46 protein-coding genes and 1 pseudogene (2 of these 47 cut by a window edge) are annotated in these 57671 nt (G+C 63.0%); 14 read left to right on the top strand and 33 right to left on the bottom strand.

The genetic code is table 11. The annotated features are described in order from the left end of the window. Both JKL46_RS12960 and JKL46_RS12965 read right to left on the bottom strand, forming a co-directional pair. A protein-coding gene (locus JKL46_RS12960; RefSeq protein WP_201833352.1) for an amino acid adenylation domain-containing protein crosses the window boundary here: on the bottom strand, window positions 1-1224 show its 5' portion. Its footprint begins 327 nt before the window's first position; the window shows 1224 of its 1551 coding nt (coding positions 1-1224); its start codon is at window positions 1222-1224; its stop codon lies off the left edge, out of view. Between the two features lie 86 nt (window positions 1225-1310). Then, window positions 1311-1556, bottom strand: coding sequence for an acyl carrier protein (locus JKL46_RS12965; RefSeq protein ID WP_201833353.1), 246 nt, complete (start codon window positions 1554-1556; stop codon window positions 1311-1313). 508 nt (window positions 1557-2064) lie between these two features. On the opposite strand from JKL46_RS12965, the gene JKL46_RS12970 reads away from it, so the two are divergent. Together JKL46_RS12970 and JKL46_RS12975 are read left to right on the top strand one after the other, a co-directional pair. Then, window positions 2065-4686, top strand: a complete 2622-nt coding sequence (locus tag JKL46_RS12970; RefSeq protein ID WP_201833355.1) for an SGNH/GDSL hydrolase family protein — start codon at window positions 2065-2067, stop codon at window positions 4684-4686. Window positions 4687-4691: 5 nt separating this feature from the next. Beyond that, window positions 4692-5642 (top strand): glycosyltransferase, encoded by a 951-nt coding sequence (locus JKL46_RS12975; protein ID WP_201833357.1) that lies wholly within the window; start codon window positions 4692-4694, stop codon window positions 5640-5642. A gap of 117 nt (window positions 5643-5759) precedes the next feature. Here JKL46_RS12975 and JKL46_RS12980 read toward each other — a convergent pair whose 3' ends face one another. Then, window positions 5760-5999 (bottom strand): hypothetical protein, encoded by a 240-nt coding sequence (locus JKL46_RS12980; protein WP_201833359.1) that lies wholly within the window; start codon window positions 5997-5999, stop codon window positions 5760-5762. Between the two features lie 436 nt (window positions 6000-6435). Here JKL46_RS12980 and JKL46_RS12985 point away from each other — a divergent pair, with 436 nt between their 5' ends. The 3 genes from JKL46_RS12985 (at window position 6436) to JKL46_RS12995 (ending at window position 9935) form a co-directional block, all read left to right on the top strand. After that, the gene (locus tag JKL46_RS12985; protein WP_201833361.1) at window positions 6436-7098 is read left to right on the top strand and encodes a class I SAM-dependent methyltransferase; all 663 of its coding nucleotides are present in this window, start codon (window positions 6436-6438) and stop codon (window positions 7096-7098) included. A gap of 160 nt (window positions 7099-7258) precedes the next feature. After that, complete coding sequence (locus tag JKL46_RS12990; RefSeq protein WP_201833362.1) at window positions 7259-8422, top strand: glycosyltransferase; 1164 nt, start codon at window positions 7259-7261, stop codon at window positions 8420-8422. Between the two features lie 52 nt (window positions 8423-8474). Then, on the top strand, window positions 8475-9935 hold the full coding sequence (locus JKL46_RS12995; protein ID WP_201833363.1) for a lipopolysaccharide biosynthesis protein: 1461 nt from the start codon (window positions 8475-8477) through the stop codon (window positions 9933-9935). Between the two features lie 9 nt (window positions 9936-9944). On the opposite strand, the gene metH is transcribed toward JKL46_RS12995, so the two are convergent. The 24 genes and pseudogenes from metH to JKL46_RS13115 form a co-directional block, all read right to left on the bottom strand. Then, complete coding sequence (gene metH, locus JKL46_RS13000; RefSeq protein WP_201833364.1) at window positions 9945-13700, bottom strand: methionine synthase; 3756 nt, start codon at window positions 13698-13700, stop codon at window positions 9945-9947. Between the two features lie 103 nt (window positions 13701-13803). After that, the gene (metF, locus tag JKL46_RS13005; RefSeq protein WP_201833365.1) at window positions 13804-14709 is read right to left on the bottom strand and encodes a methylenetetrahydrofolate reductase [NAD(P)H]; all 906 of its coding nucleotides are present in this window, start codon (window positions 14707-14709) and stop codon (window positions 13804-13806) included. Continuing rightward, window positions 14709-15722, bottom strand: a complete 1014-nt coding sequence (locus tag JKL46_RS13010) for a metalloregulator ArsR/SmtB family transcription factor (protein ID WP_201833366.1) — start codon at window positions 15720-15722, stop codon at window positions 14709-14711. The genes metF and JKL46_RS13010 overlap by 1 nt, the downstream gene beginning before the upstream one ends. 323 nt (window positions 15723-16045) lie before the next feature. Further along, window positions 16046-17524, bottom strand: coding sequence for an AMP nucleosidase (locus JKL46_RS13015; RefSeq protein ID WP_201833367.1), 1479 nt, complete (start codon window positions 17522-17524; stop codon window positions 16046-16048). Between the two features lie 80 nt (window positions 17525-17604). After that, a complete protein-coding gene (locus JKL46_RS13020) occupies window positions 17605-18291 on the bottom strand; it encodes an SDR family oxidoreductase (protein WP_201833368.1) in 687 nt (228 codons plus the stop codon). Further along, the gene (gene ettA / locus JKL46_RS13025; protein ID WP_201833369.1) at window positions 18292-19944 is read right to left on the bottom strand and encodes an energy-dependent translational throttle protein EttA; all 1653 of its coding nucleotides are present in this window, start codon (window positions 19942-19944) and stop codon (window positions 18292-18294) included. A gap of 1088 nt (window positions 19945-21032) precedes the next feature. Continuing rightward, window positions 21033-22376: an erythromycin esterase family protein gene (locus JKL46_RS13030; protein ID WP_201833370.1), complete on the bottom strand. Its 1344-nt coding sequence runs from the start codon at window positions 22374-22376 to the stop codon at window positions 21033-21035. 146 nt (window positions 22377-22522) lie between these two features. Further along, a complete protein-coding gene (locus JKL46_RS36840) occupies window positions 22523-23473 on the bottom strand; it encodes a calcium-binding protein (protein ID WP_425493264.1) in 951 nt (316 codons plus the stop codon). A 183-nt stretch (window positions 23474-23656) separates the two neighbouring features. Beyond that, a pseudogene (locus JKL46_RS36845) lies at window positions 23657-24847 on the bottom strand (glycoside hydrolase family 113); the annotation flags it as partial. A gap of 222 nt (window positions 24848-25069) precedes the next feature. Beyond that, entirely contained in the window at window positions 25070-26818 is a 1749-nt protein-coding gene (locus tag JKL46_RS13045; RefSeq protein ID WP_201833373.1) for a M14 family zinc carboxypeptidase, read from the bottom strand. Next, a complete protein-coding gene (locus JKL46_RS13050) occupies window positions 26815-27672 on the bottom strand; it encodes an ABC transporter permease (RefSeq protein ID WP_201833374.1) in 858 nt (285 codons plus the stop codon). Before JKL46_RS13050 ends, JKL46_RS13045 begins: the two co-directional genes overlap by 4 nt. A gap of 4 nt (window positions 27673-27676) precedes the next feature. Beyond that, window positions 27677-28600, bottom strand: a complete 924-nt coding sequence (locus JKL46_RS13055) for an ABC transporter permease subunit (protein ID WP_201833375.1) — start codon at window positions 28598-28600, stop codon at window positions 27677-27679. Window positions 28601-28786: 186 nt separating this feature from the next. After that, window positions 28787-30313, bottom strand: coding sequence for an ABC transporter substrate-binding protein (locus JKL46_RS13060; RefSeq protein ID WP_201833376.1), 1527 nt, complete (start codon window positions 30311-30313; stop codon window positions 28787-28789). A 29-nt stretch (window positions 30314-30342) separates the two neighbouring features. Further along, window positions 30343-32217, bottom strand: a complete 1875-nt coding sequence (locus JKL46_RS13065; protein ID WP_201833378.1) for an ABC transporter ATP-binding protein — start codon at window positions 32215-32217, stop codon at window positions 30343-30345. A gap of 171 nt (window positions 32218-32388) precedes the next feature. Next, window positions 32389-33654 (bottom strand): aminopeptidase, encoded by a 1266-nt coding sequence (locus JKL46_RS13070; RefSeq protein ID WP_201833380.1) that lies wholly within the window; start codon window positions 33652-33654, stop codon window positions 32389-32391. 83 nt (window positions 33655-33737) lie between these two features. Next, a complete protein-coding gene (gene modC / locus JKL46_RS13075) occupies window positions 33738-34844 on the bottom strand; it encodes a molybdenum ABC transporter ATP-binding protein (protein WP_201833467.1) in 1107 nt (368 codons plus the stop codon). Further along, on the bottom strand, window positions 34841-35536 hold the full coding sequence (modB, locus tag JKL46_RS13080) for a molybdate ABC transporter permease subunit (RefSeq protein WP_201833470.1): 696 nt from the start codon (window positions 35534-35536) through the stop codon (window positions 34841-34843). Before modB ends, modC begins: the two co-directional genes overlap by 4 nt. Before the next feature lie 108 nt (window positions 35537-35644). Further along, window positions 35645-36289 (bottom strand): protein-methionine-sulfoxide reductase heme-binding subunit MsrQ, encoded by a 645-nt coding sequence (gene msrQ, locus JKL46_RS13085; RefSeq protein WP_201833382.1) that lies wholly within the window; start codon window positions 36287-36289, stop codon window positions 35645-35647. Beyond that, complete coding sequence (gene msrP / locus JKL46_RS13090) at window positions 36289-37233, bottom strand: protein-methionine-sulfoxide reductase catalytic subunit MsrP (protein ID WP_343074056.1); 945 nt, start codon at window positions 37231-37233, stop codon at window positions 36289-36291. The genes msrQ and msrP overlap by 1 nt, the downstream gene beginning before the upstream one ends. Window positions 37234-37328: 95 nt before the next feature. Continuing rightward, on the bottom strand, window positions 37329-37997 hold the full coding sequence (locus JKL46_RS13095; RefSeq protein ID WP_201833387.1) for an N-acetylmannosamine-6-phosphate 2-epimerase: 669 nt from the start codon (window positions 37995-37997) through the stop codon (window positions 37329-37331). A 10-nt stretch (window positions 37998-38007) separates the two neighbouring features. Beyond that, window positions 38008-38862, bottom strand: a complete 855-nt coding sequence (locus tag JKL46_RS13100; RefSeq protein ID WP_201833389.1) for a carbohydrate ABC transporter permease — start codon at window positions 38860-38862, stop codon at window positions 38008-38010. Next, window positions 38859-39791: a carbohydrate ABC transporter permease gene (locus tag JKL46_RS13105; protein WP_201833391.1), complete on the bottom strand. Its 933-nt coding sequence runs from the start codon at window positions 39789-39791 to the stop codon at window positions 38859-38861. Before JKL46_RS13105 ends, JKL46_RS13100 begins: the two co-directional genes overlap by 4 nt. 137 nt (window positions 39792-39928) lie before the next feature. Continuing rightward, window positions 39929-41176 carry an extracellular solute-binding protein gene (locus JKL46_RS13110; RefSeq protein ID WP_201833392.1) on the bottom strand — a complete coding sequence of 416 codons (1248 nt, stop codon included), beginning with the start codon at window positions 41174-41176 and terminating at the stop codon, window positions 39929-39931. Between the two features lie 79 nt (window positions 41177-41255). Beyond that, on the bottom strand, window positions 41256-42128 hold the full coding sequence (locus tag JKL46_RS13115) for a hypothetical protein (RefSeq protein WP_201833394.1): 873 nt from the start codon (window positions 42126-42128) through the stop codon (window positions 41256-41258). Between the two features lie 161 nt (window positions 42129-42289). On the opposite strand from JKL46_RS13115, the gene JKL46_RS13120 reads away from it, so the two are divergent. The 3 genes from JKL46_RS13120 to JKL46_RS13130 all read left to right on the top strand — a co-directional run bounded on the left by JKL46_RS13120 (window position 42290) and on the right by JKL46_RS13130 (window position 45991). Continuing rightward, the gene (locus JKL46_RS13120) at window positions 42290-42604 is read left to right on the top strand and encodes a hypothetical protein (protein ID WP_201833396.1); all 315 of its coding nucleotides are present in this window, start codon (window positions 42290-42292) and stop codon (window positions 42602-42604) included. 55 nt (window positions 42605-42659) lie between these two features. Next, window positions 42660-44483: a DEAD/DEAH box helicase gene (locus tag JKL46_RS13125; RefSeq protein ID WP_201833398.1), complete on the top strand. Its 1824-nt coding sequence runs from the start codon at window positions 42660-42662 to the stop codon at window positions 44481-44483. 248 nt (window positions 44484-44731) lie between these two features. Continuing rightward, window positions 44732-45991, top strand: coding sequence for an extracellular catalytic domain type 1 short-chain-length polyhydroxyalkanoate depolymerase (locus JKL46_RS13130; protein ID WP_201833400.1), 1260 nt, complete (start codon window positions 44732-44734; stop codon window positions 45989-45991). An 18-nt stretch (window positions 45992-46009) separates the two neighbouring features. Here the strand turns inward: JKL46_RS13130 and JKL46_RS13135 are convergent, their stop codons facing one another. Continuing rightward, window positions 46010-46825, bottom strand: a complete 816-nt coding sequence (locus tag JKL46_RS13135; RefSeq protein WP_201833402.1) for a DUF1194 domain-containing protein — start codon at window positions 46823-46825, stop codon at window positions 46010-46012. A 304-nt stretch (window positions 46826-47129) separates the two neighbouring features. On the opposite strand from JKL46_RS13135, the gene JKL46_RS13140 reads away from it, so the two are divergent. Continuing rightward, entirely contained in the window at window positions 47130-47369 is a 240-nt protein-coding gene (locus JKL46_RS13140) for a hypothetical protein (RefSeq protein ID WP_201833404.1), read from the top strand. A 39-nt stretch (window positions 47370-47408) separates the two neighbouring features. Here the strand turns inward: JKL46_RS13140 and JKL46_RS35470 are convergent, their stop codons facing one another. Further along, on the bottom strand, window positions 47409-48158 hold the full coding sequence (locus tag JKL46_RS35470) for an extensin family protein (protein ID WP_201833406.1): 750 nt from the start codon (window positions 48156-48158) through the stop codon (window positions 47409-47411). Window positions 48159-48321: 163 nt separating this feature from the next. Continuing rightward, window positions 48322-48768 (bottom strand): HU family DNA-binding protein, encoded by a 447-nt coding sequence (locus tag JKL46_RS36575; protein WP_201833408.1) that lies wholly within the window; start codon window positions 48766-48768, stop codon window positions 48322-48324. A 400-nt stretch (window positions 48769-49168) separates the two neighbouring features. On the opposite strand from JKL46_RS36575, the gene JKL46_RS13155 reads away from it, so the two are divergent. From JKL46_RS13155 to JKL46_RS13165, 3 genes are all read left to right on the top strand, one after another. After that, window positions 49169-50065, top strand: a complete 897-nt coding sequence (locus JKL46_RS13155) for a sugar kinase (RefSeq protein WP_201833410.1) — start codon at window positions 49169-49171, stop codon at window positions 50063-50065. A 36-nt stretch (window positions 50066-50101) separates the two neighbouring features. Continuing rightward, on the top strand, window positions 50102-50767 hold the full coding sequence (eda, locus tag JKL46_RS13160; protein ID WP_201833412.1) for a bifunctional 4-hydroxy-2-oxoglutarate aldolase/2-dehydro-3-deoxy-phosphogluconate aldolase: 666 nt from the start codon (window positions 50102-50104) through the stop codon (window positions 50765-50767). 157 nt (window positions 50768-50924) lie between these two features. Continuing rightward, the gene (locus JKL46_RS13165) at window positions 50925-52562 is read left to right on the top strand and encodes an AMP-binding protein (protein ID WP_201833414.1); all 1638 of its coding nucleotides are present in this window, start codon (window positions 50925-50927) and stop codon (window positions 52560-52562) included. Here the strand turns inward: JKL46_RS13165 and JKL46_RS13170 are convergent. Continuing rightward, on the bottom strand, window positions 52559-53359 hold the full coding sequence (locus JKL46_RS13170) for an enoyl-CoA hydratase (protein ID WP_201833416.1): 801 nt from the start codon (window positions 53357-53359) through the stop codon (window positions 52559-52561). The two genes, JKL46_RS13165 and JKL46_RS13170, sit on opposite strands and share 4 nt — an antisense overlap. A 118-nt stretch (window positions 53360-53477) precedes the next feature. Between JKL46_RS13170 and JKL46_RS13175 the strand changes: the two genes are divergently transcribed. Then, the gene (locus JKL46_RS13175) at window positions 53478-54050 is read left to right on the top strand and encodes a peroxidase-related enzyme (RefSeq protein ID WP_201833418.1); all 573 of its coding nucleotides are present in this window, start codon (window positions 53478-53480) and stop codon (window positions 54048-54050) included. Window positions 54051-54056: 6 nt separating this feature from the next. Here JKL46_RS13175 and JKL46_RS13180 read toward each other — a convergent pair whose 3' ends face one another. Beyond that, on the bottom strand, window positions 54057-55445 hold the full coding sequence (locus JKL46_RS13180) for an FAD-binding oxidoreductase (RefSeq protein WP_201833420.1): 1389 nt from the start codon (window positions 55443-55445) through the stop codon (window positions 54057-54059). A gap of 127 nt (window positions 55446-55572) precedes the next feature. Next, a complete protein-coding gene (locus JKL46_RS13185; RefSeq protein WP_201833422.1) occupies window positions 55573-56361 on the bottom strand; it encodes an SDR family NAD(P)-dependent oxidoreductase in 789 nt (262 codons plus the stop codon). Between the two features lie 434 nt (window positions 56362-56795). Between JKL46_RS13185 and JKL46_RS13190 the strand changes: the two genes are divergently transcribed. Further along, window positions 56796-57671, top strand: the 5' portion of a protein-coding gene (locus tag JKL46_RS13190; RefSeq protein WP_201833424.1) for an ABC transporter ATP-binding protein. It continues 213 nt past the right edge of the window; 876 of the gene's 1089 nt are visible here — the first part of the coding sequence; its start codon is at window positions 56796-56798; its stop codon lies beyond the right edge, outside the window.

Consider the following 57671-nt stretch of genomic DNA (forward strand, 5'->3'; position numbering starts at 1 on the left):
AAGATTGCCATCCGCTTCCTCCCGAACGATGTCGCCGGTCCGGTAGTAGTTCTTGCCGCGCATCTCGACGAAGGAGCGCTGTGACTGCTCGGGCAGGTTCCAGTAGCCTCTTGTCACCGCCGGCCCGCATATGCACAGCTCGCCCTCTTCGCCCTTCCCCGCTTCGGCTCCATCGGCCTGAAGGAGAATTCCTTCGAGGTGCGAGCAGACTTTTCCGATGGGCACCGGTTCCATCTGCTCGGCTGGGATGGGCGTCCGGACCTCGTAGGATGTGCACACATTGGTTTCGGTCGGACCGTACAAATTGAAATATCGCGGATGCGGCCAATACGTTGTCAGGAGCTTGAGGTGGTTTATGGGAAAGACCTCACCGGCAAACAGAACCAGCCGCAGCGACGAATAATCGCGCGAATCGAGCTTCCCGAACTGGGCCATAAGGCTCAGACTCGATGGAGCCGAGTACCACACAGTGATCTTCTGATCCGCAATCAACTCTGCGAGCTCGTAAGGCTGCTTTCCAACCTCCTCGCCAATGATGACGAGGGTTCCGCCGTGCTTCACTGAGCTGAAGATGTCAAAGACAGACAGATCGAAATGGAATGGAGCATGGGAGGAGAACCGATCCGATGACGTCAGCGAGAAGGTTTTTGCGCACCACTCGACGAAACTGATGGCATTTCCATGAGTGAGCTGAACACCCTTCGGCCTGCCCGTGGAGCCGGACGTGTAAAGGATGAACGCCAGATCATCCGTTCCCTCGGCAGACGCGGCAAGGGACGCCCCTGCCTTGAAATTCCGGGCCAGTGCGGCGTGCGCCTGGCTGGCGTCACCCGCCTCATCGACCGCGAGAATGGTGGGATGCCAGCCTTCCGCGTCGTGCGCTTCGAGCACCGGCTCGAAGCGTTTCTCCAACACGATGGCTGCCACCTTGCAGTCGGCGAGGATGTAATTGTTGCGTGCCGCCGGACCGGTTGGATCGATCGGCACATAGGCAGCACCTGCCTTCAGGATCGCGAACAATGTGACGACGGAATCAATCGATTTGTGAAGCCAGAAGCCGACGCGATCGCCGGGCCGAACGCCGAGGCTGATCAAGCGATCGCCCAACCGGTCGGACCGTGCATCAAGTTCCCCATATGTCACGAAGCTGCCGTCAAGTTCCTGAATCGCGACCCTTTCAGGCCAGTCATGCGCAGCATCGAGAAGATATTGATGGAGTTTCATCCGATAGATCCTCCAGCGAACTCGTTTGGTGCGAAAAACCGGGTCAGCTTTTCGCTGCCGCGGCCCTCTGGGTCCGCACGATGCGCTTAGCGGACGAGTGAACGCTTCGAGGCAACGAGCTCGCAAATCGCCTCGAGCGTATTCAGGTGCTCCTCATCGGCTTCATGGGCTTTGATTGGAATGTCGAATTCGCGCTCGAGAAAGGCAACCAGCTTCAGCATCGCCAAGGAATCAAGGATACCTGTCGATACCATTGGTGTGGTGGGTGTGAGCAGCGCCGGGTCCTCCCCCGGAAGGAATTCCTCAAGGATATAGGCCTTGACGACGGCCATCGTGGCGCTCTGATCTGTCATGAAGGCTGCTCCAGCTGGCCTGCAGCGTCAAATGATCTACACGATTTCCAATTCTAGATAGCTCTCTTTCAAAAACCAGTGGCACCCAGGAACCGGAGAACGACTTGGACTAGACGCGCGAGCGGCTCGCACTGCATCGGTGCGCATGACGACAGTCTCTGCAAATCGATATACTCGCAGTGCCGGTCGCTTTCGCGCATGGACGATGGCCGATCTGCCAAGATTCAATTATTCAGCCAGAGAACATCTAATTTAGCACCCGGCATGTACTGGACCTCCACCGGCCCGCGATCAAAGATCAGCACGGCAAGCTCTTCGCGCAACACTTGGACACGCGGGACGGTGCGACGCTCAGGGTTCGGGCATCGGGCCGGTCCCAAACCGGGGTCCACTTTTGGGATCGATGCTCTATCTGCCGTCCACGAGAACCTGACATTCGGGATCGACAATAACGGAGGCCACAGCGGTGGAGGCTCCAGTCACATCAGTGCGCTCGGCACAATCACGCGAGGCCGACGAGATTCTCGTCGGGAAGTCCCGCTCCAGATGGGACAGCGTCGGGGCCTATTGGGAGCAGGTGCGAAGCGATCTGACAGTCAGTCGCCTTCTGAGGCTCGGGATCATCGTCTTTGAACTCGCGCTGGTCGCGGTCGCGGTCAGGCTCCTCAATATCGAGAGCCCAGCATTCGAATCCGTGCTGACACTGGCTCTCGCCGGATTTCTTGTCCATCACTTCCTGCCGGCATCCTGGCGCATTGCATTTTTCGCGGCCCTGTCAATGGCAACGGTGCCACTCGTGTTTGGATGGCAGGCTGGCATGTGGCTGCTCGCCTTAGGGGGACTTCTGATCGCCCTCTGCCACATCCCCGTCGCGTTTCACGTCCGCGTGGCGCTGATCGTCGCCTTGGCACTTGCACTCGCTCTCGCACGCAAGCAGGTTCTGCCGTTACTCGCGGCGATCCCACCGACGATCTGGCCGATCCTGGGATCGATGTTCATGTTTCGGCTGATCGTCTACCTTTACGATCTCAAGCACGAAGCTGCACCCTTCAGCGCCATCCGCGCCGCTGCCTATTTCTTCATGCTGCCGAGCGTGTGCATGCCGCTTTTTCCAGTGGTCGACTACAAGACCTTCCAGCGTAGTTTCTACAATGCGGATCCCCTGCAGCTCTACCAAACGGGCGTGAAATGGATCCTGCGAGGGTTGATCCACCTGCTCCTGTACAAGGCTGTATATTTCCTGGCGGTGGTCGAGCCAGGAAGCGTCCTGAACGGCACCGACGCGGCGAGGTACATGGTCTCGACGTTCCTCCTGTACCTAAAAATTTCCGGCCTGTTCCACATCATCGTAGGCCTCCTTCACTTGTATGGATTCGGCCTCGCAGAAACGCACCACTTCTATCTTTTTTCGTCGAGCTTCACCGACTTCTGGCGCCGAATCAACATCTACTGGAAGGACTTCATCCAGAAGATCATCTTCAACCCCGCGTACTTCCGGCTTCGCAAGCACGGGGAGACATTCGCAGTCGCAACCGCAACCTTGATTGCCTTTGCGGCAACGTGGCTGCTTCACTCCTACCAGTGGTTCTGGATCAGAGGCGACTTTCCGATCGTTTGGTCCGACATCGTGTTCTGGTTTGGACTGGGAGTAGTCGTCTTGGTGAACGTCCTTCTGGAGACTCGCAAGGGACGCCAGAGAACCCTTGTGAAGCCCGTGCGGACGTTCCGCGACGATGCCGTGCTCGCTGCGAAGATTGCGGCCACATTTGTCGCGATCTGCGTGTTGTGGACCATCTGGAGCACGCCCAATGTGGCGGAGCTTACGAATCTCTGGCGTGCCATTCTCAACTCTGGCCCGAAGGACCTGCTGGTCCTTTTTGGCATCCCGGCGGCGGTGGGCATCCTGGGCGCCCTGTTCCGGAACAGGAAGCGGGAGACGGCGGGAACGCGCACGGATGACAGGACATTCATGGTTCAAGCAGGCGCCGTAACACTGACAGCCTGTCTCCTCATCGGCCTGGCGCTGTATCCCTCCCTGATCCAGCCGGTGTCGCCGGCCCTGGCTAATCTGATCACCGATCTGCGTGACCGCAACCAGCTGAATGCAGCCGACGAGATGAAAATGGTGCGTGGATATTACGAGGATCTCGGCGATGCGGGTCGATTCAACAACGAGCTGGGTATGATGTTCGGTGTTGCGCCGGCAGATTGGAAGGGAACGATCCCGACAAAGGAAACGAAGGATGCCGTCGAGGTGCAGTTCATTCCTTCGACTACAACGCCCGCGACCGGCACGGTCTTTGCGATTAACAGCTTCGGCCTGCGAGACCGCGAGTACCCGCGTGCTCACGATTCCGGAACTTTCAGGATCGGTCTCGTCGGGTCGTCGCATGACATGGGGTGGGGCGTGAGCGGCGACCAGACATACGAGAACGTTGTCGAAGACCGGTTGAACAAGGAGCTCGGTCCGGTCACCGGAAAGAAGTTCGAGATCATGAACTTCTCCTACAAAGGATACGGCCCGACCCAGAAGCTCGCCGTCATCGAGGAGCGAATGTTCCCCTACCGCCCGGATGCCGTCCTGTATGTTGCGAACACGACAGAGTTTCTGTGGATGTTCAAGTCCGCATCGAAGCTTGCGCGCAATGCCCTTCTCGATCAGTTTCCTTATGTCGCGGACGCAATCGAGCGCGCAGGATTGAATTCCGCGGCTCTTCCTGATGACGAGGCGCTCGCACGAAAGCTGGCTCCCTTTGCAGAGGATGCCCTGGCAGCTTTGCTGCGCCGCTTCCGTGAGGAAGCGCTGGCGCACGACGCCAGTCCGGCGCTCGTTCTGCTTGAAATTCCGAAGGATGGGCGAGCGCGGAGGCCGGAGTTCGACCGCCTGGCGAGTATCGGTCGCACGGCTGGACTTCCTGTACTCGATCTTCAAGGGGCGTTCGCGAAAGTCCGCGACCGGCAATCGCTCTGGGTCGCACCGTGGGACAATCATAGCAACGCGGAGGGGCATCGGTTGCTCGCGGATCGCCTGTACGCACTTCTGGTTCAGCAGGATTTGGTTCCCACGAAGCCGCCGGACGATCGAGCGGGGTCACAAGGTTCGAAATAGATGGGGTGACGGAAGCAGCAGTGACGGTGGCAGCCGGCCCGGTCGGGACGGGCCCGGCAGACGATGCGCGCGCCGCGCGCCTTTCCGTGATCATCCCGGTTTATCGGATGGCAGCGGACCTGCGGCAGTGCCTCGCATGCCTTGTCCAGCAAACCTACCGCGACTTCCAGATCCTGGTTGTCGACAACGAGCCCGCGGAAGACGGCAATGTCGGTGAGGCAATTGGCGCCGTCATTGCCGAATTCGCGTCGTCAGGGTTGCGGGTGCGTGGAATCGGATGTCGGCAACCCGGATCTTACCATGCGCGCAATGCCGGCCTCCTCCTTTCGCAGAGTGAGCTGATCGCCTTTACGGACGCGGATTGCCAACCGCTGCCGGAATGGCTCGAGGCGTCAGTCGAAGCCTGGGACGCGCATAGGCATGCCGGCGTGGTCTCCGGTCCCGTAGCGCTCTTTCCGGCCGATCAGGGCGCTGTCTCGCTTTACGAGATGCGCTTCAGCTATCTCGGCATGGTCAACGGCAGCGGGGATTCATTCGTGACGGCCAATTGGCTGACGACCCGCGACATCCTCACCGAGCTGGGCGGCTTTGACGCCTCGCTGCGTTCCGGCGCCGATGGCGATCTTTCAAGGCGCGTCAAAGCGGCCGGCTATAGCCTGATCTATGCGCCGAAGGCAGTTGTGCGACATCCTACGCGGTCCACGCTTGAGGAACTCCTGCGGAAGCACCGTCGCACGATAGGCGGCGCGTGGAGTCGCACTCCGAGCGGCCTGAAGCCGCTGCGCCTTCTAAGACATGTTCTCAGACGCGGATGGTCACGCTACCGCGATCTGCGCAAAGCAGGATCTGAGGAAAAGAAACTCGCGACCGGGCTGCTCAAGGTACAGCGTGCCATAACGGCGGCCGAGATCAGAGAGACGATCCGCCTCTCTTGCGGTGGGGAGCCCGAACGCTAAAGCTGTCTCCACTCGCGTGGAAGCACCTCTCTTCTTTGATTTGCCGCATTTTTTGACGGCGAACAGGACCACTTCGCTGGAAAATGCTCTAGCTGCGCAGAGCGGCAATCTCGAGGTTCAATGCGGTCTGCCGTCCCGTTCGGGTTCGCCATCCAAGCCGCTTCCCGCCATCTCTATCTCATACTGGCGCACGATTCTTTCATCGCCATCGGGAATGCGCCTGATGTGATAGAGCGGAACGCCATCGGCGGCCGACGGAAGCAGACTGACGATGCTGAAGATGCCGTGAGGCATGCTGCAAACACGTGCCTCCTTTGCCTGGACATGTTGGCCAATCTTGAACGCATGTGTCGTCATGGTGTCGTCCTCCAAAAGAGAAGCGGACGCAAACACGCTGCCAGGATCCTGTTGCGAACGGAAAATGTCGGTCAGTCAGCCGTGGCCGGAACTGTCCTCACCGACTGGCCGCATCGCGATCATGCATAAAAGGCGAGGCAGTCGAACTCGTCGCCCGCTGATCCGATGAACGGCAATACCCTGCGCATGCAGGCAGTGCAATTATTCAAGCAGGACTTGTCCCCGCTAGTTTAGCGGCCTCGCACCGCTTCGCCGAAGGACAGGTAATTCGGGATTCGTTGGCGATGATGGACTTCCACGACCGAAACTAGAACGTTTATCCGCTCCTGCAAGCCTTGTTCACTGCCGACGCCGGAGAAATCACGCGAGGTGCACTTTCTCGCATGCTGTCCTAGATGCATTCCGGTCAGGTCAGCGGAGCTCGATTGGTGGCGCCATGAATGTATTCACGAAGACCGTTCACGCACCGCTTCGCCGCCTCGGGTTCAAGATCGTCAGACTGACACCGCCTGCAAATTCATCGAGACTTCCCGTACGGGCACCGGAACTTGCGAGCGAACATGTGCGCGAATGCCGCCTGTTTCCCAGTCGTGAAGCCTGGCTCCCGACGATCCCCGAGGGCGGCACGATCGCGGAGATCGGTGTTGCCAATGGCGACTTCTCAGACGCCATCCTGCGCTTGGCAAAGCCGGAGCGCCTCTATCTGGTGGATGCCTGGCATACATCGCGATTCGCGCCCGGCTTCGAACACGTGTCCGCACGATTTGCCGCGGACATCACATCGGGGCGTGTCCAAATACGCAGGGGTTTTTCGACGGATGCCCTGAGGACCTTCGCCCCCGCTTCCCTGGACATGGCTTACATCGATACGACGCATGCCTACGCGCTCACGGCGGAAGAGCTTGCGCTATGCGAGCCGCTCATGAAGCCCGATGGACGAATTGCCGGGCACGATTATTGCGAAGGCAACGCCGTGACCGGGATTCCCTACGGCGTCATCCAAGCCGTCCACGAGTTCTGTCTTGCCAGGCACTGGGTTTTCGATGCGCTCTCGCTTGCTCCAGATGGTCACATGAGTTTCAGCCTGCGCCGCGGATAGCCTGCGACGGCGGACGACCGGCTTGGCTGTCAGTGCCGCTAAATTAGCGCTCGCCGAACCGGCCTTGCGCGCGCTATCGGACAGGCGGGCTCACAAGCCTGTGCTATCATTCCTCGTGGAGGAAGCTTGGCCATATCCGACAGGGTGGAGATGCCCTCTCATGAACGACGACGCTCGCGCCCGCAGGATCCTTTTCGTCATAAATTCCCTTGAGGGCGGCGGGGCGGAGCGGATGATGTGTATCGTGGCCGGTGGATTGGCGGAATCGGAGAAACACTGGAAGATCACCCTGGCGACCCTTGATCGCACACGCGACAGCTATGCCCTCACGGGGCGCGTGACCCGTATTCGACTGAATGCAGGTGGCAGCCTGCTCCGGAGCGTGATCAGCCTTCGCCGGTTGCTTCGTACGGAACGCCCCGATGTCATCGTGAGCTTTTTGACGCGATCGAACTGCGCTGCGATTGCCTGCTCACGGCTGGTGGGAGTGCCATGCGTGGTCAGCGAACGCGTCCATACCACGAGCCATCTTTCCTCCGACCGGGGCCGCCGATTGAAGAAAGCGATGATCCGGCGCCTCTATCCCTATGCGGATCGCATCATCGCCGTTTCCCACGGCATCAAGGACGACCTCGTCGACCATTATGGAGTGGGGGACGCACAGGTCGTGACGATCCACAACCCGGTCGACATGGAGGGGATCAGACGCGCTGCTCTGGCGACTCCTGCGGTGGACCTGCCCGATGACTTCATCGTGGCGGTCGGGCGCCTCGTGCCGAACAAGAATTTTCCGATGCTCCTGCGTGCCTATGCGGCTGCGAATATCCCCAGCTCGCTCGTGATCCTCGGAGACGGCCCGGAACGGTCCCGCCTTGATGCGCTCGCGTCCGAACTCGGCATGTCCGGCAAGGTCCGCCTGCTGGGATTCACGGAGAATCCGCACGCGATTGCTGCGCGGGCGAAATTCTATGTGTCGCCGTCCAACGCGGAGGGCTTTCCGAATGCGATGATCGAGGCCATGTGTATCGGGCTGCCTGTCGTTTCGACGGATTGCGAGTCCGGTCCCTCCGAGATCCTCCAGGGTGGAACGGAGACGCGCAAAGTCACGGAACTGACGAGGGCCAAGTTTGGCATTCTTGTTCCGCCCGACGACGAAAGCGCCATGAGTGCCGCGCTTCAGGCGATGAGCGAGCCTGGCAATCGCCAGCATTTCGCGGCCGTGGCACGGAAGCGCGCCGGCGACTTCTCCCACGACCGCAGCCTGATGGAATATCGCGCCGTGATCGACGCAAGCCTCTCGGCTTTCGATCTGAGGTCCTCATGAACGCCAGCGCAGAAATGGACGAGCGATCCGCCGTCTCGTCACAGGTCGCCCCATGACTAAGGACGTATCGGCGGCGAGAGCGGTTGTGTTCATGGGTGCGGCTCAGGCCTGCCGATTGGTGGTGACGTTTCTGACCGCGCCGATCCTCGGCCGGCTGCTGCAACCGGCTGATTTTGGCCTGATCGCAACCTCGGCGCCGATCATCGGTTTCGTGACCATGATTCAAAATCTGGGCCTGACCCAGGCGATCATTCAACGCAAGACGATCACGAAAGGACAGACGAACACGCTGTTCTGGCTGTCCCTGTTTCTCAGCCTCACGCTCGCCGCCGGCCTGGCCGTTTTGGCGCCCGTATTGGCACGCTACTTCCAGGAGCCGCGCCTGACGGCCGTCATCTGGGTTGCCGCGATGCTCACCGTGGTTTCCGTCATTGCCGAGCAGCCCATGGCGCTGCTCACGCGAGGCCTTCGTTTCAAGCTTCTCGCCGCTATCGACATTCTCGGCATCGTCATCGGAGCGGCCCTCGGAGTCGCCGTCGCGTGGTACACACGCAGCTACTGGGCTTTGTTGGTGCCGCTCGCATGTGCGCGGGTGTTGAATCTGATCGTCTCGGCCCATGCGGCCCGGTGGTTACCGGGAAGACCGGTCTGGGACGAGGCGGCGCGGCAGATGCTCGGCTTCGGCGCCGGCCTGTCGACGTTCAACGTCTTGAACTTCCTCGCGCGCAGCGCGGACAACCTGATGATTGCCAAAGCTCACGGCGCGGTCGCGCTCGGCTTCTACGATCGGGCCTACAAGCTGATGCTGCTGCCGCTCACACAGGCGACGTGGCCGTTGAGCCGCATCATGACGCCAATTCTTTCGAGGCTGCAGGACGAACCGGAGGAGTACCGCCACACCTATACCGGCGGCGTGAGCCTTCTGATGCTTGCGGTGCAGCCGGGCGTGCTGTGCGCGGTGATGTTCTCCGACGCAACCGTCGCCCTGCTCCTCGGAAGCAAATGGGCGGAAGCCGCGCCGATATTCGCTTGGCTGGGATTTGCAGGGCTCCACCAGCTGTTCACCTCGACAATGGGCTGGCTGTTCATCAGCCAAGGGCGGATGCGGGACCTCAGCATCGTCGGTCTTGTGGGCTCGACCTCGACGATAGCCTCGTTTGCCGTCGGATTGCCTTGGGGGCCTCTTGGCGTTGCGATCTCCTACGTGGTCAGCGACTACGTGTTAAGGCTTCCCTTTACCTGGTATATGACCGGCCGGGCCGGCTTCATCAGGGTTGGCGACATCTACAGAATCGTCGGCCCTCATGCCTGCTCACTCCTCGTGAGCGCGGCTGCGTTGGCTCCGATCAAGGCAGCGCTCCACACCCCCTCGCCGGTCGAATTGTGCGGAGCGCTCCTCCTCACCTACGCGGTCAACACTGCCGTCTTGATGCTGTTCAAATCCAAGCGACGGCTGATCATCGACGCGCTGAAGGTGGCCCGCCAGGGCGTCGGGCTGCGCCGGACGCCCTGAGTCGAGCAATCACTCCGCCGCCATCACGCGGTAGCTTGCCGGATCGTAGTTGAGGATCGGGGCGAGCCAGCGCTCGACTTCCGCCACGCTCATGTCCTTGCGCGCCGCGTAATCCTCCACCTGATCGCGCTCGACCTTGGCGACGCCGAAATAATAGGCTGCCGGATGCGACAGGTAGAGGCCCGACACAGAGGAGCCCGGCCACATGGCGTAGGACTCGGTGAGCGTCACGCCGATGCTGCGCTCGGCGTTAAGCAGGCTGAACAGCGTCGCCTTCTCCGTGTGATCGGGCTGCGCGGGATAGCCGGGAGCCGGGCGGATGCCATGGTATTCTTCCGCAATCAGCCCCTCATTGGTGAGGTTCTCGTCTGCGGCATAGCCCCAGAACTCCCTGCGGACGCGCTCGTGCATGCGCTCGGCGAAGGCTTCTGCGATACGGTCGGCCAGGGCCTTCACCATGATCGAACGGTAATCATCGTTGGCGCGCTCGAAGCGCTCCGCGATGCGCACCTCTTCGATGCCCGAGGTGACCACGAACGCGCCGACCCAATCGGGCGTCCCACTCTCGGCGGGAGCGACGAAATCGGACAGGCAGATGTTCGGCTTGCCATCGCGTTTTGAGAGCTGCTGGCGCAGGCCGTGGAAGGTCGCGAGCTTCTCCGTGCGGCTCTCGCCCGTGTAGAGGCGGATGTCGTCGCCCACTGTGTTCGCCGGCCAGAAACCGATCACCGCCTTCGGATTGAACCAGCGCTCCTCGACGAGCTGCTTGAGCATTCCTTGAGCATCCTCCCAGAGCTGGCGCGCGGCCTCGCCCTGCTTCTCGTCATCGAGGATCGCCGGGAAGCGGCCCTTGAGCTCCCAGGTCTGGAAGAACGGCGTCCAGTCGATATAGGGTACGAGCTCGCCGACATCGTAGCTGCGGAACACGCGCGCGCCGGTGAAGGTCGGCTTTGGCGCCCGATGGGCCTGCCAGTCGATGGAAAGCTTGTTGGTACGCGCCTTCTCGATGGAGAGACGCTGCTTGTCGGCCTCGGAGCGCGCATGCGCATCGGCCACCTTGCGGTATTCCGAGCGCAGCGTCTCCACATAGCCGTCCTTCATCTCGGACGATAGCAGCGAGGACACGATGCCCACCGCGCGGCTCGCATCGGTCACATAGACGGCCTGGCCCTTGTTATAGTTCGGGTGGATCTTCACCGCCGTGTGCACGCGGCTCGTGGTGGCACCGCCGATGAGAAGCGGAATGTCGAAGCCCTCGCGCTCCATCTCGCTCGCAACATTCACCATCTCGTCCAGGGACGGCGTGATGAGGCCGGAGAGGCCGATCACGTCCACGTTCTCCTTGCGGGCGATCTCCAGGATCTTCTGGGCCGGCACCATGACGCCGAGATCGATGACTTCGTAGTTGTTGCAGGCGAGAACCACGCCGACGATGTTCTTGCCGATATCGTGCACATCGCCCTTCACGGTGGCCATCAGCACCTTGCCGGCGGCCGAGCGCTCGGTGACGCCGGAGGCCTCCTTCTCCGCCTCCATGAACGGCATGAGATAGGCGACCGCCTGCTTCATCACGCGGGCGGATTTCACCACCTGCGGCAGGAACATTTTTCCAGCGCCGAAGAGATCGCCGACCACGTTCATGCCGGCCATGAGCGGGCCTTCGATCACGTGCAGCGGACGCTCGACCGATTGGCGCGCTTCTTCCGTGTCCTGCTCGATGAACTCGGTGATGCCGTTGACGAGAGCGTGCTCGATGCGCTTCCCGACAGTCCAGGAGCGCCATTCGAGATCGGCGGCCTTCACCGCACCCGCGCCATCGCCCTTGAAGCGGGGCGCGGCCTCCAGCAGGCGCTCGGTGGCGTCGTCACAACGGTTGAGCACCACGTCCTCGCAAAGCTCGCGCAACTCCGGATCGATCTCGTCGTAGACCGCGAGCTGGCCCGCATTCACGATGCCCATATCCATGCCGACCTTGATGGCGTGGTACAGGAACACGGAATGCATCGCCTCGCGCACGGGCTCGTTGCCGCGGAACGAGAACGAAAGATTCGATACGCCGCCGGAGATATGCGCATGCGGCAGGGTCTCGCGGATGATGCGGGTCGCCTCGATGAAGGCGACGCCGTAGCCGTTATGCTCCTCGATGCCCGTAGCGACCGCGAACACGTTCGGATCGAAGATGATGTCCTCCGGCGGAAAGCCGACCTCTTCGGTCAGGATCCTGTAGGCGCGTGTGCAGATCTCGACCTTGCGCTCCAGCGTATCGGCCTGCCCCTGCTCGTCGAAGGCCATGACCACCACGGCAGCACCGTAGGAGCGGCAGATCCTCGCGTGCTCGATGAAGGACTCCACGCCCTCCTTCATGGAGATCGAGTTCACGATGGCCTTGCCCTGGATGCATTTGAGGCCGGCCTCGATCACGTGGAACTTGGAGGAATCCACCATCACCGGCACGCGGGCGATATCGGGCTCGGCGGCAATCAGGTTGACGAACTCCACCATGGCCTTCTCGGAATCGAGCAGGCCCTCGTCCATGTTGATATCGATGATCTGCGCGCCGTTCGCCACCTGATCGCGCGCCACGTCGAGGGCAGCGGCATAATCGTTGTTGGTGATGAGCTTGCGGAACTTGGCGGAGCCGGTCACGTTGGTGCGCTCGCCCACATTCACGAAGGTGATATCGGAGGTAAGATTAAAGGGTTCGAGACCGGACAGGCGCATGAGCGGCTGAACCTTCGGCACCGAACGCGGGGCCTTGTCCGCAACCGCTTCCGCAATCGCCCGGATATGATCGGGCGTCGTGCCGCAGCAGCCGCCGACCACGTTCACGAGGCCCGCATCGGCGAATTCCGCGAGCATCCGCGCCGTCGCTTCGGGGCGCTCGTCATACATGCCGAACTCGTTGGGCAGGCCCGCGTTCGGATAGGCACAGACCAGCGTATCGGCGACCCTGCCGATCTCCTGGATATGTGCGCGCATCTCGCGCGCGCCGAGCGCGCAGTTGAGGCCGATGGAGAACGGATCCGCATGGCGCACCGAATGCCAGAAGGCGGTAGGCGTCTGGCCCGAGAGGGTACGGCCAGAGAGATCCGTGATCGTCCCCGAAATCATGATGGGCAGCTTCACACCCTTCTCGGCGAAGACCTGGTGCGTGGCGACGATGGCAGCCTTGGCGTTGAGCGTGTCGAAGATCGTCTCGATGAGGATGATCTCGGAACCGCCGTCGATCAGGCCCCTCACCTGCTCGGCATAAGCGTCGCGCACCTGGTCGAAGGTCACGGCGCGGTAGCCCGGATTGTTCACGTCCGGCGAGATCGAGAGCGTGCGGTTCGTCGGCCCGACGGCACCGGCGACGAAGCGGCGGCGGCCGTCTTCATCTTGCGCAATCAGCGCCGCCTCGCGGGCGAGGCGCGAGCCCTCATAGTTCAGGTCGTAGACGATCTCCTCCATGCCGTAATCGGCCTGAGCGATGGAGGTGCCGGAGAAGGTGTTGGTCTCGACGATGTCGGCGCCGGCGCGGAAGTAATCGAGGTGCACTTTGCGCACCGCATCTGCTTGCGTGAGGATCAGCAGGTCGTTGTTGCCTTTGACATCCTGCTTCCAGTCCTTGAAGCGCTCGCCGCGAAAATCCTCTTCCGAGAAGCGCGAGTTCTGCAGCTCCGTGCCCATGGCACCGTCGAGCACGAGAATCCGCTTCGCGGCGGCTTCGCGGAGCGCCCTGATCACATCGGCGCCGTTGGCGGGGCGAGGATTATACGCAGTCATTCGATCTGTTCTCTTTTTCATCGCCGCGAGGTCGCTGCGACCGGCGATGCACTTTTGAAACCAACACGGATATGCCCGGCGCCAGGGCCGGGCATCGAAACACTTAAGCAGCTACCTTTACGCTCTGATCGCGCAGGCCGAGGAGGTGACAGATGGCATAGACCAGATCGGCGCGGTTCATCGTATAGAAGTGGAACTCGTTCACGCCGCGGTCGACGAGGTCGATGACCTGCTCGGCGGCGACCGCTGCGGCGACGAGCTTGCGGGTCTCGACGTCGTTCTCGAGGCCCTCGAAGCGGGCGGCGAGCCAATCGGGCACGCTCGCACCGGTCTTCGAGGCGAAATTCGCCGTCTGCTTGAAGTTCTGCACGGGCACGATGCCGGGCACGATCGGGATGTCGATGCCGCGCGCGCGGACGCGGTCGAGATAGCGGAAGTAGTGATCGTTGTCGAAGAAGAACTGGGTGATGGCCCGGTCCGCCCCGCAATCGACCTTCGCCTGAAGCACGTCGATATCCGCTTCGAGCGAGGCCGCTTCGGGATGCTTCTCCGGATAGGCGGAAACGGACACCTCGAAGTCGCCGATGGCCTTGATGCCGGCGACGAGATCGCAGGTCTGCCGGTATCCGCCGGGATGCGGCGCATAGGCCGTGCCGATGCCGCCGGCCGGATCCCCGCGCAAAGCCACGATATGGCGCACGCCCGCATCCCAATAGGAACGCACGACGTCGTCCACTTCCCCGCTGGTCGCGGCTACGCAGGTCAGATGCGCCGCCGGCTTCAGCTGCGTTTCCTGCACGAGGCGGGAGACTGTCGCATGGGTGCGCTCGCGCGTGGAGCCGCCGGCGCCGTAGGTCACGGAAACGAATTGCGGATTGAGCGGCGCGAGACGCTGGATCGACGCCCAGAGGGTCGTTTCCATCTCCGGCGTCTTCGGCGGGAAGAACTCGAAGGACACCTTGATCGGCGCGGCGATCTGCCGGCTGGGGCGGAGGGTGAGCGGTGACATCAGGCGACCTCTCTGTCGGGTTCGTTCATGGGCCAATCCGTCACCACACGGCGATCCTGGCCAAGCCAAAGTGATACGGTCAATTGTTCGTCGCCTTTTCTCGGCGGAGCGATCTCGCGGCTGAGGGTGCAGTCGAGCCCCGCCTCGTCGAGCCAGCCGGCGACCTGGGCAGGCGCGAAGCCGAGGCGGCGATGGGCCTGGGCCTCGCGCAGGAACTCGAGATTATGAGGCGCGAAATCGACCACGAGGATGCGTCCGCCCGGCGCCACGAGGCGCGCAGCCTCGCGGATCGCCCGAGCCGGATCGTCCAGGTAGTGCAGCACCTGATGGATGACGACGAGGTCGAAAGTGTCGCGCGGGAATGGAGGCGCGTAGATGTCGCCCTGGCGCAGCTCGATGCCCCTCAAGCCCGCCTTCTCGAGATTGGCACGAGCCACGGAGAGCATGGCGTGACTGGCATCGAGTCCCACCGTCCTACCGGCACGCGGTGCCAGCAATTGTACCATGCGGCCGGTGCCGGTGCCGAGATCGACGAGGTTGCGGATCCTGGCCGGTCCCAGCGCATCGAGCACAGCGGCCTCGACCACGACTTCAGGCGCATGCAGGGAGCGGATGCGGTCCCATTCCGGGGCAAGACGGGAGAAGAAGGCCTGCGCGGTCTGCGAGCGCTGGGCGCGCACGGCGTCGAGCCGGGTCCTGTCCTCCAGCAGCTGCGGGTCGGAGCGGTCGAGGCTCTCGATCGTCGGGCGAATGATGCTAAGTGCCACCCCACGGTCGGTGAGCCGGAAGAAGGCCCAGGCTCCTTCCCGGTGCCGCTCCACGAGGCCGGCCTCGACCAGAAGCTTGAGATGACGGGAGATGCGCGGCTGCGACTGCCCCAGAATGTCCGTGAGATCCGAAACGGAGAGCTCTCCTTCGGTCAGCAGGGCCAGGATCCGCAGACGCGTCTCCTCGGCGGCGGCCCGCAGGACATCCAGGGTCAGATCCAGCGATGGAGACGGGGTGTCGGGCACAGCCAAAACTCGCTCTTACATATAAAGATATATTTATATGTATTTTGAAAGCAGAGCAAGCGGAGGCTTGGCCCCGGAAGTGACTATCCTTGTCATTCCCGGCCGGAGCGTCAGCGGAGGGGAAGGGAATTCAAAGTGTCGCGCTCGGTCGTGGATCCCCTTCCCGGCCTTCGGCCGCCGGGGATAACACCCGTCACGTCATGGCCGGCCTTGTGCCGGCCATCTCGATACGGTAAAGCGCCGCGCTTTTCTTAATCGAGATCACCGGCACTGATCCCCGGATCAAGTCCGAGGAGGTGATGACGTGGAAGCGCATCAGTGCTTTACCGGAACGGCGGCTCGTCGAAGCTGCGCAGCTTGCGCGAATGAAGCGACGACCTTTGCCCTTTGAGGATATCGAGCGCCGCCAGGCCGATCATGAGGTGCTCGCTCACGGCGCGCTCGTAGAAGGCATTGGCCGCACCCGGCAGCTTGATCTCCCCATGCAGCGGCTTGTCGGAGACGCAGAGCAAGGTGCCGTAGGGCACGCGCAGGCGGTAGCCCTGGGCCGCAATGGTGCCGCTTTCCATATCCACCGCGATAGCGCGGGAGAGGTTGATCTGGCGCCGCTCCTGGCTCCAGCGCAGCTCCCAGTTGCGGTCGTCATAGGTCACCACCGTGCCGGTGCGCAGGCGCCGCTTCAGCTCTTCGCCGCGCTCGCCGGTTACCTGGACCGCCGCGTCCTGCAAGGCGACCTGAATTTCCGCCAGCGCCGGGATCGGGATTTCCGGTGGCACCGCGCTGTCCAGAATATGGTCGCGCCGGAGATAGCCGTGGGCGAGAACGTAATCGCCGATGGATTGGGACTGACGCAGGCCGCCGCAATGCCCGACCATGAGCCAGCAATGGGGCCGCAGCACCGCCAGATGGTCGGTGATGTTCTTCGCATTCGACGGCCCGACGCCGATATTGACCAGCGTCACCCCATGCCCGTCCTTGTGGACCAGGTGATAGGCCGGCATCTGGAAGCGGTGCCAGGGCGAGGAGCCGATCAGCTCCTCGACGACCGACTCGTCGAGGCCCCGCTCTATGGTGATCCCGCCGGGCAGGACGAGTCTTGTATAGGGCCCCTCTTCGTTCGCCAGCTCCTTGACTGCCCAGCGGATGAACTGGTCCACATAGCGGTGGTAGTTGGTCAGCAGGATCCAGGGCTGGGCGCAGCGCCAGTCGCTGCCGGTATAGTGAACGAGACGGCGCAGCGAATAATCCACCCGGGCGGCATCGAAGAGCGCCAGCGGCCGCGGCTCGTCGTCGTGGAAAACCCAGGTGCCGTCGGCAATCTCGTCGCCGACCTTGGCGAGCAGCGGGGTCGGGAAATGCTGGGCGAGTTCCGATGCGGAATGCGCGCCGCGACCGAGCTCATCACCCCGCTCGAACACGTAAGGATACGGGATTTCCTGATCGCTGACCCCGACCTCCATGGTCGCCCCGTAATCGCGCACCAGGTGATGCAGCTGCTCCAGCAGATAGGTTCGGTAGAAGGCCGGCTGGGTGATCGTGGTCGCGTAGATCCCCGGCCCCTGAAACTTGGCATAGGCCCGCTGCTTCACCGGCGGCAGGGATGTCGAGCGATAGTGGAGGCGCAGCTCCGGATAACGGAAGCGGGATCGTTCGAGGGGCGTAGGGGCGACCCCGGTGGCGAAGAAATGCTCCAGCGCCTGGCGCTGGGCCTCGATGGCGCTGTCATGGAGCGCGATGAGCCGCTCGACGGCTTCTTCGGGTGTGGCGACGGATTGGAAGGTGGAGATCTGATCGGCTGGCACGTAATATCTTCTCTTCTTATGTCTCTCGTGCCTCAAGGGTCATACACTGTTTCGCCGAAGAACCCAACCGGGTTGAGCGGTCAGAATGAGACTCGCGCTCCCTGCCAGTCGAAGAACCCACCCGTATCATCCAGGCTCAGCCGGTCGATCAGCCTCACCAGACCAGCTGCACTTTCCCCTACGGAAATATCCGCGCCCGAGCCGCCCATATCGGTCTGGACCCATCCGGGATGCACCGAGATCGCGACGATCCCATCCTCGCGGAGATCGGTCGCAAGTCCCTGCATCACCTTGTTCACGGCCGCCTTGGAGGCGCGATAGGCGATGCGGTCGGACTTCGCGTAGGATAGGGAGCCCATGCGGCTGCTGATGGTGACGATCTTGGCCGCCTTCGAGCGCTTCAAGTGCGGCAGGAACGCCTGGACTATCCGCAAGGGGCCGAGGGTGTTCACGTTCAGGATCTCGAGAAATCCGTTGAAGTCCATATCCAGCGTCGATTGCCGCTGCGAACCGATCACGCCGGCATTGTTGACGAGAACGTCGATGGATCCGTCGAGACTTGCAGCCGCCGCGCGAATGGAAGCGTCATCCCGGACATCGAGCGCGAGCAGCATGAGCTGTCCGCCTGCGATGAACTCGCTCCATTCCGGCAGCGTCTGGTTCGGATCGCGCAGAGTGCCGATCACGCGATCGCCACGATGCAAAAGGATGCGGGCGAGCTCACACCCGATCCCGCGTCCGATGCCCGTGACGAGATATGTCCCCATTTACCGCGAGAACTTCTTGTACTTGATCCGGTGCGGGATCGTGGAATCCGTGCCGAGGCGGCGCTTCTTGTCCTCCTCGTAATCGGCGAAGTTGCCCTCGAACCATTCCACGTGGCTGTCGCCCTCGAAGGCGAGGATGTGGGTGGCGATGCGGTCGAGGAACCAGCGGTCGTGCGAGATGATCACGGCGCAGCCTGCGTAATCCTCCAGCGCCTCTTCGAGCGCGCGAAGCGTGTCCACGTCGAGATCGTTGGTGGGCTCGTCGAGGAGGAGGACGTTGGCGCCCGACTTCAGGATCTTGGCGAGGTGCACGCGGTTGCGCTCGCCGCCGGAGAGCACGCCGACCTTCTTCTGCTGGTCGGCCCCCTTGAAGTTGAAGGCCGAGCAATAGGCGCGGGCGTTGATCTCGCGCTTTCCGAGATAGAGGATCTCGTTGCCGCCGGAGATCTCCTCGTACAGCGTCTTGTTGGCATCGAGCGAGTCGCGGCTCTGGTCGACATAGCCGAGCTTCACGCTCTCGCCGATCTGGATCGAGCCCTCGTCCGGCTGCTCCTGCCCAGTGATCATACGGAACAGGGTCGTCTTGCCGGCGCCGTTCGGACCGATGACGCCGACGATGCCGCCCGGCGGCAGCTTGAAGGACAGGCCGTCGATGAGGAGCTTGTCGTCGAAGGCCTTCTCGAGGTTGTCGAACTCGATGACGTTGTTGCCTAAGCGCTCGGCGATCGGGATGATGATCTGGGCGGTCGTCGGGCCCTTCTCGCTGGCCTTGGCCACAAGGTCCTCGTAGCGCTGGATACGGGCCTTCGACTTGGCCTGGCGGGCCTTCGGCGAGGCCGACACCCACTCGCGCTCGCGCTCGAGAGTCCGCTGGCGGGCCTCTTCCTCGCGGCCCTCCTGCGCCAGGCGCTTCTGCTTCTGCTCGAGCCAGGACGAGTAATTGCCCTCGTAAGGGATGCCGCGGCCGCGGTCGAGCTCGAGGATCCAGCCCGTCACGTTGTCGAGGAAGTAGCGGTCGTGGGTGACGATCAGGATCGCGCCCGGATAGTTGCGCAGATGCCCTTCGAGCCAGGCGGTCGTCTCGGCATCCAGATGGTTGGTCGGCTCATCGAGGAGCAGCAGTTCGGGCTGTTCCAGGAGCAGCTTGCACAAGGCCACGCGGCGGCGCTCGCCGCCCGAAAGCTTGTCCACGGACCAGTCGTCCGGCGGGCAGCGCAAGGCGTCCATGGCCTGATCGACCTGGGAATCGAGATCCCACAGGCCCTTGGCCTCGATCTCGTCCTGGAGACGGGTCATCTCGTCCGCCGTCTCCTCGGAGTAGTTCATGGCAAGGTCGTTGTAGCGGTCGAGGATCGCCTTCTTGGCGGCCACACCCTCCATGACGTTCTCGCGCACGTTCTTCGACGGGTCGAGCTGCGGCTCCTGCGGCAGGTAGCCGACCCGAGCGCCCTCTGAGACCCAGCCTTCGCCGGTCCAGTCCGTATCGGTGCCGGCCATGATGCGCAGCAGGGTCGACTTACCGGCGCCGTTGACGCCGAGCACGCCGATCTTGGCATCCGGATAGAAGGAGAGATGAATATTATCCAGGACCTTCTTGCCGCCCGAATAGGTCTTGGAGAGGCCACGCATGTGGTAGATGAACTGACGGGACACGGGAAAAGCCCTGCTTGATCGAGATGTGAATGGAGTTGGGCGTCAGTTATCAGGGGCAGGCGATCGGGGCAAGGCGGGGAGTGCCGCCATGATCCCCTGCCAGCTGACTGGCGAATACAGATGCGCCGACGGTGCCAGGCTGGTTCGAGGTCTTGGCTATGGATCCCGGATCTCCGCTCCGCTTCGTCCGGGATGACACCCTCCCCCGTCATCCCTCTCCTCCAACGTCATCCCCGGCCTTGTGCCGGGGACCCACGTCTTCTGCAGCGTGGCGGTTCCTCAAGGCGTGGGTGGCCGCAACAAGTGCGGCCATGACGATGAGGGTGCCAAAGAGCATGAGCCAGCACCTTTTGGCCCGCAGCGGGTGCTGCGAGCCGTCAAGGTCGAGGGAGGCGCGAATGGCAGCCCGGCTCGCTTTTGTGTGTGAAATGCTCAGAGCCGGATTGCTCGTCGCACACGGTTTGTTTCAGCTGACCCGGATCAAGCCCGGGCCGGCCACCCGCGATCACCGGCTTGCGAGGCCTGCGGCGGGACCGTTCTCCGCCCCGTTCTTGCGACGCCTCGCGAGCGCGCCCCTCGTCAGGCGGGGATGGCGAATGATATAGCCCAGCTTAGGAACTATGTCAAGAACAAAGAAAGAACATAACGTTGCCCTCGCCCCCATCCCCGCCCCTCGCCGTCATGGCCGGGCTTGTCCCGGCCACCCACGTCTTGGACCCACAACGCTGCAGAAGACGTGGATACCCGCGACAAGCGCGGGAATGACGGCAGAGGGGGCCGGGAGAGGGGCTGTGCTTGACCATGGTGCCCCCCTCTCCCGGCTCACTGGCGTTCGCCACTCTCCCCCGCAGAGGGGGAGGGTTCGCACTTCGCCCGTCACCGTCATGGCCGCACTTGGTGCGGCCACCCACGTCTTCGAGAACCGCAGTGCATCCAAGGCGTGGGTCCCCGGAACAAGTCCGGGGATGACGTCGAGGGTACGGTGATGACGTCGCAGGGGGCGTGTGACATAAGTCAATCCCCCTCCCCCGACCCTCGCCGACGCGAGGGTCACCCTCCCCCGCAGAGGGGGGAGGGTTATGTCCGCGTCAAAGCCCGAACGGATAGGTCTCCGGCATGCCCTTGCCAAGGGCATGGCTCAGCGGCGTGACCGCCTTCGTCTCGTCGAACCAGACAAAAGCGTCGAACTGCTCGGCCAGGATGGCTTCGAAATAATGGCTGTAGAGTTCCGTCTCCGGCCGGTAGATCACGCCGATGGCGCGTTCCAGACGGGGCCGAGAGAGAACCGCAGTCAATTCGGCCTGGCCGTTCTCCCGCCAATCGGTCAGGAAGCACCCGAGGCCAGAATCCCGAAAGATGCGCTCGTGGCTGTCGGGCCGGGCGGGTCGCACATCCTTGACCTGCACGGGCTCGTCCCAGTCGTCGGCAGCGGCTACCGTTCCGCGATCCGTTCCGAACCCGATCAGCACCGCCTCGCTGCGATAGGCCTTGCGGCAGAGCTCGCCGATGTTGAACTCGCCCTGCCAGCCCATCGCGGTCGCAGCTGCATTGCCGATATGCGAGTTGTGCGCCCAGATAACGGCCTTGGCGTTGTCGCGACGCGCCAGCAGGCTCTGCAGCGTCTCGAACATGTGGCGGTCGCGCAGGTTCCACGATTCCGTCGCGCCTTCGTACATGATCCGATAGTAATGCTCGGCGGCATGCACGATCTTGGCGTTCTGGACGGCATCGAAGAATTCCTCGCCGCCATCGGCCTGGAGATACTCCATCCGCTTGTCGAGAATATCCTGAAGCTGGCGCAGCAATGCCTCGTCGCAGGGCTTCTTCTGCCCGGTGAGGACCGCGCGGCCATAGCGTGCCGGGTCGGATTGCCAGGGACTGAGACAACCGTAGCGTCCCCTCGCCTCCCTCGCGGCTCCGGGATCGACCCGGTCGAGATAATCAAGCACGGAGCGGATGGACGCGCTCAGGCTGTAGACGTCGAGGCCACGGAATTCTGCGCGCTCGTCCTCGGCGATGTCGCGGTTGTACTCGCGCATCCAGTTGATGAAATCGGCCACTTCTTCGTTGCGCCACATCCAGGTCGGAAAGCGCTCGAAGGCAGCGTCGTCGCCGTTCGGTACATGGCGATGTCGGACATAGGCATCGATGCGCGCCGCCTCGGGCCAGTCGGCTTCCACGGCGACGATGTCGAAGCCGTGCCGTGTGATCAGCCGCTTCGTAATTGCAGCGCGGGCGCGATAGAATTCCGACGTGCCGTGGGTCGCCTCTCCAAGAAGCACAACCTTGGCGTCGGCGAAGCGGTCGAACATGCCGCCGAAGGCTTCATCCTCTTCGATCGGCGGCAATGACTCACCGTGCTCGCGGACGAGATCGACAGCTTCGCGGATCGACGCTTCGTTCTCGCTCTGCTTCCATGACAGGCGGGCCATGCGCCATCTCCCGAGATCCGGGCGGATGCCCATCGTTGCGCGGAGAACGACAGGGCAGCGGCGCTTGTTCCCATCGCAATCCGAGGCGCACAAAGCGCAGCGGCTGGGACATGTCCCGGCCGTTCGTCATTCTCTATCGGGAGCGACTACCAATAGAAGTAGAAATGCTCGGCCTTGAGGTCTGCAAGCCGGACATTGACCAGCGTCAGCCGATCGTCGCCGCCGAGATACTCGCCCTTGCCGAGATCCATCACGACGTCGGCACCCGCCTGCTTCATGTGGGGCTTGAGCGTGTCGAAATCGACGATGCCGGAATGATTGATGTTGTGACGGATCAGCAGCATCTCATTCTGCTTCGGCTTGAAGTCGTAGACGATGTCCTGGCCCATGTCGGAGTTGAAAACGTAGCGGTCTTCGCCCAAGCCACCCCAGAGCTTGTCGTTGCCGGCGCCGGGATCGAGCACGTCGTCACCCGCGCCGCCCCAGAGCTGGTCCATGCCGAACCAGCCGAGGAGCACATCCTTGCCGTCGCCGCCATAGAGCTTGTCGTCGCCGTTCTCGCCCTCGAGCGTATCGTTATCGGCGCCACCCTGGATGACGTCGTTGCCCTCGCCTCCGACGATCTGGTCGTCGCCCGCTTCGCCATAAAGCTTGTCGTCGCCGTTGCCGCCATCGAGAAGATCGTAGCCGTTGTCCCCGTGCAGGATATCGGTGCCGTCGTCTCCGTAGAGCATGTCGTCGCCTTCTTCGCCCCTCACCTGGTCGTTGCCGGCGCCGCCATAGAGGATGTCGAGGCCATCGCCGCCATAGAGCCGGTCGATGCCGTCGCCACCTTCCACATAATCGTCACCGGCATTGCCGTAGAGCGCGTCGTTGCCGGTGCCGCCATAGATTGTGTCGTCGCCCTCGCCGCCGCGGAGCGTGTCGTTGCCGCCGAGACCGTCGATCAGGTCGTCGCCCTTGAGGGCGTCGATCAGATCGGATTTCGTCGCACCGCCTGTGATCTCGTCATTTCCGGTCGTCGGCTTCGTCGAGGCGCCGGACTGGCCGCTGCCGTTGAACGAGAACCACGCTGCATCCAGCGTCGCGACGGTCATGATCGTCAGGCTGTTGCCGCCGCCGAAGGCGATGACGTAGCCACCGGCGATATGGCTGATCTGTAGATCAGCGAAGCGCGTGACCCCGACATTGTTCAGGACGATCCGGTCACCCGGGACCGGATCGAACCCGAAAATGACATCGGCCCCCTCGCCGCCGGCATAGATGTAGACATCCGCGCCGCCATTGCCCTGCAGCGTGTCGTTGCCGGCACCTCCGGAAAGCGTGTCGTGGTTGAAGCCGCCTCTCAGCGCATCGCTGCCGGCCGTGCCGGAAAGAAGCTGGCCTTTCACCGCAACGGGGTTCTTGAAATACTGCTCGACGATGACATCGGCCAGCTTGCCATGGGTGTAGTAGCCGTCATCCGGACTCGGATCGGATACCATCTGACCGGCATCGTAGTTCCACAACCAATAACCGCCGACCCAGCCTTCGTCGAGCCGGTCGGTGATGATCTTGTAGAAGGCCTTGAACATGTTGGCCTGCTCGACCACGTCGACGCGGCCGCTGCGCCAGGTCCAGGGATCGTAATTGCTGCCGTCGAGGCTGCGGAAACCGGTCTCCGTGAAGATCAGCTTCTTGCCATGTTCCTGCGCCACGCGGCGCAGGGCATCGATGGCGGAGATGTTCTCGCCGAAGGCCTGCTCGATCGGATCGCGCACATGGAAGAATGGCGAGGGCTTTGTCCAGCCATCGATCAGCTGCTGCAGCGTGGGGTTGGGATTGTCGGTGAACGAAATATACGGATTGGCGCCGACGTAGTCGAGCTTGTCCCAGAAGCTCACATGGAGCGCCTCGGTCCAGGTCGCGGCATAGGTCAGCTGGCCGCTGTAGACCTCGCGCACCGCCTCGATGATGTCGACCCAATATGCGCGATATTGCGACCCGGTCATGCTCTCGCATTCGTTGCCGATGGCGAAAGCCGTGACGCCGTTCTTCTGGGCCAGCTTGGCGTAGTGAACCACGGCCTCCTTTTAGGAAGCGAACCATGCATCGGCCCATTGCCTGGCCTGAGCCGGAGTCGAGCCCTCGGGCGGGCCGATGAGGGCGTTCCAGTCGCTGTTCTGGATATTGACGTGCAGCTTGAAGATCACTTCAAGTCCGCGGGACTGTGCGTATTTGAGCGCCTCTTCGATAGAGCCGTCGCTTTCGGTGCGCGGGGCGCCGTCGGTGTTGTACCCGCCGGGGTCGCCGTTATCGCGGTAGACCCGGGTCGAGGTGAGGGTATCCATATAGACGGTTGGCACGATCACCAGCTGCGAGGCGCCGTCGCCCTGGATCAGGTCGATATTGGTCTTGGTCCACGGCATGCGGAAATTGCCGTCCCACCAGGAGGGAAGGCTTTCGGCCTGGAAATCGAACAATTTCGGCATGAAAAAAGCCCCTGCGATAATGCCTTCGGCGGCCAAGCACCATTGAATGACATTCTTGATATAACGTTATGTTATATGCTCGCAAGTGCGAAAGAAGAGACCTCTGCTAAGAATTCCTTGCATTCTGGCCTGTCTGCGGCTTTCCGACGCTAACGGCAAAGGGGCGCGATCACGGACAGGGCGTCGTTGAGCTGCTCAACGTAATCGCCCTGTCCGCAGGCATTATGCCACCCGCGCCATGATCGACGCGAACGCTTCCTCGGCGGCGATGACTGTCGCCATCTGGACGGTGTGGGCGAAGCGATAGGCATCGCCGTAGATCGTCTCGTCCGGAAATTCCGTGATCAGCGTCAGCGGCGTCGGGTGCCGCTCGTCAGGCGTCAGCAGGCAGGGAACGTCGTTGATGATCTCGTAGGGCGCGCCGCCGGAATGGATCGAGCAGATCTCGACCTGGCGACGGTTGAACTCCGCAAGGCCCGGAACGGCGGAAAGGCCTTTCGTCACCGCTTCGATCAATGTCCGCGCCGTCTCGGCCCAGGAAGGATGATGGCGGATGATGACGAAGAAGCCTTTCGGGATCGTCCAGAGCTCGAAGCCGCGCGGCAGATAGCCTGTGAAGGGGCGCGTCCATTCATGGGCGGGATAGCCATGCAGGTTGAGATGCAGCTGCGCGCCGGACATCGCGAGCGCCTGGTTGCGGGCGCCGATCTCATAGAGAGGGTCGTTGCGGCCATATTCCAGATCGCTGCCGAGCGAGGTGTAGCGCGCGGCGTGATGCATGTGGCGGGGACTGCCCTCGCACAAACGCCCATGCAGAGCATAGCCGTCCGGGTTCTCGACCGGGATGTAGGCGATGTTGGCCTCCGGATTGGCGAGCAGCCGGCGCACGGCCCTCAAGGTGCCGACAGGCGCGGAAGTCTCGTTGGCGTGCTGGCCGCTGGTGACCAGAACCGCCGGGCGCGATCCCGCGCGGTAGATGCCGCGCACCGGACGCCCCTCCCGGGAATTGCCCTCGAATGTCTCGCCGGGAAGAGCCGCGAGTTCACGCTGGATCTGCGCAAGGCTGGGCGCTGCGTCCGCCGTTTCGATATCCTGCTCCGGCCGCTCCGGATCCATCGGCACGCCGAAGGGGCGTAAAGCCACGCGCACATGCGCGTCGCCCTCTCCTGCGCGGATGTCGGGCACGATCTGGCCCGGCTGCACGCCGCGATCCTCGGGCGGACGGCCCGACTTCCGCTTGAAGAACTCGAGCAGCGAGAAGTAGAAATCCTCGTGCAGCGCCTCGCGCGTGCTCATGACCTCGTCGCCGTAATCGAGCGCCCGCTCGATCCCGGGAATCGTCACGTCGATGGCGATCGTTTCCGCATAGGGCTCGTTGGCGGGCCAGTCATGCGCCGCGATGGCATTCATCACATTGTGAAAGACCTGCTCGATCTCCGTCTCCAGCGGCTCGTCGAGATCGGAACCGTCATCGGCGCGGCCCGCGACCTTCAGCCAACCGGTCAGGGTCAGGTCGATCTGATCGAGGTGGTTGGTGCGCAGGCGGTTGGGTGCGAAGACCGAATGCTCCGCGACACGGCCATTGCCGTATTCCAGCGTCACGAAATAGGTCATGTCCGCGGCACCCGGCTCGAAATGCATCTCGACGCCGTCGAACAGCGCGGCGAGCGGATAGGCCTCCGAAAGGAAGCGCAACCGGTCGGCCTCTTCATGCACCGGATAGCGCACGCTCACGCGCGCCAGCCCGGCCGTGTCGAACTCTTCGAGAAAGGCATGGAGCAGAGGCTTGTAGGCGCTGCGCAGCCGCGCATGGATGCCTGAAGCGGCAAAGACCTGTTCGGCCCTGCGCCGCGCAGCCTCGTCTTCGAAGAGCCAAGCTTCGAGCGTGACGCCGCGATGGTCGCCGGCCGCCCAATCCCGCACGAGGCCATCGAGAGTGCGCGGGATACGCGCGTCGAGCAAAATCGTCATCGTGAAGTCTGTCCTGTCGGATCGAGAAGGTCGCGCAGCCAATCGCCCAGAAGGTTCAGGCCGAGCACGGTGAACATGATCGCAAGCCCCGGGAAGACGCTGACCCACCAGGCGGTCTGAAGATAGGTGCGTCCGTCGGCCAGCATGCCGCCCCAGCTCGGGATGAGCGGATCGACACCGAGACCGAGGAAGGTGAGGCTGCTTTCGAGAAGGATGTTGTTGGCCACCTGCAGCGTCATCAGGATGACGATGGGACCGAGCACGTTCGGCAGAACATGCGTAAAGATGATGCGTACATTGCCGACGCCGATCGCACGGGCGGACAGGATGAACTCCCGTTCCCGCAAAGCCAGCACGGAGCCGCGCACGAGGCGTGCATATTGCACCCATTGCGCGACGATCATGAAGAAGATCACCTTGTCGATTCCGGTGCCGAGAATGGCGAGGAACATGATGGCGACGAGAATGAAGGGAAGCGCCAGCTGAATATCGGCAAAGCGCATCAGCAGGACCTCGGTGAAGCCCCGGTAATAGCCGGCGATCAGGCCGATGAGCGTTCCCAGGGTCATGGCTCCCAGGACGGAAAAAATGCCGACGGTGAGCGAAATCTTTCCGCCGACGATCACCCGCGCCAGCACATCGCGGCCGAGCGGATCGGTGCCGAGAGGATGGGCGAGGCTCTCGAACGGCGGGATGAGGCGGGCCATGAGATCCATGCTCTCGCCGCCATCAGGAAAGAGGAAGCCGGAGAACAGCACGGCAAGTCCCATGCCGCCGGCGAGCAGGAGGCCGAGAACGAGCTCGAGGGATCGGAAGTGCCGGCGCGCCGACGATAGGGCCTGAGCGGCAGCCATGGGCTCACTCCGTCCGGATGCGCGGGTCGATCAGCCCGTAGGCGATATCGACCAGGAGGTTGATGAGAACGATGAAGAGCGCGAGCACCGTGATCGTGCCCTGCAGCACCGGATAATCGCGGTTCGCGATGGCATCGAAGGCGAGCGTGCCCATGCCCGGCCAGTTGAACACCCGCTCGATGATCACGATGCCGCCGATGAGGCCGCCGAACTGCAGGCCGATATAGGTAACGAGCGGAATGGCCGAATTGCGCAGGGCATGCTTGTAGAGCACGACGCGATCGCGCAGCCCCTTCGAGCGCGCCACCATGATGTATTGCTGCGACAGCGTCTCCAGCATGGAGGTCCGCACGAGGCGCACATTCGTGGCGGTGAGGATGATCGCCATGGTGAGCGCCGGCATGACGAAGCTCTCGGGACCCTCCATGCCGCTCGGCGGCAGCAGCCCGAGCATGATGGAGAAAAACAGAACCATCATGATGGCGAGCCAGAAATTCGGGAAGGACAGGCCGACCAGCGACAGGATGCGGATCGCCTGATCCGGCCAGCGGCCGCGGTTCACGGCGGCATAGATGCCGAGAGGGACGGAAAGGATGATCGACGTGATCAGCGAGGCGAAGGCCAACAGAAGCGTTGCGGGCAGCGCATTCTTGATCAGCAGGGACACCGGCGTGCCGCCCATGAAGCTCTTGCCGAAATCGCCGGTCAGAATTCCTTCGAGAAAGCTGAAATATTGCACGTAGAACGGTCGTTCGAGACCGAGCGCCTGCCGGATGTTCTGCAGGTCCTGCTCGCTCACGCTGCCGGCGCCACCCACCAGCATCACGGCGGGATCGCCGGACAATCTGATCGCGAAAGAGACGATCAGCGTTACCGCGAGGACCACGAAAACGGCCTGCAGCAATCTCTTGAGAATAAATCCCGCCACGGGGGTTCCTTCTTGTTCTTGTAAAAAGGCGCCGCCAGAGCATCGGACCCAAAAGTGGAAACCACTTTTGGGATCCATTCGATGCTCAATCTCTGAAGCAGCGCATCGCCCGGAGCGGAAAACCGAATCCACTTTTCCGCACGATGCGCTAGCGTGGCGCCTTCTCGATTGCGGATGTGACCGCGCTTATTCAACCGTCACATCGTTGAAGCGGAAGCGCAGATCGGCCGGGGGAACGAAGTTCTTCACCCGCTTGTTCACGCCGATCACGGTGTTCTGGTTGTAGAGCGGGATTTCGAGAGCCTGATCGGCCACGTAACGTGCGACCTCCTGCAGAACCTTCTCGCGCTCCTTCACGTCATACATCGTGCGCTGCTTCTCCAGGAGAGCGTTCAGCTTGGGGTCGTTGTCGTAGGGATTCCACTTCTCGCCCGAGTGATACATCAGATAAGCAGTGTTGTCGTAGTCGAAGGTCCAGCCGCCCCAGGCATTGTGCCAGGCCTCACCGGTCTTGCCGTTCGGAATGATGTCGTTGAGCAGAACCGAAACCTCGTGCGGCTGAACCGCGGGCTTGAGACCGAGCGCCTGGAAATAGCCGGCCGCCGCCTGCGCCACCTCGCGGAAGGTCGCGTCGTTACCGCGGAAGTCGATCCGCACCGGCGCACCGGGCTGCACGCCTGCCTGCTGCAGCATCTGCTTCGCCTTGGCGAGATCGAAGGGCAGCGGCTTCATGGCGGGATCGTTGCCGAAGGACAGATCGGACTGGAAGCTTGCGATCGGCTTGCCGTGGCCGAGCAGGACCGCCTTGATGATCGCGTCACGGTCGACACCCATGATGAGCGCCTTGCGCACATTCACGTCCTTGGTGATGCCTTCCTTGGTGTTCAGGCGAAGCGAAACGACAGTCGGGCCGGTGATGCTGACGAGGGTCAGGTTCGGGCTCTTCTCCACTGTCGGCGCAAGGCCGAAGGGGATCAGGGTCGCGACGTCGACACGGCCTGCCTGGAGTTCGGCAACCTGCGTATTGGCTTCGGGAATGAACCGGGTCACGACCTTGTCGAGCTTCGGCGCGCCGGCCCAATGCTCAGGGAAGGCCTCGAGAACGAGGTTCACCTTCGGCGTGTATTCCACGAACTTGAACGGCCCCGTGCCCACGGGATTCAGGTTGAAATAGGCATCGCCCTTTTCCTGGATGTATTTCGGCGGCACGATCATGCCGCCATAGCCTGCAAGCTTCGTCAGCAGCACCGGATCGGGCTGCTTCATGATGAAGTCCACCGTATAGTCGTCGACGATCTCGACCTTGGTGATCGAGGTGTAGTTCGACTGCTGCGGTCCCTTCTTGCCTTCGTCTCCGAGCAGGCGGTCGAAGGTGAACTTGACGGCCGCCGCGTTGAAGGGCTCGCCGTTGTGGAACTTCACGTTCTGGCGCAGCTTGAAGCGGATGCGGTTGTTGTTGTCGAGGAATTCCCAGGACGTCGCCAGGGCCGGCTGGAGCTTCATGTCCGGCCCGCGCGATGTCAGGCCGTCATAGATGTTGTTGGCTGCGGAGGACCACGGCACGATGAACGTATCGATCGGGTCCCAGCTGCCGGGATCGATGGTCGTCGCGACCGTGATCGTGCCGGCGGCTTGTGCACCGGACGCCATCAGCGGCGCCAACACGACAGCGGCCGTGAGGCCGAGCGCTTTGATGGTGGTAGAGAACTTCATCTTATTGTCTCCCTCTGGAAAACCTATTGTCATGCCGCTCCGCGAAGCTGATCGGTCTCGATCGCGACCCAGTGACCGGGCTCGACCTCGCGCATGCGATGAATGGCCGGCTCCTGACCGACAGGGCGCACCGGGCTCGGAATCTCGCCCTCGATCCGCATCTTCGCCCGCTCGCGCTGCGGGTCGGCGATGGGCACCGCCGAGAGCAGCTTGCGGGTGTAGGAATGCTGCGGGTTCTCGAAGATCGCCTGACGCGATCCGAGCTCGACGATCTGGCCGAGATACATCACGGCGACGCGATGGCTGATCTTCTCCACCACGGCCATGTCGTGGGTGATGAAGAGATAGGACAGGCGTCTTTTCTCTTGCAGCTCCATGAGCAGGTTGACGATCTGCGCCTGGATCGACACGTCGAGCGCCGATACGGATTCGTCCGCGATCACGAGCTTCGGATTGCTGGCGAGCGCGCGTGCGATGCAGATGCGCTGGCGCTGGCCTCCCGAGAACTCATGCGGGTAGCGCTTGGCATGTTGCGGCTGCAAGCCGACCTGCTCCAGAAGTTCGTGCACGCGCCGCTCGCGCGCCTTTCTGTCGTTGATCAGGCCGTGGACGATGATCGGCTCGGCGATGCTGTAGCCGACGGTATGGCGCGGATCGAGGGAGGCGAAGGGATCCTGGAAGATGTACTGGATCTCCTGGCGCAGGCGCCTCCGGTCGCCGTGGCTCATGGCCGCCATGTCGCGCCCGTCGAAGCGCACCGTGCCGCCGGTCGGCTCGACGAGCTGCTGTAGGGTGCGCCCGATGGTGGACTTGCCGCTGCCGGATTCGCCGACCAGCGCCAGCGTCTCGCCGGGATAGATATCGAAGCTGACTTCCTCCACCGCATGGACGCGATGAGTCACCCGGCCGAAAAATGTCTTGCCGACATCGAAGCGTGTGGTGAGCTTCTCCACCTCGAGAATGGGCTTGGTGTAATCGGCGGTGTTCTGCTCGTGCGTGCCGCCGACGGGCTTTGCCACACCACCGTCCATGACCATCACCGGCGTGCGCTTCGGCAGGGGCTGGCCCGTGAGGCTGCCCAGGCGCGGCACGGCGGAGAGAAGCGCGCGGGTGTAAGGGTGCTGGGGTGCCGAGAAGATGTCGCGCACCGGCGCCTGCTCCACCTTCTCGCCCTTCCACATCACCACCACGTCGTCGGCCATCTCGGCCACCACGCCCATGTCATGGGTGATGAAGATCACGGCGGTGCCCATTTCCTGTTGCAGGTCGCGGATGATGTTGAGGATCTGCGCCTGGATCGTCACGTCGAGCGCCGTCGTCGGCTCGTCGGCGATCAGGAGCTTGGGATTGCAGGCGAGCGCCATGGCGATCATCACGCGCTGGCGCATGCCGCCGGAGAGCTGGTGCGGATAGCGGTCGAGCAGCTTGTCCGCATCCGGCAGGCGTACCTTCTGCAGCAGTTCCTTCGCCCGCAGGCGCGCATCGCGCCCGGTGAGGCCCTGGTGCAGGATCAGGGTCTCTGAAATCTGGTTGCCGATCGTGAAGACCGGATTCAGCGAGGTCATCGGCTCCTGAAAGATCATCGCGATGTCGTTGCCGCGGATCTCCCGGAGTTTGTTGTCGGAGGCCTTGACGAGATCGATGGCCTCGCCGCCGTCAGGTCGAAACAGCACCTGCCCGTTGGTGATGCGCCCGCCCGTGTAATCGGTCAGGCGCATGATCGCGAGAGAGGTGACCGATTTGCCGGATCCGGATTCCCCGACGACCGCCAGGGTCTTGCCCGGCTGCACATCGAAGCTGACCTCCTTGACGGCCTTGAAGGCTCCGCTCCCCGTGCCGAACTCCACCGAAAGGGAGCGGACCGACAGGAGAGCTTGAGATTGACGATTGGCTGTGTCCGACATCCATCCACGCTCTTGCAAAGGTACCGGTCCGGCGAAATACACGGATCGGTACCTCTTTGATACCTGTTATCCATCACAGCCACGATGCCGATACGTCAAGCACCGAATTGCATCAGATCAGGCAGTCGGCGGGATCATAGATCCAGCACGACAAGAAGTGCGAGTCTTTTGTTATGAAGTTACCCACTCGCCGCCGCGCATGAGCGGCTCGGACCTGCCGTCCTGTGTGATACCATCCACATCCACCCGATCGGAGCCGATCATCCAGTCGATATGGATCAGGCTCTTGTTCGATCCGCGGGAAGCAAGCTCGTCCTCGCTCATGGAGCCGCCGCCCCGGATGCACTTGCTGTAGGCCTGGCCGAGCGCGATGTGGCTCGAGGCATTCTCGTCGAACAGGGTGTTAAAGAAGAGAAGGCCGCTCTGCGAGATCCGCGAGGAATACGGCACCAGGGCCACCTCGCCGAGGCGGCGCGCACCCTCGTCGGTATCGAGCACCTTGTTGAGCACGGTCTCCCCAGTGCGCGCCTTGCTCTCGACGATGCGCCCGCCTTCGAACCTGACCTGGATGTCCTGGATCAGCGTGCCGTTATAGGAGAGCGGCTTGGTGCCGGTGACGATGCCATCGACCCGGTCCTTGTGCGGCGTGGTGAAGACCTCCTCGGTCGGGATGTTGGCATTGCAGACGATGCCGTTCTTGGCCGCCGTCGAGCCGCCGTTCCATTCGTGCCCCTCTGCGAGACCGACACGCAGATCGGCGCCGGGACCGCGGAAGTGCAGCGCGGCATAGTTTTTCTCGTTGAGCGTCCGCGTGCGTGCCTGAAGCGCCGCATTGTGCTTCTCCCAGGCGGCAATCGGATCCGGCGTATCGACGCGGGAGGCCGAGAAGATCGCCTGCCAGAGCTTGGCGACGGCCACCTCCTCCGGATCGTCCGGGAACACGGTCTTGGCCCAGGACGGCGTGGCAGCGGAGACAATGGTCCAGTTGATGTCGAAGCCGGCGATCATGTTGAGCGCCGGCATATAGGCCTTCGAGCGCGCCCGGTTGGCACGCGAAACCTTGTCCGGATCTTCCTTGGCGAGAAGAGACGGATCTTCGCCGACGATGGCGAGCCGGGCAGCGCCCTTTTTGTAGGCCTCCGCCATGCCCTCGTAGAGCCAGGCGGGCGCCGTATCGAAGCCCTCGTCACGCCCGTGGCGGTAGCGCATGAGCGTGCTCTCCTCATCCGAGAAGATCGTGGTCACGAGAGAGGCGCCGGCCTTGTAGGCATGCTCTGTGATGCGCCGGACCAGTGCGACCGCCTCGAGCGGCGCGGTCACGACCAATTCCTGCCCGGGCTTCAGCCCGAGCCCGACGCGAACGGCGACTTCCGCCAGACGGTCGAGAAGCTGGGCATGGGATGAGGCATCCGCCAGGTTCCGGACTTGTTCGTTCATGATCCTCGTCTCTCTCGCAGGTCGAATAATGGCGGGAGAGGCTACACGGCTCTGCCGCCGGTGCAACCTCGAAGGCTGAAATGTCACATATTCTCAGGCTTTGCACCGCCGAGGGCATCCGGATCGAAGGCGATGCTCTTGATGATCGCATGAACGTGAAGTCCCGGCTTCAGGCCAAGCTCGGCAATCGATTTACGGGTGACGCGGGCAACCAATGCATCGCCGCCGCAATCGAGCTGCACGTCCATGCTCGGTCCTTCGGCCTCTTCGATCGAGGAAATAAATCCCGGCAGCACGTTGAGCGCGCTCATGCCTTTGGGCTCATGCAGGGAGAGGATGATGTCACGGGCGCGAAGGCGCACGCGCATCCTGGAGCCTGTGGGATGATCGAGAAGCGGGACGGTGAGCGTTCCGGCCCCAGCCTGAAGAACAGTGAGGCCGAAATCGGCTTCGTGCCGCAGGACCTGCGCCTCGATCAGCGCTCCCGCTTCGGTGAGGCCGGTCTGCCTGAACAGAATCGTATGCCGCAGAATGTCGGAGGCTGGACCGGACGCGGCCACCCTCCCCTCGGACAGGACCACCACCGTCGTCGCAAGACGGGCAATCTCGGGCACCGAGTGGCTGACGAGCACGATCGGCACGCCGCCCTCGTCGCGCAGCCGCTCGATATAGGGAAAGATCTCGGCCTTGCGCGCCTCGTCGAGCGATGCAAGGGGCTCATCCATCAGCAGAAGCTGCGGATCGGCGAGAAGCGCGCGTCCGATCGCGACGCGCTGCTTTTCGCCGCCCGACAAGGTCGCCGGCCGCCGCTCGAGAAGGTGGCCGATGCCGAGAAGCTCGACGACGCTCTCGAAACCGGTCGTCCGTTCGCGGCGCGGCGTGAACCAGCGTCCGAAGAGCAGGTTCTGGCGCACGTTGAGATGCGGGAAGAGGCGTCCCTCCTGGAACACGTAGCCGATGCGACGGCGGTGCTTGGGAACGAAGACACCCTTCTTCGTGTCGACGAGCATTCGCCCCTGCACGGCGATACGCCCATGATCGGGCCGCACGAGGCCGCCGATGGCATTCACGACGGTGGTCTTTCCGGATCCCGACGGGCCGAAGAGCGCGGTGAGCTTTCCATCCGACTGGAAGCGCGCGTTAAGGCTGAAAGCACCCTGCCTGTGTTGGATGTCGACGTCGAGCATCACGCGTGAATCCGCCCGCGCATCCGTCGCGCCAGCCATTCGGACAGCCAGAGAGCCGCCACGGAGACGGCGATGGAGACAAGCGTCAGGCGCATGGCGCCGCTCTCGCCGCCCGGCACCTGCGTATAGGTGTAGATGGCGGAGGGAATGGTCTGCGTCTCGCCGGGAATGTTGGAGACGAAGGTGATCGTCGCACCGAACTCGCCCATGGCCTTTGCAAAGGACAAAACCATGCCGGCGATGATGCCCGGCACGATGAGCGGCAGCGTCACGACGGCGAAAACCCATACGGGATGCGCGCCGAGCGTGCCCGCGGCATCCTCCAGCTTGCGGTCGACGGCCGCGATGGACAGGCGAATGGCGCGCACCAGCAGCGGAAAGCCCATGATCGCGCAGGCCAACGCCGCGCCCGTCCAGCGGAACGAGAAAACGATGCCGAACTGCTCGGCGAGGAAGGAACCGATGGGCCCGCGCCGGCCGAAGCCGATCAGCAGGAACCAGCCGACGACCACCGGCGGCAGGACGAGAGGGAGGTGGACGAGAACGTCGAGAAACTGTCGTCCCCAGAAGCGGCCGCGTTCCAGAAGCAGCGCGATGGCGATGCCGGGAACGAGGCTCGCGGCCATTGCGACGAAGGCGACCTTCAGGCTCAGGCGAACGGCCGTCCATTCTTCGGGAGAAAGCCAGTCCGTCACGAGCGACAAGTCGCCTTGCCGACTGATGGTCGTGTCGAACGCATGTCTCGTCTCCGGATCGGCGATGGGCCGCCTCGGATAGACATCCTATCGAAGCGGTTCAGGTCTTCAAGCCGGGCGCTGCCGCGGCGAGGCCCGCTTCGTCGTCCTGCGGACCAGCCTGTAGCCGAGGAGCACGGCCACGATCGCCGCGTAGACCAGCGGTTCGGGCGGCCAGGATTTCACGACCAGGATGAAGTGCAGCGCCGCACCGATGGCCGCCACATAGACGAGGCGGTGCAGCTTCGCCCAGGCCTGCCCGCCCATGCGCCGGATCGCGGCGTTGTTGGAGGTGACCGCCAAGGGCACGAGAATGACGAAGGTCGCCATGCCGATGGTGATGTAAGGCCGTTTGACGATGTCGGCGACGATGGCCGCAACATCGAGGCCCTGATCGAGCACCAGATAGGTGGTGAGGTGCAGGATCGCATAATAGAAGGCGAGCAGACCGAGCGCCCGGCGATACCGCAGCAGGTTGATGTTGAAGAGCTGCCGCAGTGGCGTCACGGTCAGCGTCGCGATGAGGAAGCGCAGTGCCCAGAGACCGAGGGCCTGCTCCAGGTAGCGCATCGGATCGGCGCCGAGCTGATCGGTGATGCCGGCATAAAACAGCCACACCGCCGGGATGAAACCCACGGTATAAACCAGGATCTTCGGCACCTGAGGCAGCGCAAAGCCCTTCTTGGCCGCCGGAACGGAGGCTTGTCCCGCCATCAGTAGAACTTCTTCAGGTCCATGCCCGTATACAGACTCGCCACCTGTTCGGCATAGCCGTTGAACATCAGGGTCGGACGACGCTTCACGAACAATCCGCCCTCGCCGATACGACGTTCGGTCGCTTGGCTCCAGCGCGGATGGTCGACGCTCGGGTTCACGTTGGCATAGAAGCCGTATTCGTTCGCGGCCTGCTTGTTCCAGGAGGTTTCGGGCTGCTTGTCGACGAAGCTGATGCGGGTGATCGACTTGATGCCCTTGAAGCCGTATTTCCACGGCACCACCAGCCGGATCGGCGCGCCGTTCTGGTTCGGCAAGGTCTCGCCATAGAGCCCGACGGCCAGGATCGTGAGCGGGTTCATGGCCTCGTCGAGGCGCAGCCCCTCCACATAGGGCCATTCGAGCACCGGGAAGAAGGAATCCACGCCCGGCATCTCATCGGGACGATAGGCGGTCTCGAAGGCGACATACTTCGCGCTGCCCAGAGGCTCCACGCGCTTGACGAGATCCGCCAGGGGAAAGCCGACCCAGGGGATGACCATCGACCAGCCCTCGACGCAGCGCATGCGGTAGATGCGCTCCTCGAGCGCCGAGGATTTGATGAGATCCTCGACGGCGAACTCGCCCGGCTTTCCGACCATCCCGTCGACCTTCACCGTCCAGGGCGAGGTCTTGAGGGACTTGGCCTTTGCAGCCGGATCCTCCTTGGCTGTGCCGAACTCGTAATAATTGTTGTAGCTGGTGACGTCCTCCAAGCTCGTCTTCTTCTCGTCCGTGGAGAACGGACTCTTGGCGGCGTTCAGCGTGGCTGCGCTGAGAACCCCTGGCAGCCCGGCGGCGAGGGCCAGACCGGCGGCGCCCGCCATCCATTGACGTCGGTTGAGATAGATCTCCCGGGGTGTGATCTCGGAAGGCAGGATATCGGCAGGGCGGCGGATCAGCACGGCATCACCTCGTTTGAAACCCATTGTGAATGGGTACACCCGAGAACGCCAGAGGGGCTCTCACGTTTCCGTTACAAGTTTACCCAAGCGGCGGCTCAGGATATGGCCCGCACAAACTTCTTCGTGATCTCGCGCGGGTTGGTGATGGCCGTGCCCACCACCACGGCGTGAGCCCCTCGGCGAAACGCCTCCGCCACAAGCTCCGGGGTATCGAAGCGCCCTTCGGCGACGATGGGCACCGGGAGTTCCGCTACGAGAGCCGACAGAAGGTCGAGATCGGGGCCGTCGGTCTTGCGGGACGCCGTTTCTTCCGTATAGCCGGCAAGCGTCGTCGCGACATAGGTCGCGCCGGCAGCATGGGCAGCCCGCCCCTCTTCGAGCGTGGCGATATCCGCAAAAACCTCCCGGCCGAGTTCGGCCTTGATCCGCCCGATTAGGCGGCTTACCGGCTCGCCGCTGCGCGGACGCGGCGTCGCATCGATGCCGACGATCTCGGCACCAGCCTTCGCAACCTGTGCCGCCTGCTCGAAACCGGGCGTGATGTAGACGGGGAAGTTTTCGTCGAACACCTTCGCGATGCCGATGATCGGAAGCTTCGTCACGGCCCGGATCGCCGCCACATCGGCCTCGCCGTTGGCGCGGATGCCCAAGGCGCCGCCTGCTTCCGCCGCCTGGGCCATGGCCGACATGTAAACCGGACCGTGCAGCGGATTGTCCGCCCGGGCCTGGCAGGAGACGACGAGGGCACCTTTCGGAATCAGCATCTGATGCTCCTTACTTCACCGCGCCGGCCGTCATGCCCTGGATGAACTGGCGCGACAGGGCGATGTAGAGAAGCGTGATCGGCGCTGCCGCGATGGTGAGGCCGGCGAACAGCATGCCCCAATCGGTGGTGTATTCGCCCATGAAGGTGGTGAGGCCCTGCGGCAGGGTCTTTCGCGCATCGGTCTGGATGAAGACGAGGGGGAAGAAGAAGTCGTTCCAGATCGGCACCGCGTTCTGGATGGCGGCGATCGCCATCGGCGGACGGGCGAGCGGCAGCATCACCGACCACATGATGCGGGGTTCCGAGGCCCCGTCGATGCGCGCCGCATCCTCGAGTTCCGCCGGAAGCGTGCGCAAAAAACCTGCCATGATGAACACGGCCGAGGGCAGGCCGATGGCCGTGTAGGTAACGATCAGGCTCCAGCGGCTGTCGAGCAGGCCGAGATCGCGCAGCAGGATGAAGAGCGGAATGACCGCGAGCTTCAGCGGCAGCATCAGGCCGGCGAGGAAGAACAGCAGGATGAAGGTGTTGGTGCGCGACTCGTAGCGCGCCACCGCATAACCCGCCATGGTGCCGAGCACGAGGATCAGGATGATCGAGGTGCCCGTCACCAGGATCGAGTTGATAAAGTAAGTCGGCATCGCCGTTTCGCCGAGAACCTTGGTGAAGTTCTGAACCTGCGTGAAATCAGGCAGCGCAAAGGGATGCTCGAAGATCTCGCCCGTCGTCTTGAAGGCGGAAAGCACCATCACCAGGACCGGATAGAGCATGATGAAGGAATTCGCGATCAGGATGACCTGCGCGAGCAACGCGAAGGAGATCGGCTGGCGCGTTGCGGGCGTATCGGAGGTGATGGCGGTCAAAACTGGATCTCCCGACGGCGCAGCCACAGGGTCAGCATGGACGCGAAGACGACGATGAAGAGGAAGAGGAGCGTAGCCAGCGCCGAGCCCAGGCCGAAATTCTGGATGCTGGCGCTCTGGTTGCCGAAGGCCGTGCGGTAGAAGACGAGGCCGAGCACGTCGGTGGTGCCGAAGGGCGAGCCGTCGAGCCCGACCATCACGTAGGGAATCTCGAACCAGTTGAACGCCCCGATGAAGAGCAGCGTGAAGAGGATGGTGGTGCTCGGCGCCACCAGGGGCCAGACCACGTTCTTCAGAAGCTGCCATTCGTTGGTGCCGTCGAGACGCGCCGCCTCGATGATCTCAGGCGGGATGCGCTGCATGCCGGCGAGATAGACGAGCGTCGGGAAGCCCACGAAGTGCCAGGCATTGGCGAGGATCAACGCGCCGAGCGCGGTCGAGGAATCGCCGAGCCAGGGCTTGGCCAGGAAATCGAGGCCCAGCGAATAGAGCGCCTGATTGACGATGCCGAAATTCGGATTGAGGAAGAGCTTCCAGAGGAAGCCGACGATGATCGTGGAGAGCACCACCGGCACGAACACCGCCACCCGGTGGAAGCGGAAGCCGAAAGGCTCCTTGTAGAGCAGCCAGGCGAGGAGGAACCCGCCGCCGTTCTGGATGATCATCAGCGCCACGAGGGCATAGACGTTGTGCAGGAAGGCGTTCCAGACGACGGGCGCCATGGTGACGCCGAACAGCACTTCCTTGAAGTTCTTGATGCCGACGAATTCGCCGCGTGCCAGACCCTGCCAGTCGTAGAAGGCATAAGCGAAGGCCGACAGGATCGGATAGACCACGAACAGCGACATGAAGGCGAGCGGCGGAACGACGAGGAATGCCACCCACAATTGGTGCTTCAGCGTGCGGGGCTGTTGGCGCGAGGCTTGCATGAATTGACCTTGATAGATCCTTGAGGATCACCCCAGCCGTCATGGCCGGGCTTGACCCGGCCATTCACGTCTTGGGAGCCGCGGCGCCACAAAGACGTGGATCCCCGGGCCAAGCCCGGGGATGACGAGGGTTAGTCTTACTTCTGGAACGGCTTGTAGTAGGTCGCGATGCCCTTGTTGATCTCGGCAGCGGCCTGCTCCGGGGTCTGCTGGCCGGCGAGCATCTTCTGCACGTTCGACTGCAGCAGCACCGATCCGCTCGGCTCCTGATAGCGGAAGCGCACGAGCATCAGGTAGGACATGGAGTTGTCGGCGAGTTTCGCCACATCCTGCGTGATCGGGTCCTCGATCTTGATGTCCTTGATCGGCGACAGGTTCTTCAAGGTGTTGGTGAAGGAGGTGCCGTATTCGGGCGTGGCCAGGAAGCGCACGAACTTCAGCGCCGCATCCTTCTTCTCCGACTTCGCGTTCACCGCATAGCCGCCGTCGTAATAGGTGGCGATCAGCGCCTGGTCGCCCGCCTTCAGGACGGGAGCCGGGAACACGCCGAGGTCGAGGGTCGGGTTCTGGTTCTTGAAGTTCGCCACCTCATAGGAACCGCCGGCGAACATCGCCGCGCGGCCGGCCACGAAGAGCTGCTGCGAGGACGGATAATCCACGCCGGTGAAGTTCGGCGAGAAGTACTGGCTGATGTCCTTCAGCTTGGCGAGCGCGCTCACGAAGCGCGGATCGGTGAAGTTCGCCTTGCCGGAGATGATGTCAGCCTCGAAGTCCTTGCCGAGCATGGAGGAGAGCAGGCCGCCGACGATGGTCTCGTTCTGCCAGGCGGTCGCCGTGCCGTTGCCGAACGGCGTGACGTTCTTGGCCTTCAGCGCCTGGGTCAGGGCCATCATCTCGTCCCAGGTCTTCGGCGGGTTCACGCCGTTATCCTTGAAGATCTTCTTGTTGTAGACCACGAGCTGGGCCTGCGTGGCGAAGGGCACCGCATAGACCTTGCCGTCGGAGCGCAGCGTCTCGGCTGCGAGCGCCGTTTCAGGGAAGTTCGCCAGTTCCGGCACGTTCTGCTTGTCGAGAGCGAGCAGGTAGCCGGGGGTCGCGATGGTCTCCAGGTTGCCGTAGGCGCGCACCTGGATCACGTCCGGGCCGCGGCCGGCGGCAAGCGCAGTGGAGAGGATCGTCTGATAGTTCTCCGGCGCGTAGGTCTCGAACTTCACCGTGATGCCCGGCTCCTTGGCCTGGAACTTCTTGATGACGTCCGTGTAGAAGGCCTTGTCCTCCTGGCGCCAGCTCCAGAAGGTCAGCTCGGTCTGCGCCATGGCGGCAGTGCCGGAGAGCAGGAAGCTGCCAGCGGCAGCGCCCATCAGAATGCGTCGGGTCAGTCTCATTGTCAGTTCCCTCATTGTTGAAGTCCTTGTCCTCCCACCGCGAGGTCCCGCCTTTCGCACGGACCCTCGCGGAATTTCTTCAGCCCTGTGGCCCGGCTGCGATCACGAGAAACGTCGCGTCGTCGTGGGTTTTAACACGAGGATAAGCGCCTGCCATAAGGTCGCCTCGCTCCCTTTCCCGCAATTCCTGCATGAGTTCGCCTCCCCTGCCGGCGGCGAGCGTGGCATGGAGCGTGCTGTCCGAATAGGCCCCGAACACGTCGACCAGCCGCATGAAGCCGTCCGTCGCGAGCACGATGGCCGCTCCCGGCTCCGCAACCGTCTCGAAGGTCAGCTCGTGACCCGCCCACGGCCGGCGTGGGTTCACCACCCAATAGCCGTCCGGCCGATTGAGCCTGGTGCGGTTCTCGCCGATCTGGCGCCGCACCGCGTCGGGCATGGTGCCGGGCTCATGTTCCATGGCGCCGAGCGCAGCGAGGGTTTTGCGCTCGAAGGGCTTGGCCCTCTCGTCGCTCCAGCGCAGAACCTCTCGCTCCGACGGAACGAGGGCAACCACATCGCCAAGGAAGCGGCCCCGGATGCCGATCCACCCGTTTTCGCTCGGCCCGGCCTCGATCAGGCCCAGGCAGGCGGAAGGGGCGTGATGATCGTCGATCCCGGCCCTATGAGCGGTCGCCACCTCGAAAGCTGACCGCAAATCGTCATCGAGGCGGCTGAGGACCTCACCGGTCCCGCCGGACAATTCGGTCAGCCCGTCGCCGATCGCCTGCGCCAGCCAGGAGGCGTCGCTGCCCGCTCGGGTGACCGGCTCGTCCGAGAGACCCGTGGCCCCATCCACGATCCAGGCAAAGCGGCCGCGCAGGCCGGCCCCGTCCTCGTTGATGCGGGAGCCTGCCAGGGAAAGCCGGTCGAGGGACCGGAAAACAGGAATGGGGCGGCCAGTCTCGTTCACAGGCTAACTGGTCTCATATTGGTCGCCTCATGTCCATACTGGTCTTAACGGCTTTTCACACACTTCCGAAAGCCTGAAGGGCTTGCCCAGGCTCGATTTGATCCAATTTTAAACCTGAGCGTTAGTGCTCTGATGAACCCATCGTGGTGAAGGGAAGCCCCATGATCACCCTGGAGATAGCCGGCAAGGCCGTTGCCGTGACGAATGCGGATGAGGGGCAGGCCCGAGAACTCTTTCTCAGTGAGAGCTTTAAAGATGACCTGAAGTCGTTTAAGAGCGAGGGCCGCTCCCTCTGGGACGGCTCAGCTGCCTTGACGACACGGCCCGCATCGGAAAACGAGATCGATGCCTTTTATGAGGCCCTGGACGAAGAGGACGAGGTCGAAGACGACGACGGCTATGACGACGACCTCGATATCGATGTCGTGTTCCTGGTGTCCATCGACGAAATAGACGACGCCGCTGCCTCCGGCTGATCATCCTTATTCGGGGCCCTCGCAGGCTCCCCAGACACGGTTCAGCCACACCCCCATGCCCTTTCCCAAGTCCAATCCCAGCCTTGAACGCGCCCTCGCCGATCGGGGCTACAACGACCCGACCCCCGTTCAGGCGGCGGTGCTCCAGCCCGATGCGCTCGAACGCGACCTCCTCGTCTCCGCCCAGACCGGCTCGGGCAAGACCGTCGCATATGGCCTCGCCATGGCCTCCACGCTGCTCGGCGATTCTGAGCGCTTCGATGCCCCCCGCGAGCCGCTGGCGCTCATCATCGCCCCGACCCGCGAGCTCGCGCTCCAGGTCCACCGGGAGCTGATCTGGCTCTATGGCCCGGCGGGCGCCCGGGTCGCCTCCTGCGTCGGCGGCATGGACGTGCGCCGCGAGCAGCGGGCGCTGGCCGATGGCTGCCATATCGTGGTCGGCACGCCGGGCCGCCTGCGCGACCATCTGGAGCGCGGCCGCCTCGACACCTCCAAGATGCGCGTCGTGGTCCTCGACGAGGCCGACGAGATGCTCGATCTCGGCTTCCGCGAGGATCTGGAGTTCATCCTCGATGCCACGCCGGAGGACCGCCGTACCCTGCTGTTTTCCGCGACCCTGCCGAAGAACATCATTACGTTGGCCCGGCGCTACCAGCGTGAGGCGCACCGCGTCGACACGCTGGTCGAGAATGAGCCGCACGGCGACATCGAATACCGTGCCTTGAGGATCGCGCCGAACGAGGTCGAGCATGGCGTCGTCAACGTGCTGCGCTTCTATGAGAGCCGCGGCGCCATGGTGTTCTGCCATACCCGCGAGGCGGTGCGGCACCTGCATGCCAGCCTGATCGAGCGCGGCTTCGCGGCGGTTTCCCTGTCCGGCGAGCTGACCCAGAACGAGCGCAGCAATGCCCTGCAATCGCTCCGTGACGGTCGCGCCCGGGTCTGCGTCGCTACCGACGTGGCGGCGCGCGGCATCGACCTGCCCGATCTCGGCCTCGTGATCCATTTCGATCTTCCGAACGACCATGAGACCCTCCTGCACCGCAGCGGCCGTACGGGTCGCGCCGGGCGCAAGGGAATCTGCGTGATGCTCGTTCCCTATACGCGCCGCCGCAAGGCCGAGAGGCTGATCGACAATGCCGGCGTCGACGTGACCTGGGCAGGCCCTCCCTCCGCCGACGAAATCCGTCTGCGCGACCGGGATCGCCTGATGCAGGACCCGATCTTCACCGAGGAGACGACGGAGGAGGATCTCGCGATGGCGCGGGCGCTTCTGGCCGAACGCTCGGCCGAGGAGATCGCCAATGCCCTGGTGCGGTTCAACCGCTCGCGGCTGCCCGCACCCGAGGAGATCTTGGATACCGGTGCGGACCGCGAGCCGCGTCAGCGCAAGGACAAGCGCGAGCGGCAGGACGAGCGCACCCGCGGCTTCAAGGACAGGGGCCGGGATTCGTCCGAGGGCGGGTTCGAGCGTTCCTCGGAAGACATGGTGTGGTTCCGCATGAGCGTCGGCCGGCGCAACAACGCCGATCCCCGCTGGCTTCTGCCGATCATCTGCCGTCTCGGTCATGTGACCAAGAAGGAGATCGGCTCGATCAAGATCTTCGACCGCGAGACGAAGTTCGAGATCGTCAAGTCCCACGCACCGAAATTCGCCTCCGCCGTGCGCAAGACGAACGACGAGGATATCCGCATCGAGCCGGCAGAAGCCGGACCCGGCAAACCTCGCGATGCAAAACCGTGGAGCGGGCCGAAGGGCAAAGGCGGCCCCAAGCGCGATGCTCATCCCCCGGCCCGCAAGGGCGAGAGGGACGGCAAGCCGTTCAAGGACCGCAAGGGGCCGAAGGATAAGAAGCGAGCTTCGAGCAAGCATTCCTGATGAGAGCGAAGGCCGGGACATGTCCCGGCCTTTTTTCGTTAGGAACCGAGACGCTCGTTCCGCTTTTCACCTTTGAACACGGCCTTCATCGCCACCGAGCCCGATCGTGAACGGCCAAGCTCGTAAGGGAATCAAGGCCCGGGTCGAATTTGATTCATTGCATCGCAACAAATATATTGTGCATTGCAACATAGCCCCCCATGTAAGACGTTCTTCGAAAGAACCGTTACCCAAAGGGCCAATCGATTATGCAGCGCTTAGGCAAAATGATTCAGCAGATGGGGCGCTACCGGCGCCAGTGGGAAACCGTGATGGAAGCATCCGGTGCCGCCACAGCCCCATTGCGCATGCCGGACGCTCCGAGCCGACTGACGGAGATCGCCGACTTCGGCTCCAATCCGGGCAATCTGCGCATGCTGACCTATGTGCCGGACAGCGCCTCTCCCTCCCCGGCTCTGGTGGTAGTTCTCCACGGCTGTACGCAGAATGCTGCGGGCTACGATCATGGTTCGGGCTGGTCCGCACTGGCTGACCGCTATGGTTTCGTCCTGCTCTATGCGGAGCAGAGGGAAGCCAACAATCCCAAGCGCTGCTTCAACTGGTTTCAGCCCGGCGACATCGAGCGCGACCGCGGCGAGACGCATTCGATCCGCCAGATGGTCGAGCATGCGGTTCGACGGCATGGCGTCGACCGCAGCCGCATCTTCGTCACCGGGCTTTCCGCCGGCGGAGCGATGACGTCGACCATGTTGGCGACCTATCCGGAAGTGTTCGCCGGCGGCGCCATCGTCGCGGGCCTGCCCTATCACTGCGCCACCAGCGTTCCGGAAGCCTTCGAATGCATGTTCCAGGGTCAGACCCGATCGGCGCATGAATGGGGCGACCTGGTGCGCAACGCTTCGCCGCATCGCGGGCCGTGGCCGACGATCTCCGTTTGGCATGGCAGTGCCGACGCCACCGTGAAGCCCATGAATGCCGGTGAGATCATCAAGCAATGGACGAATGTGCATGCGATTTCTTCCGATCCGACATCGAGCGATACGGTAAACGGGTATCCGCATCGTACCTGGACGGACGCAGCGGGCAGAACGGTCATCGAGGAATATGTGATCACCGGCATGGCGCATGGCACGCCGCTGGCAGTCGGCAACGACGAGAACAGCTATGGCGCGGCAGGACCCTTCCTGCTCGATGTCGGAATCTCGTCGAGCTATCGCATCGCGCAGTTCTGGGGCCTGACGGAAACCGCGATCGACGACGTGCAGGAGCCGGCCGAAGAAACACCCGCTCCGCAGGTGGTGCACGAAGCCCATCCGGTCGTCGTGCACGCGCACGAGGTGCATAAGCCTGAAGTGCGCAAACCCGATATGCAGGAGCCTGAGGTACAGATGCCCAAAGCGCCGTTCACGCAGAACGGCAAAGACGGCGGCCGCAAATCCGCGCAATCGCATCTCGACATAGGCGCGGTCATCACCAAGGCTCTCAGAGCCGCAGGGCTGATGAAGTGAGCCTCTCTGCGCGAGGCGTCATTTCTTTTCCTGGCTGAGCAGATCCTCCTGCTTGCGCCGCTCGCCCGTCACGCAGTTCATGCGGGACATCGGTGTCTGCGCCGGGGCGATCAAGGGATACGCGTCACCGATGCTCGCGATCTCGCGCATGATCTTCGTGCGGATGACCATGGCAAATTGCTCGGGATCGTGCAGCGGCAGGACGAAGGCTCCGATACCGCCAATGACGCATTCCCGAAAGTAAAGGTCGAGGTCGTCCTGCTCGATGCTGCCGGAGTTGCGCCGAAACATGATCGGCAGTCCGTTGATGATGACACCATCGGCAACGGCCTCGTCCCGCGCATAGATCACGTGACGACCATCGTTGTTGGGACCGTCGCCGGAGATGTCGATCACACGACGGACCGGAGCGCCTTCCAATTGTTCGAACAGCTTCTTCCCCTGATCGATCGCGCCGGAGATCGATGTCATTCCGGCTTGCCGGATCGGCTGATAGGCAAGCCGATTGGCAAAGGATGTGGCGCCTTCAGGGCTGTCGATGATCGTCCATGGCACGAGAACCCGCTGGTCCTTCACACCCGACCATTCCATATAGGTGACCGCGATCCGGCCATAGGCGCCGTTCTCGATGGCATCGTGGACGAGAGAGGACCGGAAGGCTTCGATGAAGCCTTCGCGCTGCATGCCCTGCTCATCGGCTTCCATCGAGGACGAGACGTCAACGGCAATGACAAGGGCGAGATCGAGTTGCGTTTCGGCATCGGTGGGAGCGCCTGCCAGGGCGTTGCCGGTAAGGAGCAGAAACGCGAGAGTACTCAGGAGCCTGTTCGCCATGACGACCTCCGCCCCCGGCCCGGAATCCTGCGATTCGCAGCCAAGATTGCTTCTGATCAACGCGCCAGTCAGGGTTTCGATGCGCCACGCCTGCCGATAAAAGCAGCTTCCCCTGCCTCGGAAACGAAGGTTTCGACGGCCTTTCAGGCACATTCAAGGCCCTTGCAAGGCGTCTTGCCCCAGGGGGCGGAGAGAAGGTGCCGCACCGGCCGAAAAGACGTAACAAAATCCACTCTCTATACGCAGAGCAGACAGGGAGGGGCCGTTCGGGTACAGATTTCTTACGCTACGCAAGGGGCACAACATGAAACCGGACATGGATCTGATCGGCGCTCTCACCAGCTTTTCCGTCGGAACGCTCGACGGCCAGGATGCGATGATGGTGATCGAAATCGCGACGACGCCCGAGGAATACGAGCAGGGGATCCGGCATCAGATGCCCGTCGCGATGACGCCCGAGCATGCGCTCGAACTCGGCGAGGCGCTTATCCTGGCAGCGCGGGCCGCCCAGATGGGCGACGCTCCAAGCTACGCATTCAACTGATCGCTGCGCCTGATCCAATATCGGGATCGGCTCCGGCTTCTACCGGCACGTCCGGTGCGAGCCCATGTCGAAATGAAAATGATCGCGGTGAGCCTCGTTGTAATCGGGGCTGAGCACCACATCGAAGAAGTCGCACGCGCCATCCCGCAGGGCACGTAGAAACTCGGATCGGCGCACATTGCCGCCGGACCAATCGTCTTTCAGCGTGATTTGCTGCCCGTCGGCGAGAACGAACCCGGCAAGGTCGATGGCGTTCGCCGTGGCGTGCTCGCTGCGCCGCCCTTCCGTGCGATGATTGATGTTGCGGCAGGCATATGTGCCGAGATGGGCGACGCGCACTACATCCTGACCGAAATGCTGGCGTGCGACCGGACGCAGAACATTAGTTTCGAACAGAGCCATGGCCACCGCGAGCGGGCACGTCGCGGTAAATCCTCGGCTGAGGACGACGGATGTCCTCGACACCTCGACCGCATTGGATAAGCCGCAGCCCTCTTCCATCGGCCGATCCGGCACCGACCTGTGCGCGATGGGCGAATCCGCCAACACCGCAAGGCATTTCGAATCGTTCCGCTCGAGACGGGCGAGCTTGAAGCGCGTCAGCCAATTGGCACTGTCTGTGACGCGCAGCGGCGTGAAGGGATTGAGGCGGTTCGGGACCTCGATGGCCTGGCCCCAGATCAGGCCGGCGACGATCGCAAGGCCCAGCAGCGCAGCAAGGGCCAGCCGGCCCAGAATAACCGGGACGATCCTAGACCGGGGCGGTGGCTGGGGAGAATCGGCGTGCACGTTTTCGTTCTAGGGCTGTCTGAATTCGAAACCAGATGGAAGCCTCATGGCGCTGCTCCGCCACTGCTGCAAACAAAAATGAGCAAGACGGGCAAACCCGCCTTGCTCATGAAAAGGCATCGGCCATGCGCGCGTGCGCAACGCCGTCTTCAGCCGCAGGCGCTTAGATCGATTCCTTGAGATCCTTGGCCGCGCGGAAGGCGATCTTCTTCGAAGCCTTGATCTTCACCGGCTCGCCGGTCTGGGGATTGCGGCCCATGCGAGCGGCGCGCTTGCGCACCTGCAGGATGCCGAGGCCGGCGAGGCGAATCTTGTCGCCCTTCTTCAGGCTCTTGGCGATCATCTCGACCACCTGGCCCATCATCTCGTTGGCCTGGCGCTTGGGAACCTCGTGCAGCTCCGAGAGGCGCTCCGCGATGTGGCGCAGCGTCAGAATCGGAGAAGACGTTGCGGCAGAAGACTTCGCGGTCTTCTTGGCAGGTGCTTTCACCGAAGCCTTCTTCGCAGCCTTGGCAGGCGCCTTCGCGGTCTTTGCCTTTGCTGCAGCCTTCGGCGCCGCAGCCTTCTTGGCCGGAGCCTTCTTGGAAACCTTGGTTGCAGTCTTGGCCATCAGGAACTCCTTCTCGTAGACAGTGGATGCGTAAGACAGCAGATTCTCATTAGCGGTTTCACCCAAGATTTAAAGTGGCAAAGTCGGTTTTACGCACAATAGTCTAGGGATACTTGTCGATTTCTCGTCAATTCAGGCTTGAATGCTGCCCTGGAAGCCGTTGAGCCCCGTTCTCGGATGATCGACAAGGCTTGGTCTTGAGGCAGAATCATCGACCGGATGCGCGGATGCCAAATATTTCGGGAATGCTTGAGTCTCGAGGGCCATTGGGGCTGGACAACCCTATACGAACGGATGTCACTTTAACGGTCGTCAAACCGCATGGTTGCAGCTATGGGATCGACAAGAACAGATCCTGAGACTGCCCCCATAGGGATCGGAAACACGCCACGGTGAAAGCATGACAAAGGTCGCCTGCATCGGAGAATGCATGATCGAGCTGCGGGAGGAGGCCGACGGGAGGCTGTCGCGCGGCTATGGCGGCGATACGCTCAACACGGCCATCTACCTCTCCCGTCTCGGCACGCCGGTCGACTACGTGACCGCACTCGGCGACGACAGTTGGAGCGACGAGCTGGTCTCGTCCTGGGAGGCCGAGGGCGTCGGCACGGGCCGGGTCGTGCGCCTGCCTGGGCGTCTGCCTGGCCTCTACATCATTCAGACCGATCCGAAAGGCGAGCGCCGCTTTTCCTATTGGCGCGACACTGCGGCCGCGCGTCTGCTGTTCCAGGCTCCAGAAGCCGAGAGCATCGTCGCAGCACTCCCGGCCTATGACCTGATCTATTTCTCCGGCATCTCCCTTTCGCTCTACGGAGACAAGGGGCGGGAGCGCCTGTTCGCGATCCTTCGCGAAGCGCGGAAGAATGGCAGGCGCGTCGCCTTCGACACGAATTTCCGCCCACGCGGCTGGCCCGAGAAGGACATCGCGCGCGCCGCCTTCCGCCAGGCGTTCGATTGCGCCGACATCATCCTCGCCTCGACGGAGGACCTCGAGCTTCTGTTCGGAGCGGACGGCGCGAACGAGGTCCTGACGTTCTCGGACAGGGCGGAGATCGTCCTGAAGCATCCGGATCTGACCTGCCGTGTCCTGACGAAAGGCCAAGATATTCTCGTGCCGGGCAAGCCCGCCGAAGATGTGGTCGACACCACAGCGGCAGGCGACAGCTTCGCGGCGGCCTATCTCGACGCCCGCCTCACGGGCCACGATCCGCGACGGGCGGCGGAAGCCGGCCATCGCCTCGCCGGTCAGGTCGTGCGCTATCGCGGCGCGATCATTCCGCGCGAGGCTATGCCATAATGCGCTTGCCAGCCAGTCCATGAAGGAGCCTCTCCCATGACACAGAACCCGACAGACATCTCCGGCTCCCGCAACAAGAAGCTGGCCGATCTGCTGCGCCATGGCCCGATCGTTCCGGTCATCACCCTGGAGCGTGTCGAGGACGCGGTCCCGCTCGCGCGGGCCCTCGTGGCCGGCGGGCTGCGCCTTCTGGAGATCACCCTACGCACCCCCGCAGCCGCGGATTCCGCTGCTGCGATCATCCAGGAAGTGCCCGAGGCGATCGTCGGCATCGGCACCGTTCTTAACCCCAACGACCTGGAGCGCGCTCAGAAGCTCGGTGCGCGCTATGCCCTGAGCCCCGGGGCCACGCCGGATCTCCTCGCAGCGGCGTCGGCGAGCGAGATGCCTTTCATCCCGGGCATCGCCACCGCGTCAGAGCTCATGGCGGCCCTGGCCCACGGCTTCCAGACGGTCAAGTTCTTCCCGGCGGTCGCAGCCGGAGGCATTCCGGCTCTGAAGGCTCTCGCAGGTCCGTTCCCGCAGGCGCGCTTCTGCCCGACAGGTGGGATCGACGAGAAGAATGCGCGCGACTGGCTCGCTTTGTCGAACGTGGTTGCCGTCGGCGGCTCGTGGGTCTGCCCGACCTCCGACATCCGCGCTCAGGCCTGGGACGAGATTACTGCGAAAGCCCATCGGGCGGTCGTCTCCGTCAAAGACTGATCGGTCCGGCGCTGACATTTCGTAGGATTGTCAGCCCTCACCGCTGTAGCAATACTCGCCTGCTAGCGTATCGATGCGCTCTTCAAAGAGTGGAGCATCGGATGGGATCCCAAAAGTGGGTCCACTTTTGGCTCCGATGCTCTAGGGAGGATCTGCGGTGGCTTCGATCTATGACACGAACCTCGACAAGAACCCGGCGAATTATCAGCCGCTGACGCCGCTGTCCTTCCTGGAGCGCGCCGCCGCCGTTCATCCCGATCGCATCGCCATCGTCCATGGTGCGCTGAAGCGCGACTACCGCGACTTTTATGCCCGCAGCCGGCGCCTTGCGTCGGCCCTTGCCCGGCGCGGCATCGGGCGCGGCGATACGGTGTCTGTCATGCTGCCCAACACGCCCGCCATGCTCGAGTGCCATTACGGCGTGCCGATGGCCGGCGCCGTGCTCAATACGCTGAACACCCGCCTCGACGCCAAGATCATCGCCTTCTCGCTGGAACACAGCGAGGCCAAGGTGCTGATCACCGACCGGGAGTTCTCGCCCACCATCAAGGCCGCTCTCGAACTGAGCTCGAACAAGCCGCTCGTCATCGACTACGACGATCCGGAATTCACCGGGCCCGGCGATCGGCTCGGTTCGATGGAATATGAAGAACTCGTCGCCAGTGGCGATCCGGACTTTGCCTGGAGCCCGCCGCGGGACGAGTGGGATGCGATTGCGCTGAACTATACCTCCGGCACCACCGGCGATCCGAAAGGCGTCGTCTATCATCATCGGGGTGCGTATCTGCTCGCCATGGGCAACATCCTCACTGCCGGGATGGGACAGCACCCGGTGTACTTGTGGACGCTGCCGATGTTCCACTGCAACGGCTGGTGCTTCCCCTGGTCGCTGTCCATCGTCGCCGGCACCCATGTCTGCCTGCGGGCGGTGCGGGCGAAGCCCATGTACGATGCCCTCGCCGACAACGGCGTGACGCATCTGTGCGGCGCACCGATCGTCATGTCGACCCTGCTCAATGCACCCGAAGCCGAGAAGAGGCCCCTGCCCCATACGGTCAAATTCATGACGGCGGCGGCACCGCCGCCGGAGGCGGTGCTGGCCGCGATGAAAGCCGCCGGTTTCGACGTGACGCATCTCTACGGGCTGACGGAAGTCTACGGGCCGGCCGTGGTCAACGAGTGGCATGCGGAATGGGACGAACTCGATTCGTCCGACTATGCGGCAAAGAAGGCAAGGCAGGGCGTGCGCTATCCAGTGCTGGAAGCGCTCGACGTGCTCGACCCTGAAACCCTGCAGCCGGTGCCGGCCGACGGGAAGACCCTCGGAGAGGTCATGTTCCGTGGCAACGTGGTGATGAAAGGCTATCTCAAGAACCTGGCGGGAACGGCCAAGGCCTTCGACGGCGGCTGGTTCCATTCAGGCGACCTCGGCGTGAAATATCCCGACGGCTATGTGCAGCTGAAGGATCGTTCCAAGGACATCATCATCTCAGGCGGCGAGAACATTTCCTCCATCGAGGTGGAGGACGCGCTCTACAAGCACCCGGCCATTCAGGTGGCCGCCGTGGTGGCGATGCCGGACGAGAAATGGGGCGAAACCCCGTGCGCCTTCGTGGAGCTCAAGCCCGATCAATCCGTATCGCCGGAGGATATCGTCGCCTGGTGCCGGGAGCATCTGGCGTCGTACAAATGCCCGCGCACGGTGATCTTCACGGAGCTGCCGAAGACGTCCACCGGTAAGATCCAGAAATTCCAGCTGCGCGAGATGGCGCGGGCTCACAAGGCCCGAATTTAGCGCCCTTTCCACACGGGCTTGCGCTTCTCGATGAAGGCATCGATGCCCTCACTGGCGTCCTCCGCCATCATGTTGCAGGCCATGACGTTGCCTGCATAGGAATAGGCCTCTTCGAGACTCATGGAGCGCTGGCGGGCGAACATCGCCTTGCCCGTGCGGACCGCTACCGGGCTTTTCGCGCAGATCTCGGCGGTCAGGGTATCGAGAATCCGATCAAGCTCCGCGTCCGGCACCGCGCGGTTGACCAGACCGAAGGACAAGGCCTCCGCCGACGAGATGAAGCGTCCCGTCACCAGCATGTCGAAGGCCTGCTTGGGTGCGATGTTGCGGGAGAGAGCGACCGCCGGGGTCGAGCAGAACAGCCCCACATTGATGCCGGAAACCGCGAAAGTGGCGCTCTCCGATGCCACCGCGAGATCGCATGTGGCAACCAGCTGGCAGCCTGCTGCCGTCGCCATGCCATGGACCCGGGCGATGACCGGGACCGGCAGGTTGACGATCGCCTGCATGACGCGGCTGCATCGGGCGAACAGATCGTCATAGTAATCCTGGCGCGGATTGGCGCGCATCTGCTTGAGATCGTGCCCGGCGCAGAAGGCTTTGCCTGAAGCGGCGAGAACGACGCAGCGGATCGACTCATCCTCCGCGATGTCGTCGAGGGCTTCCTGCAGCGCCGCCAGCATCTCCTCCGACAGGACGTTGAATTGGGCCGGCCGATTGAGGGTCAGCGTCACGACCCCATCCCGGTCCTCCCGCAAGAGAATGCTCTCGTCGGACAAGACCTGCTGGGCACTCATGATGGTTTCCTCCCGATACGGGCGCGTTGTCTGCCAGATCCAACCCGAATAAGCTCGATCTGGCAATAAGACCCTCGAGGAATGCCGCCTCCGAGTTCGCCAAGAAGAGGTTTCACCTGTGAGCAAGCCGTCGATCAGCCGCTTCCCCGTCCCCGAGATCTCCGATCTGCCGGAAGACATTCGCACGCGAATCTTGGCTGTTCAGGAGAAGTCCGGCTTCGTGCCGAACGTGTTCCTCGTGCTCGCCCACCGGCCCGACGAGTTTCGCGCCTTCTTCGCCTATCACGATGCGCTGATGGACAAGCCGGGCAATCTCACCAAGGCCGAGCGCGAGATGATCGTGGTGGCGACCAGCAATGCCAATCAGTGCCAGTATTGCGTCATCGCCCACGGCGCGATCCTTCGCATCCGCGCCAAGAACCCGCTGATCGCCGACCAGGTCGCCGTCAATTACCGCAAGGCCGACATCACGCCCCGGCAGAAGGCCATGCTCGACTTCGCCATGAAGGTGGCGCTCGAAGCCTATTCCGTCGGCGATGCCGACATCGCCGCTCTAGGCTTCCACGGCTTCACGGAGGAGGACGTCTGGGACATCGCGGCCATCGCCGCTTTCTTCGCCATGTCGAACCGGCTCGCCAACGTCACCAACATGCGGCCGAACGACGAGTTCTATGCGCTCGGCCGCGGCTGACGGATCTCAGGGCAGCAGCACCTTGCCCGGGTTGAATCTGTTGTCGGGATCGAGCGCCCGCTTGATCCTGCGGGCGAGATCCATCTCGGTCGCGGCGCGATAGCGGGCGAGTTCGCCGACGCGATACTGCCCGATGCCGTGCTCCGCCGAGATGCTGCCGCCATAGGCTGCGACCACGTCGTGCACGATGCGGTTGACGAGGCTCGCGTCGTGGCTCGCATCGACGAGGATGTTGTAGTGGATGTTGCCGTCGCCAAGATGGCCGAAGGCGTTCACGCGCGTGCCCGGAGCGCCGGCAGCGAGCGCTTCCCCGGCCTCGACGAGAAAGCGAGGAACCTCGGTCAGCGGCACCGAGACGTCGTGCTTGACGCTCTTGCCCTCGCGCGCCTCGGATTCCGTGACATGCTCGCGCAGGGCCCAGAGCTGGGCCGCCTGAGCGCCCGACTCGGCGATGACGCCATCGAGAGCGATCTCCTGCTCGAAGGCCGAGCCCAGCATCGCCTCGGCCGCCTCTCGCAGGCCCGCAAGGCTGGACGCCGCCTCGATCAGCACGAACCATTCGCCCTCGGCGATGGGAGGCTTGAGGCCAGCATGCTTGGCGACAAGCTGCATGGAGGTGGCGGAAATCAGTTCGAAGGCCGAGATCTGATCGCCGAGTTCGTCCTGGGCGAGTTCCAGAAGCCGCAGCGCTGCCGCCGGATCCGCGACCGAGAGCAGCGCGGTGACGGAATGCTTCGGCCGCGGCAGCAGCCTCAGCACCGCCGCCGTGACGATGCCGAGCGTGCCCTCGCTGCCGATGAAGAGCTGCTTCCAGTCATAGCCCGCATTGTCCTTGCGCAGCTTCCGCAATCCATTGGCAATCGTGCCGTCCGGCAGCACCACTTCGAGGCCGAGCACGAGGCTGCGGGTCATGCCGTAGCGCAGCACGTTCACGCCACCGGCATTGGCCGCAACGACCCCGCCGATGGTGGCGGAGCCCTCGGCCGCCAGGCTGATCGGCAGAAGCCGGCCCGCGGAGGCCGCCGCATCTTGCGCAACCTTGAGGATGCAGCCTGCCTCTACCTCGATGGTCAGGCCGACAGGATCGACATGGCGGATCGCCGCCATGCGGTTGAGGGACAGGACAACCTGGGTGCCGGAGGCATCCGGCACCGCACCGCCGGCAAGCCCCGTATTGCCACCCTGGGGCACGATGGCGGCGCCGGCCTCACGGCAGATCTGCACGACCTGGGCGACCTGCTCGCTCGTAGACGGACGGACGACGCAGGCGGGTTTTCCCGGGAAGAGCTTGCGCCAGTCGACAGCATACGGAGCGAAATCAGCCTCTTCCGTGAGGACGGCCGCCGGGCCCAAGAGCCCGGTCAGGCGTTGCAGCAGATCCTTCGGCTGGGTCATCTGAATTCCCTCGCGGTCGCCGTATCTTGCAATTGCGGCTACCGCTCCTGAAGGATCGGGCCCCAATCGTCAACTCGGCATCCGCGAGGGTGCATCCGCCCATAGGGTCGGCGGATCAAGGTTTCACTCAGCGCTTTCCCGATCCAGGCTCCGCCATCTTGCGGTGCTGTTCGGCCAGCATGCCGGCCGGCGTCACATTGGCGAGGACGGTCGTGAACTTGTTCTTCCAGCCGCTCACCACATCGCCTTCGCCGTTCATCATCGCATCGAACCCGACCTTCGCCACATAGGCGGGATCATCCTTCTTGGCCTGGCCGACCTGCGTATCTTCCATGCCGGCGCGCTCGAAGAACTCGGTCTCCGTGGCACCCGGCATCAGGCAGGTCACGGTCACGCCGCTATCCTTCAATTCGGCCCGCAATGCGAACGAGAAGGAATCGATGAAAGCCTTGGTGCCGTTATAGACGGCCTGGAAGGTGCCCGGCATGAAGCCGGCGATCGACCCGGTGATCAGGATCCTTCCCTCGCCTTTCGTGCGCATGTCGCGGCCGACCTTCTGGAGAAGATAGATCGTGCCGGTGATGTTGGTATCGATCACATGGCGGGCCTCGGCGAAATCCTGCTCGAGGAAAGCATGCCCGAGACCATGCCCGGCATTGGCCAGAAGCGCATCGACCGGCCTGCCCTTTGCGGCCGCATAAAGCTTGTCGACTCCCTCCGGTGTGGCAAGGTCGACCTCGACGGCCTCGACCTTGGCGCCGAGCGCCTCGAACTCCCTAGCTGCGTCGTGGATGCCGATGCGGTCGGCGGCGATCAGCAGATCGTAGCCGTTCTGGGCACAGAGCTTCGCGAGCTCATACCCGATGCCCGAAGAGGCGCCAGTGACGATGGCAAACGGCTTTGCAGTGTCTGGCATGTTTGTCTCCCAGCCGGTTCGAAGGAATGCTCCGGCCATGAATGGAGAAGAGCGCAACCGGCACGTGGTGCTTGAACTCCCAGGGAGTCGCTTCAGTTCAAAAATACCGGGCGGCGGCAGGATCTCGCTGTGCGCCGGGCCGCGAATTCAGTCCAGTCAAAGACCAGTTCACCGAAAGTCCAGCCTGTTGCTTTCGCTTTGGGGGCAAGATACCTTCACCATAATAATAAAAGTGAGCTTCAGGCCTCGAAGGGTCTGCAGCCGGGAGACGCGCTCTTGGGTCCGCAAGAATCGGCGACGTTCGACGTCGCGGTGAGTGGTAGCGCATGCGGGCATGACATGGCCCGAAACGCGGCGGAGCATCACGCCGTGATCATCTCCGCCTATGCTTTCCCTGCTCTCTCGGACCCAGCTAAAACCCCAGGAACGTGCCGATGAGTCTCGTTCTCGAAGGCGTCTCGAAGAAGGTCGCGGCAGCGGTTCATATCGACGATGTCAACCTGACCCTTGAACGGGGCTCCCTCAACGTGCTGCTCGGCGCAACGCTCGCCGGCAAGACCTCGCTCATGCGCCTCATGGCCGGGCTCGATGCGCCGACGAGCGGCCGCGTCCTCGTCGAGGGTCAGGATGTGACGGGCTGGCCGGTGCAGCGCCGCAGCGTGGCCATGGTCTATCAGCAGTTCATCAATTACCCTTCCCTCGATGTCTATGAGAACATCGCCTCGCCTCTCCGCGTCGCACGCGTGCCGGCACAGGAGATCGAAACCCGCGTGCGCGATGCCGCCAAGCTCCTGAAGCTCGAACCCTATCTCGACCGCAAGCCCCTGAACCTCTCCGGCGGCCAGCAGCAGCGCACCGCCATCGCGCGGGCGCTGGTGAAGCGCGCGGATCTCGTGCTGCTCGACGAACCGTTGGCGAACCTTGACTACAAGCTGCGCGAGGAATTGCGCGAGGAGTTGCCGCGCATCTTCGCGGCGTCGGGCGCGATCTTCGTCTACGCTACGACGGAGCCGACGGAGGCTCTCCTTCTCGGCGGCAATACGGCGACCCTTTTTCAGGGACGCGTGACGCAATTCGGTCCGACGCCGCAGGTCTATCGCCATCCCTTCGATCTGACGACGGCGCGCGTGTTCTCCGATCCTCCGCTCAATACGCTGCAGGTTCGAAAAGCCGGCAACAGCGGGACTTTGAGCACCGGCGGGCAGATCCGCGCCACTGGGCCCCTCGCCGCCGTTCCCGATGGCGAATACACGGTCGGGTTCCGGGCCCATCATCTCACCCTCGAGCCGACCAGTGGCGACGAAATCGCC

The sequence above is a fragment of the Microvirga zambiensis WSM3693 genome (assembly GCF_016735695.1).
Taxonomy (GTDB): domain Bacteria; phylum Pseudomonadota; class Alphaproteobacteria; order Rhizobiales; family Beijerinckiaceae; genus Microvirga; species Microvirga zambiensis.

Coding starts and splice junctions, on each gene's coding strand:
- JKL46_RS12965 (WP_201833353.1), bottom strand. CDS start 1,556: ATGGCCGTCGTCAAGGCCTATATCCTTGAGGAATTCCTTCCGGGGGAG.
- JKL46_RS12980 (WP_201833359.1), bottom strand. CDS start 5,999: ATGACGACACATGCGTTCAAGATTGGCCAACATGTCCAGGCAAAGGAG.
- JKL46_RS12985 (WP_201833361.1), top strand. CDS start 6,436: ATGAATGTATTCACGAAGACCGTTCACGCACCGCTTCGCCGCCTCGGG.
- JKL46_RS12990 (WP_201833362.1), top strand. CDS start 7,259: ATGAACGACGACGCTCGCGCCCGCAGGATCCTTTTCGTCATAAATTCC.
- JKL46_RS12995 (WP_201833363.1), top strand. CDS start 8,475: ATGACTAAGGACGTATCGGCGGCGAGAGCGGTTGTGTTCATGGGTGCG.
- metH (WP_201833364.1), bottom strand. CDS start 13,700: ATGACTGCGTATAATCCTCGCCCCGCCAACGGCGCCGATGTGATCAGG.
- metF (WP_201833365.1), bottom strand. CDS start 14,709: ATGTCACCGCTCACCCTCCGCCCCAGCCGGCAGATCGCCGCGCCGATC.
- JKL46_RS13020 (WP_201833368.1), bottom strand. CDS start 18,291: ATGGGGACATATCTCGTCACGGGCATCGGACGCGGGATCGGGTGTGAG.
- JKL46_RS13030 (WP_201833370.1), bottom strand. CDS start 22,376: ATGGCCCGCCTGTCATGGAAGCAGAGCGAGAACGAAGCGTCGATCCGC.
- JKL46_RS36840 (WP_425493264.1), bottom strand. CDS start 23,473: ATGACCGTCGCGACGCTGGATGCAGCGTGGTTCTCGTTCAACGGCAGC.
- JKL46_RS13045 (WP_201833373.1), bottom strand. CDS start 26,818: ATGACGATTTTGCTCGACGCGCGTATCCCGCGCACTCTCGATGGCCTC.
- JKL46_RS13050 (WP_201833374.1), bottom strand. CDS start 27,672: ATGGCTGCCGCTCAGGCCCTATCGTCGGCGCGCCGGCACTTCCGATCC.
- JKL46_RS13060 (WP_201833376.1), bottom strand. CDS start 30,313: ATGAAGTTCTCTACCACCATCAAAGCGCTCGGCCTCACGGCCGCTGTC.
- JKL46_RS13065 (WP_201833378.1), bottom strand. CDS start 32,217: ATGTCGGACACAGCCAATCGTCAATCTCAAGCTCTCCTGTCGGTCCGC.
- JKL46_RS13070 (WP_201833380.1), bottom strand. CDS start 33,654: ATGAACGAACAAGTCCGGAACCTGGCGGATGCCTCATCCCATGCCCAG.
- msrQ (WP_201833382.1), bottom strand. CDS start 36,289: ATGGCGGGACAAGCCTCCGTTCCGGCGGCCAAGAAGGGCTTTGCGCTG.
- JKL46_RS13095 (WP_201833387.1), bottom strand. CDS start 37,997: ATGCTGATTCCGAAAGGTGCCCTCGTCGTCTCCTGCCAGGCCCGGGCG.
- JKL46_RS13105 (WP_201833391.1), bottom strand. CDS start 39,791: ATGCAAGCCTCGCGCCAACAGCCCCGCACGCTGAAGCACCAATTGTGG.
- JKL46_RS13110 (WP_201833392.1), bottom strand. CDS start 41,176: ATGAGACTGACCCGACGCATTCTGATGGGCGCTGCCGCTGGCAGCTTC.
- JKL46_RS13120 (WP_201833396.1), top strand. CDS start 42,290: ATGATCACCCTGGAGATAGCCGGCAAGGCCGTTGCCGTGACGAATGCG.
- JKL46_RS13125 (WP_201833398.1), top strand. CDS start 42,660: ATGCCCTTTCCCAAGTCCAATCCCAGCCTTGAACGCGCCCTCGCCGAT.
- JKL46_RS13130 (WP_201833400.1), top strand. CDS start 44,732: ATGCAGCGCTTAGGCAAAATGATTCAGCAGATGGGGCGCTACCGGCGC.
- JKL46_RS13135 (WP_201833402.1), bottom strand. CDS start 46,825: ATGGCGAACAGGCTCCTGAGTACTCTCGCGTTTCTGCTCCTTACCGGC.
- JKL46_RS13140 (WP_201833404.1), top strand. CDS start 47,130: ATGAAACCGGACATGGATCTGATCGGCGCTCTCACCAGCTTTTCCGTC.
- JKL46_RS36575 (WP_201833408.1), bottom strand. CDS start 48,768: ATGGCCAAGACTGCAACCAAGGTTTCCAAGAAGGCTCCGGCCAAGAAG.
- JKL46_RS13155 (WP_201833410.1), top strand. CDS start 49,169: ATGACAAAGGTCGCCTGCATCGGAGAATGCATGATCGAGCTGCGGGAG.
- eda (WP_201833412.1), top strand. CDS start 50,102: ATGACACAGAACCCGACAGACATCTCCGGCTCCCGCAACAAGAAGCTG.
- JKL46_RS13170 (WP_201833416.1), bottom strand. CDS start 53,359: ATGAGTGCCCAGCAGGTCTTGTCCGACGAGAGCATTCTCTTGCGGGAG.
- JKL46_RS13180 (WP_201833420.1), bottom strand. CDS start 55,445: ATGACCCAGCCGAAGGATCTGCTGCAACGCCTGACCGGGCTCTTGGGC.
- JKL46_RS13185 (WP_201833422.1), bottom strand. CDS start 56,361: ATGCCAGACACTGCAAAGCCGTTTGCCATCGTCACTGGCGCCTCTTCG.